Consider the following 57671-nt stretch of genomic DNA (forward strand, 5'->3'; position numbering starts at 1 on the left):
CTCAACAATCACGTTCATAGACCTCCTTAAATTTTCTAGGGTTGCATTCATTCTATTAAACATGCTGCTATTCTATTAAAGATGCATATTAGGAAGGAATGCTTTTAAAACATATAGCGATTCAAAAACCGAAGTCTATCGAACTTTTCAATCGATTCTTGATTGACTCGTTTGCCGATTTTTGCCATTAAACAATTGGCAGGATGGGAGCTTATTTCAGGGTCGTCTGTTGCAAACCACTGAAGTCCTCCGGCATTCATCATTTTTTCCATAATCTTTCTGTATTCCCATACATTCAGGCCTGTTCGCCGCAGATCCCAATGCCAATAATATTCAGTTGTGATGACAATATAGTCCTCCAGCGCATCATCCATCATCGAGACGATCAAAATTTGCTTTCCAACATGATAGCCTCGGAATTGAGGAATGATTTCGATAGCTCCGAGCTCGATTAAATTGTCCATTTTTCCTTCTGACCAGCGTTCTAATGGATCGGGATAAAGGAAGGTTGCATATCCCACAATCATGTTTTGGTGACGGGCAATAATTATTCTTCCTTCTGGCAATTGGGCGATTTCAATGATTGCTTGGTGCTGCTTGTTTGCGGGGCGAAACGCAGTTAAATCTTGATGGAATTCATATTGAGACAATTTTTCAGGTGAAACAGGCCCTTCAACAATGACTGTTCCATCGGGAGTTATCAATTCTGTTGAATAGTACGTTTTTTTATGCTCCATTTAGTCACCACCTAAATATATACAAAACCAATCTTAATTCTATTATACATAAAATATCAATAGATGAAGCGCTTTCATCTATATTTTCCTCATAAAATATTAAATAATTAAAAATTAAAAAATAATTAAAATATTTTAAATATTGTGAAAATGTTCTAGTTGTATTATAATAGGCTACATGAAGCGAATTAAGGGGGAATCTATTTGATGAAATTGGAAGCGCTATCAGCCGTTAAAGGAAATTTTAACCTGCAAAATTACGATGAAATGTACAAGCAATTTGATTGGATGGAAGCTGAAAAGTCATTTACTTGGTCTGAAACTGGCAAGGTAAATATGGCCTTTGAAGCGATTGACCGCCATGCAGTCTCATTCCGAAAGAACAAAGTTGCTTTATACTACCGTGATGGGGCTAGAAAAGAAAAGTACACTTTCAAGGAAATGAAGGATTTATCAAATAAAGCAGGGAATGTGCTTAAAGCATACGGTGATGTCGTGAAAGGAGACCGTGTCTTCATTTTTATGCCGCGTTCACCTGAACTTTATTTTGCAGTGCTAGGCGCAATTAAACTAGGTGCTGTTGTAGGTCCTCTATTTGAAGCATTCATGGAAGGTGCTGTTCGCGACCGTTTGGAGGATAGTGGAGCAAAAGTGTTAGTCACTACTCCTGAATTATTAAAGCGAGTTCCTGTTAGCGAGCTTCCTGAATTAAAGCATATTTTCCTTGTGGGTGAAAATATTCAAGAAACAGATTCTCTTATTGATTTTAATAAAAAGTTAAATGAAGCTAGTAGAAACCTAGATATTGAGTGGGTTGACCGTACAGATGGTCTTATCCTTCATTATACATCAGGATCGACTGGAAAGCCAAAGGGTGTGCTTCATGTTCACAATGCGATGATTCAACACTATCAAACAGCAAAATGGGTGCTAGATTTACAAGAAGAGGATGTGTATTGGTGTACAGCTGACCCAGGTTGGGTTACAGGTACTTCTTATGGAATCTTTGGACCATGGTTAACCGGTACTTCCAACGTTATTATAGGTGGGAGATTTAGCCCAGATGCCTGGTATAGCATGATTGAAGAATACGGTGTGACAGTTTGGTACAGCGCGCCTACGGCATTTAGAATGCTGATGGGGGCAGGAGATGAAGTGGTAAAACGCTTTGATTTAAGCAGTCTTCGCCACATCCTCAGCGTTGGTGAGCCATTAAACCCTGAAGTTGTAAGATGGGGAGCGAAGGTATTTGACTTACGTATTCATGACACTTGGTGGATGACTGAAACGGGTGCTCAACTGATTTGTAACTACCCTTGTATGGAAATTAAGCCTGGCTCAATGGGGAAACCAATTCCAGGTGTACAAGCTGCTATCGTTGATGACCAAGGTATTGAACTTCCTCCATTCCGCATGGGGAACTTGGCTATTAAAAAAGGCTGGCCTTCAATGATGAATACGATTTGGGGCAACCAAGAGAAATTTGAATCCTATTTTATGCCTGGTGATTGGTACGTTTCCGGGGACTCTGCTTATATGGATGACGAGGGATACTTCTGGTTCCAGGGACGTGTTGATGATGTGATTATGACAGCTGGTGAACGTGTTGGCCCGTTTGAGGTTGAAAGTAAGCTAGTAGAGCATCCAGCCGTTGCGGAAGCGGGTGTTATCGGCAAGCCTGATCCAATCAGAGGAGAAATCATTAAAGCATTTGTAGCGTTACGTGAAGGCTTCGAGGCTAGTGATGAATTGAAAGAGGATATTCGTCAATTTGTTAAAACAGGATTAGCTGCACATGCTGCACCACGTGAAATCGACTTCCGCGATAGCTTACCGAAAACAAGAAGTGGTAAAATCATGCGCCGCGTATTGAAGGCGTGGGAATTGAATCTACCAACTGGTGACCTATCTACAATGGAAGATTAATAGAGTGGACATAAACAAGGCAGGCTCCTTTGGGAGCCTGCCTTGTTTCAATGTTAAGTTCCTGGATTGTTCGCTTTATCTTCATTTCCTTCTTTTGGTTCAGAACCAATTTGAACGATATTGGATGGAGAAGATTCTTTTCAGGCAATATCGACTGCCGTCACATAATAGGAACCACTTCCAGCTGAATAGGTAAGAGAGGAGCCTGATTTTATGCTAGCAACTTTACCGCCAGATTCTTTATAGACTCGATATCCTACAATGTCATGATGTGGATGGCTTGACCATGTTATCGAGTTTCCAGATTGATGGACACTTAATGGTGTCGGTGTATTTCCATCATCAGACATTTTTGCACTTGGAACGAGTACTTTCGCCCAGCGGTCTTTTTTCGGTATTAATTGGCTGGCATTCGATGTGTTCCCCATAATCTTTGTCACATAATCAGGATTTAAAATCACACCGGATTGGGCAAATTCACTTGGAGTGGAATCAAGTGCTAAATATTTGTTGCCGTTAATTTCTACGAATTTCCCTTCAATTAAACTGTCATCCACCTTGGTTGGAGCATATTTAACATTGAACAGGTCTGTTTCAACTAATCCTGCTCTTGAACAGGCACCTGACGGTAATAAGCCTGATGCTGCACAAAATGATTTTCTTACAATCCCCTCTGGCATTTGGAACGATTCAGCCGGGTCGACTAAGTCAGGATTGATATCATACGCGGCATTCATTAAGTCAGCCCACAAGTAATTGGTTCTGATACTATAGCTTAAACCACCAGATTGTAATGATTTTGGTGTATCGTATCCAGTCCAGATCCCAAACGAAACATTTGGATTGGATGCAACAAACCATGAATCATAAAACTGGTTTCCTGTACCAGTTTTTCCAGCCCAGTCGGATTTGAATTTTAACCGGCCATTAATGGATGTGGCCGTCCCTCGCGTGATAACATCCCGCATCATATCTAATGTTAAATAGGCGGTCTGAGGGCTAAATACATCGACTGGTTTTACTTTGTGCTGGTAGATGATTTCTCCATCACGATCTGTTATTTTTTCAATCATATAGGCATCAATAAATTGTCCATTATTCGCAAATGTCCCAAAGGCATTTGTATTTTCTTCTACCGTTACCCCGTTTTCTAAGGAACCGATTGCGGTTGCGAGGTTTGTGTAATCTGGTTCAACTAAAGAAGTGAACCCCATCTTTTCTAAATACTTTGCGGGTCTCTGGTTAATGATATCTTTGTACAGCTTAACAGCTGGAACGTTATAGGATTTGGTCAAGGCGTATCGTGCTGATGTTAGACCACTATAGCGACGGTCATAGTTTTGTGGCCATGGACGATTAAGTCCCGGTGCAAGCTTTAATGCTACATCGGGTAAAATCGTACCGGGCTGGGCCGCTCCAAGCTCAAACGCCGGGCCATATACGAGCAATGGCTTCATTGTCGATCCGTTTTGGCGAACTGCGCTCGTAGCATGATTCAATTGTTCGCGTTCATAATTTCGACCACCGACAAAGCTGATAATTTTTCCTGTTTTGTTTTCAATCAGGATGGCACCTACTTCCACTGGTTCCATTACCGTGACCTTTTCACCTGTCTCTGGGTCTGTCGTTACTTGAGCTTTATCAGGACCAAAATGCGGGTAATTATCTTTTACCTGCTGCATAGCTTCATAAATTTCTTTGTTAATGGTTGTATGGATTTTGTATCCGTTCTGCCTAATATTTAGGTCGGCGATTTCTCGGTATTCAGCCATTAGTTCTTTATCGTTTTTGATATCTTGCTCTTCATATCCATCTTTTTTGGCTAAAATCCCCGCCAATATATCAATTGCACGTGTTTCGATTTCTGCTGTAAGCCAAGGATGGGCCTCCTGTGGTGATTGTGTAGGTGGGATAAAATCCTTTGTCACGTCATACGCTAACGCTTCGTTATATTGCTGGTCATTAATATAGCCACCATCATACATTCTTTTTAACACCGTCTTCATTCTTTCTAAGCCGGGTGTTAAATTATTCTTGACTGTCTTATTTTGGGTATAGGGAGTGTAGCCGAACGGACTTTGCGGAAGACCGGCAATGAATGCTGACTGTGGCAGATTTAATTGGCTTGCTTCGACTCCAAAAATCCCTTTCGCAGCAGCTTGTACTCCTGCAATATTGCGGCCAGAAGAGTTTCGGCCAAAGGTTGCAACATTTAAATAAGCTTCTAATATTTCTTTTTTATTGAAGAATTTTTCCAAGCGAAGGGCTAACAAGATTTCTTTCGCTTTTCGTTCGAAGGATACTTCATTAGTTAGAAGCTGGTTTTTTATTAACTGCTGTGTCAGCGTACTTCCACCTGTTTGAACAGAGGCGTTTGATACCTCTTGGAATAATGCACGGAAGATGGCCTTAGGAACAACACCGTTATGCTGATAAAAGTATTCATCTTCTGTAGCGACTACGGCATCTTGTAGATACTTTGAGACATGATCGAGCTTGACTTCCTCGCGATCAATGTCAGAGCGTAATTTGCCGAGATACACATCATTCGCATAATATAGTTCTGATGTTTCTTCGTAGTTATATATTTGTTTTTTCATGCTTGCATAGGAGCGGATTGGCTCGTCCTTTACAAGAGATGCAAAGTAGCCTCCGCCAACACCTAGCGCGAAAGTACCGCCAATAATGAGAACAATAATAAATAATAATGCAAGATTCCATATTACCTGATAGGTAATTCGAGCACCTTTTACTGTTTTTTGATTTGTAAAAAGCTGGACGAAAGACCTAAGCTTTTCTTTCCAATTTTGGTTATTGCTCATTGACATATCAAACCCCCTAAAATCACATACATTATAGCATATTGCAACAATGAAAATGACAAGCATCGCCAAATTTCCTGTAATTATCATGTTGAGTTGACAAGTTCATTCAAAATATGGTAAAAAAGCAATAATGAATTGAATATTTGCGTTGATGAGAATAAGTAGTCCTTCTATCCCTGTTTATCAGAAAGTCGGCGGAAGATGCGAGCCGATACAAATAGAAGAATGAATTACCTCTCTGAGCATTTGCTGTGAACTTGTCTTATGTAGCAGCAAACGGATGAACCGTTATTTTTTTAAGTGGAAAACCGAATGTGGTTTTTAATCTGGGTGGTACCGCGCTAAAAATAGCGTCCCTGCATATGCAGGGGCGTTTTTTGTTTTTTTTGGACTGTAAAACTAGTCTGTTGATTTCCGCTCCAGGTGCTCCCTTTCCGCGGGGAGTCCGGGAGCCTCCTCGGCGCTTAAGCGCCTGTGGGGTCTCCCGTGACACCTTCTCCCGCAGGAGTCTCGCACCTTCCGCTCCAATCAACAAAATAGCAGAATCAACAGTTAGCATTATCACAGTTCAATTTTAATTAAGTAATTTTAAAGGAGGCTAAAACATGAATGAATTATTAAAAGACCTGACTTGGAGAGGGATTGTATATCAGCAAACCGATGAAGAGGGCATTGAGAAGACATTAAGCAATGAAAAAATATCCTTATATTGCGGGGTTGACCCAACTGCTGACAGCATGCATATTGGCCATTTACTGCCATTTTTAACATTGCGTCGCTTCCAGCTATCTGGACATCGTCCGATTGTTCTTGTCGGAGGTGCGACTGGGTTAATCGGAGACCCGAGCGGAAAGAAAGAAGAGCGGAAATTACAAACGCTTGAAACGGTTCAATCTAATGTAAGCTGTCTGCAAAAGCAATTACAGCAAATATTTGATTTCGAAGGTGAAAATGGGGCAATCATGGTTAATAACTATGATTGGGCTGGCTCAATGGATATCGTTACGTTTTTACGTGACTTTGGAAAGCATGTTGGAATCAATTACATGCTAGCGAAGGATACGATTTCATCACGCTTAGATACAGGAATTTCTTTTACAGAATTTACGTATACGATTTTACAAGCAATGGACTTCTTCCATCTTTATGAGAACCATCAATGCCGTATGCAAATTGGTGGAAGTGACCAATGGGGCAACATCACTACAGGCTTGGAATTAATTCGAAAAATGAAACCAGAGGGTGCTAAGCCAGCATTTGGATTAACGATTCCGCTTGTAACAAAGGCAGATGGTACGAAGTTTGGTAAAACGGAAAGCGGTGCAATTTGGCTTGATCCTGAAAAGACATCCCCTTATGAATTTTACCAATTTTGGATTAACACAGCCGATGCCGATGTTGTGAAATATTTAAAATTCTTTACGTTCCTAACAAAGGAAGAAATCGAAGCGTTAGAGGTTTCTGTTCAAGCGGAACCACATCTTCGCAAGGCACAAAAAGCATTAGCAGAAGCGATGACACGAATGATTCATGGTCAGGATTCATTAGACCAGGCGATTCGCATTTCCGAAGCACTCTTCAGTGGGAATGTTAAAACGTTAACTGCAGCAGAAATTAAGCAAGGGTTTAAGGATGTACCGTCCTTTGATGCTTCGGCTGAAGAACTGGGACTTGTTGATCTGCTTGTTAACGCCAAAATTTCTCCGTCAAAACGTCAAGCGCGTGAGGATATTACAAATGGAGCAGTTTCCATCAATGGAGAGCGAGTGACAGATCCTGCCTATGTTCTTTCTGTTAAGGATCGAATTGAAAATCAATTTACCATTGTACGGCGCGGGAAGAAGAAGTATACGTTAATTAAATACTAAAGGTATCTTGAACAGTCGTGTGACCCTACAATTTCTGCGCTCCCAATACAATAACTAATAGGATTAAGCCGATTCGGGCGATCCGATCTTCAGTAGTTATTTTAAGAAGTAGAACAAGGACGATAGCGATGATTGGTTCATCTTCAAGCATCAAAATTACGATAATGTCTAAGATGGGTAACACATAATTAATAATTTCTATATCCATCTTTTGTTCGTTCGAATCCATCGAAACACTTACTTTCCTTAGATAACATATTTAGGAAAAAGGGAAATGTGAGTGATTTAGAAATGTAAATTAGGTGTGCGACTTTTATGCGGTACTTTAACCTCAATTTATTTGAGGTTAAAGTACCGCATTTTTTCTATTCTGGCTCTTTTATTATTCATTGTTGATTTTCGAGTAGGTATGAGAAATATAAGCGGAGAAATTCCGTCTAATGTATATAGAGGATGCTTAAGGAACAAAATAAGGGGAGATATTTCCGTTAACTGCTCTAAATAAGACAAAATCCAAAGATTTGGATCATATAAACGGAAAAATTCCCCTTATTTTAAAGGAAATACAGGTGTTTCCTAAAATAAACGGAATTTCTCCTTTTATTTTTTAAATACAATGAAATCACCGTTCAGTTATAATTGCGCCAAAAATAAAAAAGCCCTAGAACGAATTCTAGGGCTTTTGCAGTTGCTATTTACGAAGTAATTATTAACGAGAGTAGAACTCAACGATAAGAGCTTCGTTAATTTCAGCTGGTAATTCAGAACGCTCTGGTAAACGAGTGAAAGTACCTTCTAATTTGTCTGCATCGAAAGTTAAGAAATCAGGAACGAAGTTGTTTACTTCGATTGCTTCTTTCACAACATCAAGATTACGAGACTTTTCACGAAGAGTGATAGTTTGACCAGGTGCTACGCGGTATGATGGAATATCAACACGAGCTCCATTAACCATAACGTGACCGTGGTTAACTAATTGGCGAGCTGCACGACGAGTACGAGCTAAGCCTAAACGATAAACAACGTTATCTAAACGTGATTCTAAAAGAACCATGAAGTTTTCACCGTGTTTACCTTGCATTTTGCCAGCTTTGTCGAAAAGGTTACGGAATTGACGCTCATTTACTCCATACATATGACGAAGCTTTTGTTTTTCTTGTAATTGCAATCCGTACTCGGAAAGCTTTTTACGTTGGTTAGGACCATGTGGACCTGGAGCGTAAGGACGCTTTTCTAATTCTTTTCCTGTGCCGCTTAAAGAAATTCCAAGACGACGGGATAATTTCCAGCTTGGGCCGGTATAACGAGCCATAATTGACTCCTCCTTGTGTGTTTTTATTTTGTAAAATAAAAACAGTTATGACGCAACGATTATGCTCATTTTGTTTTCATGTACCTTCGCCCTCGCAGCAGAGGGTTACGCAATACCCCATCATAATGGTTGTTTGTACAACCGATGGAACAAAATGATAACAAAAAAGTGCACATATAGGCTGCGATATTTTACACAAGGAGTATTATATAATTATTTTTAGGTTAAAGTCAATTATTATTATGATGATTTATGAATATTTAATAATTGGTTCAAATCTCTTATCAGGAGATTATGATATAATAATATAATAACTTTGATACGGAATTATACTAAAGTTACTTAATTGATAATTATGAATTTATTTATAAAATGGATTTCCCTTAACACCAAACTTGGGTACAAGGTGATGCTGAATGGAAAAAAAACATGATGAATTATTATCCATGTTAAAAAGTTGTTTTTTAGATATTTTAAACGAAGAATATAATTTGTTACATTTTGATCATGTTCTTGAAAAAATGTGCAAGCTAATTTCAAGTAAAATAATGGCAAAGAGAGTTGTCTTTTACTATTGCTCGGAATGGAAGGATCAATTAATTCTAGACGGTATTAATTTTGAGGATTCAGCTTTTATACAACAATATTCATTCAAGACTGAACCTAATGCTTTTGCTGATAAGCTTAACATGGAAGTAGAAGAATTCGTTGTTCAGGATGGACTTAGAGACTTAGGTTTATTAAAAATAATTGACCCTAATAAACAATTATGTAGCATCTACTTCATAGAAAAAATAGGACAGGTATGTGGCGATTTTTTAAGGATGGTTCAAAATCTGTCGAAAATGGCAGTAAGGGAGAAAAAATACCGACTTTTATTTGGTGTCACAGAGGAATTTCACTCCTCAATCGATATGGATGAAGTTTTAGAAGATATTATTGAAGTCATTCAAGAAGTTTATCCTGGATTTCACTATTCTCTATATCTTTCCCAAGATAATCATACAAATAGTAATCTTCCAATCAGGGGGTTGCAGTATAATAGTGAAAACGTTGTAGCAATGGAGGCCTATGTAACAGGAACTGTGAAAATAGAAGATTATTTGCATGAAACAGGATCCACCCTTTATGCACCGTTAAAAGGAAAGCAGGGAGTATATGGTGTTTTACAAATTACGGCACCAAATGTATTAGTTTTTCCAAAGAAAGAGGTAGAATTTATTTCTGTGCTAGCAAATACGGCTGGGAATGCTTTAGAGAATGCTCAGTTGTATCAGCAGTCGAAACGATTAATTGCTGACCTTAAGTTAATAAATGAAGTATCACATCGGTTGAATTCAATGCAGCGTTATTCTGATATTGTAACGTTTGTATGCGACCAAATCATTACCTCCTTTAATGCAGAAGAGGTTGGATTTATTCTGTTTAATGAAGGAAGTAACAAGACAACAATTTTAGATGGGAGTACTAAATTTTTCCAATCCCGAAATTCGGAAAGTTATATCCAATTTTTTGAGGAGCAGCTTCGTAAAGAGAAGAGTCCTTTGTTTATTGGAGATTTCAATATAGTCATTAAGGGAAATTATCGGTCTATTATGACGATTCCAATGATTCAAACAGGCAGGATGGTTGGGTTCATTATTGTGATGCACCAACAGCCTAATCATTTTTCATTTGATTCTTATAAATTATTGCAATCATTTATTCTTCATTCCACGCTAGCATTTGTCAATTCAACCTTAAGAGAAGAACTTGAACGAATGGTTGTGACTGATTATTTGACAAAACTTTATACTAGAAATTATTTAGATCAACAAATTCAAAAGTCAATGCGGGATGATGCCCAAGGGTCATTTATTCTCATTGATATTGACAATTTTAAAAGAGTGAATGATACATACGGTCATCAAGTAGGGGATGAGATTCTAATCCAGGTAGCGCATGTAATGAATGAAAGTATCCGAGATACGGATATTTCAGCACGCTGGGGTGGAGAGGAATTAGCGATTTACCTACCAAAGGTTTCGATGGAACGGGGAGAAGCAATTGCAAACCGAGTTGTAGAATATGTACGAAGTAAAACCGAACCAACTGTTACAGTATCCTGTGGGGTTTCGCATTGGACGAAAAAGGAAGTAGATTCAGTTGTCCAGTTATTTAATCGGGCGGACCAAGCATTGTACCACGCAAAGAGTTCGGGGAAAAATCGAGTTGTAACGCAAATAGAAATAGAAATAAATGAATAAAAAGCAGAAAAGTTAACTCTTTTCTGCTTTTTATTTGGCAACGTAAATATTTCCTTCTGCGAAAACGACAATGTATTCTAATTTTCGCCAATAAAGGCAGTGTTTTGTCGATAACTTTATAAAGGATATCGAGCTATCGTACAGAATTTGTGTAGAATGTAGTATTTTTGATAGCTAATCTTGCTATAAGGGAGCGAAGAAGCTTATGAGAAAAAATTCAAAGGAGGCAATTATTACAGCTGCGGTATCATTGTTCAATTCAAATGGGTATGATGGAACTTCCATTCGGGACATTGCCAGGGAAGCGAAGATTAATGCGGCAAACATTTCCTATTATTTTCGAAATAAGCAAGGCCTACTAGAATATTGTCTGACTGCATTTTTTGAAGGCTATATGGCAGAACTAGAAAAAGGCTTTTCAACCTTAGAAGCGGGTGCTACCGATTGTTTACGAGATATTTCAAAAAAACTGTGGTTTTACCAATGTAACCACATTCAATTAACGAGATTCGTACTACGGGAAATGTCTATTGATTCCCAAATCGTTCGCGAAATACTATCAACGTATTATTCTAAAGAAAAATATATTTTTCATACTGTCCTTGAAAAAGGGATTGAGGCAAAGGAATTTCATTCTCATGCCATCCATTATTTATTAATTCAATTTAAGGGACTACTGTCGATTCCGTTTTTAAATACGCAGTATTTAACGGAGGTATTGCATGTGTTTCCCCAAGAGCGCTATTTTGCCGATAAATATTTGCAGGAAATATATCGATGGATTGACGGGATTGTTTGTGCAAATTCAGGAAATCCATCAAACGGCCTATTAAAAACATCCTAACCAATTAATCGGTTAGGATGTTTTACTGTGCTAACTAGTACATTACATCCATTCCTTGGCCAAGATCCTTAATTTGATGGGCATCTGATCCATATACAAGTGAAATGCCAAGCTGCAGTGCTTTATCAACAATCCATTTAGGTGGATATGGTTCCCGACAAAGAGGCTTTGCTGTCCCAGCCCCATTGTAATCTAGTTCCATTCCATGTTCTTTTATTGCTGTTAAAATGTCCTCGATTTCATGTTGGAACTGTGCCTGTACTGGGAATTTTTTTTGGAATTTATGTACGAGGGTGATATGGCCTATTCTCTTTGGTTTGAAAGGACCTAAATCAGAAAGAATAGATTTCTTCACTGTGTCGAAATATTTTTGATAGAGTGCCTCAACTGACCCGTATATTTTGGACATTCTTCCAAAAACCTCAGGACTGTAGTCCATGCAATCATATCCATACTTGTGTTTTAAAAAGTGTACAGAAAGAATGGCATCATCAAGCTTTGGTCCAATAGAAGTTAGAAACTGCCCAATCTCCTGTTCGTAGCCTTCAATAAAATCTACTTCGAGTCCACAATGAATACGGATTTGGCTTGAATATTCCTTTTTCAATCTTTCAATATCATGGAAATAATGATGTAGTTCATCAGCTTCCATCGCGCTATCTTTTTCAGGTGTTGGGTCAACGAAACCCAATGGTAAAGGGGCATGTTCGGTAAATGATATCTCTGTAAACCCCAATACAATTGCTCGCTCAACATATTCGTTTAATGAATCTTTAGTCCCGTGTGGGCAATACGGTGAGTGAATATGGCCATCTCTTAGCATTGAGAGCGCCTCCTTTCAATGTTTGCACTGTTTCTATCATAAAATAATCTATTCTAACGTTTCATTCGAGAAATGCAGAAATTGTCTAAAAAAATATCATTTTCTTAGTCAAAAAATGTCGTTTACATGGTATCATATTAACATTGAAAAAGACATCGAAATGGAATGTTCGTTCTTTATATAAATAAAATTGAGTTTACTATTAAAAATATGAGCAGCGAAACTAACCAATAGCGGATAAAACTTCGGATTATGTGAGAGCAGGTGTGGGCAAGATGGGATATATAATTGGGGCAATATTTTTTGCTGTAATACTATGTTTAGTAATAATTGGATATTTTACTCGAAATAAATATTTTAAAGAAATAGATCGATTGGAAAATTGGAAGGTTGATATTGCAAATCGTCCCGTCCCAGACGAAATGTCGAAGGTAAAGCAGTTAAATATGACCGGTCAGACAGAGGAGCTCTTTGAACAATGGCGAAAGAGTTGGGATGAAATTGTTACGACCCAGTTACCTGAAGTAGATGTTTTGTTGTTTGATGCGGAAGAAGCGATTGATAAATTGTACTTTAAAAAAGCTACGACTATCCAATCGGAGATCCGCGCTATTTTAGAAGATAATGAGCAAACAATTAAAAGTATTCTAGCTGAGTTAACAGAGTTAGTTGGAAGTGAGCAAAAAAACCGTGAGGAAATGGAAGAGCTAAAGTCAGTGTATCGCGAATCCAAAAAGGCGTTATTAGCTCATCGACATACGTTCGGAAGTGCAGTTGAAGCATTTGAAAAACAATTGGATGAGATGACGGAGAAATTCCAATTATTCGAAGAGAAAACGGAAAATGGCGACTATTTGGATGCCAGAGAGCTAGTCATTTCAATAAAAGAGCGCTTGTTGATTATTTCTGAAAAAATGCAAGTCATTCCAAAACTGTTAAATGAGTGCGAAACAGGATTGCCTATTGCAATAAGCGAGCTGAAGGATGGCTATCAGGAAATGGTAGAACAAGGCTACCATCTTGAACATTTGCAATTTGAACAAGAGATAAATCGTCTTGAACAAGAGGTGAAAAGTTTCTTAATTCAGCTTAATCAAACTGATGTTGATCCGGTTGAAATTGGAATGGAAGCTGTTAAGGAAAGTATCGAACAATTTTATGAACTGTTAGAAAAAGAAGTATTAGCCAAGCATTATGTTCAAAAAAATAAAGATGATATAAAGAAAGCGCTAATTGAGCTGGCAGATCAATGTAGAATTCTAAATGAAGAAACTGCATATGTTCAGCAAATTTATCATCTAGCCCAAGCAGAGCTTGAAGCACAGCGAAAAGCAGAAAAGCAAATTGATATGTTAAATAAGCGCCATACTCTTCTTGAAGAGAGAATTCTGCAGCAAGATTTGGCACAATCTTATCTTGCTGAAGAACTAAATGAGCTTAAGGAAATGATTGAAGGTCTTGCCATTGAACAATCTCACTATCAAGAAATATTGCATGCATTAAGAAAAGACGAGATGGCAGCACGAGATAAAGTAAGAGAACTGAAAAAGAAAATGGCGGAAGCAATTCGAGCTATTTCAAAAAGTAAAATTCCTGGGTTACCAAAGGAATATGAATTTTTATTAGATGATGCTGAAGATAGTATCGAAGCGGTTGTTGAAAAGCTAGGGGAGAAACCACTAGATATTCCAACTGTTCAACATTTTCTAGATGGAGCGGTCCATGCTGTTGAAAGACTTGTGAACAATACGACCGAAATGATTGAAAATGTTCGATTAGCGGAAAAGGTTATTCAATATGGCAATCGCTATAAAAGTAAAAATCAACTAGTTGCAGAAGGATTACACGATGCAGAAATGGCTTTTAGGGAATTTGATTACAAAGCAGCATTAGAGCAAGCAGCAACGACGATTGAAAAAGTTGAACCTGGTGCATTGAAGAAAATTGAAACAATGATGTCAGAAAAAATACTTTGATTTTAATAAGCAGAGTGGGTTCGCCAATACATTATTGGGGAACCTCTTTTTTTAGGTAAATTTAATTGTTAAATTCCGCTCTAGCTACCAAATCGTTTTTGTGAAATATTACGATTCTATTTTGCTTTCATTTGTCTTTTTATCATTCTTTTGAAATAATAAGCTGAAAATGTCCGTTTGTTTAAATATTATTTGTTGCGAGTTAACTGGATTATGATAAGATTCAAAAGGTGAAATGGTTCGATGTTGAAAGGGGAAAAGCATGATTTATTTTGACAATAGTGCAACGACAAAGCCTTATCAAGACGTCATTGATTCGTTTGTTCGAGTTGCATCAGATTATTTTGGAAATCCATCCTCCTTGCATCAGTTAGGTGGAATGGCAGAGAAGCTGTTGTCACAAGCTCGAAATCAAATAGCAAAGCTTTTAAATGTTAAGGAGAACGAAATCCTTTTCACCTCGGGTGGGACAGAAAGCAATAATCTTGCTATCAAAGGAACGGCAATGATGTATCGGGGTCGAGGCAAGCACATTATCACTACAGAGGTGGAACATGCATCTGTTCGTGAAACAATGGAGCAGTTAAAACAATTAGGATTCCAGGTGACGTATATTAAACCAGATCATGACGGGAGAATTTCCGTCAAAGCTATAGAAGAAGCAATTCGGCAGGATACGATTCTTGTCTCGGTTATTCATGTCCAAAACGAGATTGGAACGATTCAACCAATTAACGAAATCGGATCATTATTAAAAGATTATCCAAAGATTCTTTTTCATGTTGACCATGTGCAGGGTGTGGCAAAAGTGCCATTGGATATCCAAGAATGTGGAATCGATCTTTGTTCCATTTCGGGTCATAAATTCCATGGTTTAAAAGGCACTGGGGCATTATATTTACGTGAAGGATTGCACATTTCACCACTTTTTTCAGGTGGGAATCAAGAATCAAAGCATCGGAGCGGAACCGAGAATGTGGCCGGTATGGTGGCAATGGCGAAAGCACTTCGCTTAACAATCGAAAACAATAAAAATAAACGATTGAGCCTTGAAAAAATGATGAAATACTTAAGAAGTGAGCTAAGTGATATTCCGGAAATTTCCGTCCATACACCTGAAGTGGGTGCTGCTCCACATATTATCAATTTTTCAATTATAGGTTATAAAGCGGAGGTCTTTGTTCATTCTCTAGCTGAAAAGGGTGTATTTGTATCAACAACAAGCGCCTGCTCATCAAGACAGGCTGAGGTTAGTAAAACCTTGTTAGCGATGGGCATCCCTGCTGACGAAGCTAAAAGTGCAATTAGAATTAGCCTTTCATACGAGAATACGATGCAAGAAGCAGTTGAGGCAGTAACAGCTATTAAAGCAACTATAAATTTGTTAGGTGAGGTAATGAAATAAAATGAATTACGATCGAATTATTATTCGTTATGGTGAAATTTCTACAAAAGGTAGAAATCGCAAATTATTTATCGACAAATTACGAAAAAGCATCAAGTCGTTATTAAGAAATACGCCTAAGGCGAAAATTGATGCAAGTCGCGACCGGATGTATATATTATTGAATGGTGAAAAGGGAGAAGAAATTATCGAGGGTTTAAAAGGAATCTTTGGCATTCAATCCTTTAGCCCCGCGATTAAAGTGGAAAAGGATATCGAGCAAATGAAAGCTGCCGCCTTGTCTCTTTTTCAACAGGTATATCAGCCGGGGAAAACGTTTAAAATTACCGGGAAGCGCTCCGATAAGACTTTTTCGTTAACGTCTGAAGATATTAACCAGGAATTTGGAGCACATCTACTCATTAACATTGACGGGTTAAAGGTTGATGTGAAAAAACCAGATATTAATTTATTAATCGAAATTCGTACAGATGCGGCCTATTTATCGTGTGAAACGATACGTGGTGCCAGGGGGTTGCCAGTTGGCTCTAGTGGAAAAGGAATGTTAATGCTTTCTGGTGGAATCGATAGTCCTGTTGCTGGATATTTAGCAATGAAACGAGGCTTAGAAATTGAAGGGGTTCACTTTTTTAGTCCTCCATTTACAAGCGAGCGGTCAAAGCAAAAGGTTATTGACTTAACAGAAAAGCTTGCCAAAGTGAGTGGTTATGTTGATCTTCACATCGTTCCTTTCACGGAAATCCAACAAATCATTCAAAAACAAATTCCTGAGAACTATTCAATGACAACGACAAGACGAATGATGCTGAGAATAACAGATGAGTTGCGAAAAAAACGCGAAGGGCTTGCAATTATTACGGGTGAAAGCTTAGGTCAGGTTGCCAGTCAAACGCTTGAAAGCATGTATGCGATTAATGAAGTAACGAATACACCTATTATTCGTCCGCTTATTACCATTGATAAACACGATACAATCGAGATTGCTCAAAGCATTGACACATATGAAATTTCAATTAGACCATTTGAGGATTGCTGTACAGTTTTTGTCCCTTCTTCACCAAAGACAAAGCCAAAACGGGACAAGGTTCTTCACTATGAAAGCTATTTTGATTTTGAGCCGTATATTCAAAAAGCTGTTGAAGGTACCGAAATGATTCGCATAAAAATCGGACACACAAACCATAATATGTCAGTGGACGACTTGTTCTAAGAAAAGCGGAAGCGGCTTGCTCAGCCCCGACAAGCTTAAGACGAGCCGGCTAGAAGGTTGTTATTTGACCTTCTGGACGGATTGGCTTAAGACCTCGAGGGGTTAGCCGTTGCAGCTAGACAATAAATATTCCTAAAAAATTGTGAAGATTTACCAACAAATGTTTTGCATGAAGCTATGTGATATTACACACTCTATACTCACAAGGAGGTGAAAATCACATGGCTAACAACAACAACTCAAATCAATTATTAGTTCCTGGAGTAGAGCAAGCTCTTAACCAAATGAAGTATGAAATTGCAACTGAGTTTGGTGTAAACCTTGGGGCTGACACAACTTCACGTGCTAACGGATCAGTTGGTGGTGAAATCACTAAGCGTCTAGTTTCAATGGCTCAACAACAATTGAGCGGTGGCTTCACTCGATAAAAAAACAAATAAAAATGGCTACAAGAAGCGAGTCTTCGGGCTCGCTTCTTTATGTTGTTTTTAGGGCTTATTCCAAACTTCGTGCTGAAGTGACAGCGTGTGATTGTTTTTGTCAAAATAAATAGAAAAATAATTTAAAATTTTGAAAAAATTTGGTATAGAATAAAAATCGTAGGGTTTATTGTAATATCAATTTTACTAAGGGGGAAATAGGATGGGTAGAGGAGAATTACTAGCACCGGAAAAATACAATTTAGTTAGCGAAGTAGAGCAATATGCAAAAGATGCTCTTAAGCTTGCATTGAAATGGGAAAATGAAGAAGGCGAAATAAACGAAGTTACATATAAGCAATTAATTGCGAATGCGAATAAAGTTGGCAATTTGCTATTGGAAAAGGGCTTGAAAAAGGGTGACGTTATCCTGGTAATGGTACCACGCCTAATCGAAGCCTACCAAGTATATCTTGGCGCATTAAAAGCAGGAATTGTTGTGATTCCTAGCTCTGAAATGCTGCGTAAAAAGGATTTGAAATATCGGATTAACCATGGTGATGTTAAAGCTGTTGTATGTTACTATCCGTATTTGGATCAGTTTGACGGTCTTGAGGAAGCGGACAAGCTAGAGAAGTTTGTTATAGGTGCCCAAGCGAATGGCTGGATTCAGCTTGATGGAGAGCTTGACCATGTTTCTGATCAATTTGATTATGCAGATACATTAGCAAGTGATATGGCCTTCTTATCCTATACATCTGGTACAACAGGGAATCCAAAAGGTGTTGTTCATACACATGGATGGGCATATGCACATTTACGTACTGCAGCAAAAAATTGGTTAGGAATCCAAGAAGGAGATAATGTTTGGGCAACAGCAAGCCCTGGCTGGCAAAAATGGATTTGGAGTCCGTTCTTATCCGTACTAGGGTCTGGTGCGACAGGTATTGTCTATAACGGTCGATTTGAACCACAAAAGTATCTTCAATTGCTTGAAAAGCATCAAGTCAATGTATTATGTTGTACTCCGACCGAATATCGGATTATGTCAAAGGTTGATAATCTAGATCAGTATCATCTGCCACAGCTACACAGTGCTGTTTCAGCAGGTGAGCCTCTAAATCGCGAAGTAATTGATACATTTAAACGCCACTTTAACCTTGAGGTCCGTGATGGGTACGGACAGACAGAAAACACTCTTTTAATTGGTGTAACAAAGGGTATGGAGTTAAAGCCAGGTTCGATGGGGAAACCGACACCAGGCAATCGTGTAGAGATTATTGATGAGAATGGACAGCCATGCCAAGTTGGAGAAGTTGGCGATATTGCTGTTCATGTTGAAACGCCTGCATTATTTAAAGAGTATTATAAAGATCCTGAAAGAACGGCAATGCAGTTCCGCGGTGAATATTATATTACCGGTGATAAGGCGAAGAAGGATGATGAAGGATACTTCTGGTTTGAAGGGCGTAATGATGATATCATCATTAGCTCCGGCTATACAATTGGACCATTCGAGGTTGAGGATGCACTTGTGAAACATCCATTTGTAAAAGAATGTGCAGTTGTGGCAAGTCCTGATGAAATTCGTGGAAATATTGTAAAAGCCTTTGTTGTATTAAAAGAAGAGGTTAATCCGAATGATCCAAATCTTATCAAAGCACTTCAAGAACATGTAAAAGAACTGACCGCACCTTATAAATATCCGCGTGCAATTGAATTTTTACAAGAGTTACCAAAAACTACCTCAGGGAAAATTCGTCGTATCGAATTACGTCAAAAAGAACTAGCAGCCTTTAGTGCAAAGTAATGGAGAAGAAATAAAAGGTCACCACTGGTTGACCTTTTATTTTTTTGCACTTTAAGCGTATAAATTTTCAGCAGTGCCGCATATCGACGTTGTGGAAAATTTCAGGAATAAAGTGTAAGCGCAACTACGCCTTTGCCTTCGCTTTACAAGCTCGCCAATTGGTGAGTTTTCTTTATGTATTTTTAAAGAATATCGTCATTATTTTACCTATTATTCCAAAATTTTTGTACAATGATTAATAATAATAGTTATCTAATCACTGGAACACTAATAGAAGTGAGATCCGTAGAGGAGGTATGAGCATGAATGGAAAACGGTGGGCGGCATTAGGAATTGCAGCAGGTTTATTTGTTTTTTCAATCGTCATAAATACGTTGAGTTCGTTTGCGTTTACAGATGTTGAATCAGGTTTTTCTGATTTTTTTGCAGCGGAAGATCAGCCATTTATGGAGGAAGTAATCGAAGAGGGCGATGAATTTAACAAAATTGCCATTTTATCGATTAATGGCACGATTCAGGACACAGGAGATGTTAGTTCTTTTTTTGAAAGTCCTACATATAATCATCGTTCGTTCATGGAAAAACTTAAATATGCTAAGGATGATGATACAGTACAAGGGATTATCCTTCAGGTGAATTCCCCTGGAGGCGGTGTAATGGAAAGTGCAGAAATCCATGATATGCTTGTGGAAATTCAAAAGGATACAAAAAAGCCGATTTATGTATCGATGGGATCGATGGCTGCCTCTGGAGGATATTATATTTCAACACCTGCTGATAAAATTTTTGCTAGTAAAGAAACATTGACTGGTTCCCTTGGTGTTATTATGCAGGGGATGAATTATGCCGGATTAGCAGAAAAATATGGTGTTGATTTCGTTACGATTAAAAGCGGTCCTTATAAGGATATTATGAGCCCTACAAGGGAAATGACTGAGGAAGAACGGAACATACTGCAAGAAATGGTTGATAATTCGTATGAGGGCTTTGTAAAAGTTATCTCAGAAGGAAGAGGAATTCCGATTGAAAAAGTAAAACAAATTTCAGATGGGCGCGTATATGATGGTCAACAAGCGAAGGAACTTAATTTAATTGATGATTTTGGTTATTTGGACGATTGTATTAAGAGCATGAAAAAGGCAGAAAACTTAAAGGATGCTCAAGTCGTAGAATATACAGAAAGCTTTGGGATTGAGTCTTTTTTAAACATGGGTGCCAATAAGCTAATGGGGAAAGATTTAGAAAATGCTGGATTAATTAAACTTTTATCTCAACCTAATTCGCCCCGACTGATGTATTTATATGCAGAATAACGGAGGCGAAACATTTATGAATCATGATGAATTTCAATCAGATCACCTGTATCAAGTTCGCCAGGCTATTCCGATTCGATTTGCTGGGTTTTGGATGAGGTTTTGGGCCTATTTACTTGATCTCGTCGTAATTGGTAGCATTGAAAGAATAGTAATCAAGCCACTCTTTCGGTTTTTAGATATTTCTTTGTATGAACAAAATATGTTTGCACCCATTGCGATTTGCTCAGCTATTATTTTTTATGGGTATTTTGTTTTCATGACAAAAGGATTTGGGCAAACATTAGGAAAAATGGTATTCGGTCTTAAAGTAGTTACATTAGATGGTACACCGTTGTCATGGGGAACAATTTTATTTCGGGAATGGATTGGGCGCTTTATTTCTGTTACTGTCCTGATTGGATATGTCATCGTCGCGTTTCTTCCGAAAAAACAAGGCATACATGATCTTTTTGTTGATACAACTGTCATTCACAAAACGTGAGTTTATAAACCTGCTGATTTTATCAGCAGGTTTATTTTTTACTCCTTAAGCTAATACTAAAGGGCTGAAAGGTCGTGAGTGAATTGAAATGGTTAGTCATTGGTCTTATCGTATTTTTATTCCTTTTGATCCTAATAATTATTACAAAATTAACCATTTTAGTTGATTATCATCATTACAAAGATGATGATCAGTTGGATGTGAAAATTAAGGCTTGGTATGGTCTTATTACTTATAAAATAGCTGTCCCTCTGATTAAAATTGACGACAATTCACCAGCTCTTGTTTTTAAAGAAAAAGTCCAAATGGGTGAACAAAAAGAGGTAGAGAAAACAAATAAATTTACAGCTAAGGATTTTATCCAAGGACTAAATGATACGAAGCAATTATTAACTCACATTATTTCATTGCATAAAATTATCAGGACATTTCTCCGTAAAGTTACGATTAAGGAAATACAATGGCATTCCATGATTGGTGTCGGTGATGTAGCCGCAACCGGGACTTTGACTGGTGCATTATGGTCCGTTAAAGGTGGATTAATAGGAATTTTAAGCAATTATATGCGTTTAAAGGAAATGCCAATTATGTCGATTACCCCAAGCTTTCAAAGACCTATAACACAGACAAAGTTTCAATGTATGATTCAATTTCGTCTCGGGTATGCTATGTTAGCAGGTATTAAACTAGTGAAATTCTGGAAGGGCGGACGTCCAAATTTCCAGTCAGATCACCTTAGGTTTTTGTCTAAGGACAAAACAAACAGTGTTTAAGATTAGGAGGAATAAGAAATGTCTGATCATCCAATTCAAGGACTAATGACTACAGCTATGGAAAATTTAAAAGAAATGATTGACGTCAATACGATTATTGGCGATCCGGTTGAAACCCAGGATGGAAGTGTCATATTAACGGTTTCAAAGGTTGGATTTGGCTTTGCAGCAGGTGGTAGTGAATTTATTCTTGATAACGGAGGTTCTGGATCTGGATCCGGTTCAGGTTCCAGGGGCGGCAAGGATTCACAACAAAGTAAAGGCGGATCTCAACATCCATTTGGAGGTGGTAGTGGGGGCGGTGTCTCAATTACTCCAATTGCCTTTTTGATTGTTAGCCCAAATGGTGTAAAAATGCTCCATTTAGATGAGAATACTCATCTTTACGAAAAAATACTAGATTTAGCACCTCAGGCTGTAGATAAAATTCAACAAATGATGAATAAAAAGGATCAAAATAAACAATCAGATCAACAAAATAATCAACATAACAGCAATGAGGGACACAAACAGGATTTAAACCTTTAGAAACTCGCCTCCAATGGCGAGTTTTCTTTTGTTATTGGAGATAAAATTAGGGCATTATCACTTTTTTCTTTTTTGAGAGTCTTCTTAATTGAAAAAATTATTCTGAAAAGTTATGATAAACACTATGAAAGATGTATTAATTGAGGAGGCAAAATAATGGCATCAATTACGTTTAAAGGGAACCCTGTAACATTATTAGGACAAGAAGTAAAAGTAGGAGAGAAAGCACCTAATTTTACCGTTCTTGCAAATGACCTATCTCCAGTAACTTTAGAGGATTCAAAAGGAAGTGTACGCCTAATTAGCGTAGTACCATCATTAGATACAGGAGTTTGTGATGCACAAACTCGTCGATTTAACGAAGCGGCAGCAAATCTTGAAAATGTAAATATTTTAACTGTAAGTGTAGATCTGCCTTTTGCTCAAAAACGTTGGTGTGGAGCTGCAGGAATTGATAAGGTTCAAACAGTCTCTGACCACCGTGATTTATCCTTTGGAGAAGCATTTGGAGTTGCGATTCAAGAGTTACGTTTATTAGCACGTGCTGTTTTTGTTATTGATTCAAATGATGTTGTTACATATGCAGAATATGTAAGTGAAGCAACAAATCATCCAAATTATGAAGCAGCAATTGAAGCAGCTAAGCAAGCAAAATAAATAATAGTTACAAGAATGAAAATAGGCCCCACTGTTGGGCTTATTTTTTTTGTTGTACTTTAAGAATGTAAAAATTTTTAGCAAAGCTGCTTATTCGACGTCGGTAAAAAATTTTAAGAATAAAGTATAAGCGCAACTACGCCACTGTCTTCGCCCTTACAGGCTCGCCAATCAGCGAGTTTTCTTTATCATATTTTGTAGAAATTTGCTTGAGAATCAGGACTTAGACCGTTAAAATAGGAAAATAGGATAAATTAGGAGGAAATTCATGGATAAAATCTCACCAGTTGAGGAGCTTTTTACAGTTTTTAATGAAACAGCTCTGATCATCCAAGAAGAGATATCATGTACATTTTTAGAAGCATTGGCAGAAACAGGAGAAAATCTATTTCAAGGCACCGTTCTTCAAGAAGAAATGAGTGAACTAAATAAAAAAAGGCTGGAAAAACTATACAGTCAAGTACAATTAAGTTTTTATCAAAAGGAAGAAATTAGAAAAGCATACCAATTGGTCATCTTAAAAGGCATGAAAGACAGTGTGCAGGCCAACCATCAAATGACGCCAGATACAGTAGGAATGCTGATGGGCTATTTGGTTAATAAATTCGTGAAAAAATCGTCGTTCAAGGTACTTGATCCAGCGGTAGGAACTGGAAATTTACTTGCAACCGTTATGAATCAAATTGAAACAAAGCATGTTGAAGCAATCGGAATTGATGTAGATGATTTATTAATTCGCTTAGCTTTTGTGAATGCAAATTTACAGCAGCATCCGATTGAGTTTTTTAATCAAGACAGCTTGGAACCTCTTTATGTAGATCCAGTTGATGCAGTAATTTGTGATTTGCCTGTAGGGTTTTATCCAAATGATGTACGTGCAGCTCAATACGAGATAAAAGCAGATGAAGGTCATACTTTTGCTCATCACCTGTTTATTGAACAGAGTGTTAAACATACAAAAGATGGCGGTTATTTATTTTTCATGATTCCGAATGGATTATTTGAAAGTGAACAAGCACCAAAGCTTCATGAATTTATGAAAGATAAAGTTATAATTCAAGGAATACTACAATTGCCTCTCACTATGTTTAAACAACAGCAATCAGCAAAAAGTATCCTTATCCTGCAAAAAAAAGGCGCTCAAATCAAGGCTCCAAAGCAGGTCCTTCTAGTGAATATGCCATCACTTTCAAATTCAAAAGAGCTGGAAAATATATTAGCTCAAATCGACAATTGGATGAACGAGAACAAAGAAAATGGATAAACTATATAAGGCCAGACAAAATCTTTCGTCTGGCTTTAAAAAGTTATATCGGAAAAATAAAAAAAGTCAGATATTTTGAATATATTTACTTTAGGGTGAAAACGCTGTCATAATCAAGAATTTCTTGAAAAGTGATATTCCCAGTGTTTTAATGAGGAATTGAGAGATATATTCTATATAATCTGTGCAAAATAAGCTTTGTACACGTCCTGAGGTTACACCTAGATGTGCACGAAAAAGGAGCGGAAGATTTATGGCAAAAATTATTGCAATAAATGCGGGAAGTTCATCATTGAAATTCCAATTATTTGAGATGCCTTCTGAAGATGTCATCACAAAAGGTTTAATTGAACGTATAGGTTTAACAGACAGTATTTTTAACATTACCGTTAATGGGGAAAAAATTAATGAAGTTACTGACATTCCAAACCATGAGGTAGCAGTTCAGCTTTTAGTAAACAAGCTAACTGAACTGGGAATCATTCAGTCATTAGATGAAATCGAAGGTGTTGGTCACCGTGTTGTACATGGTGGCGAGGAATTTAATGACTCCGTCCTTATTACGGAAGAAGTATTGAATAAAATTGAAGCTTTATCTGAATTAGCGCCGCTTCATAACCCTGCAAATATTACAGGAATTAAAGCATTTGCTCATGTACTTCCAAATGTTCCAGCTGTTGCGGTTTTTGATACTGCTTTCCATCAAACAATGCCTGAAAGCTCATTCCTATATAGCTTACCTTATGAGTACTATGAAAAATATGGTATCCGAAAATATGGTTTCCATGGTACTTCTCATAAGTATGTTTCAGAGCGGACAGCTGAATTACTTGGTCGTCCAATTGAAAATTTACGTTTAATTTCTTGCCACCTTGGTAATGGTGCTTCTATTGCTGCTATTGAAGCTGGTAAATCGATTGATACTTCAATGGGCTTTACACCGCTAGCAGGTGTGACAATGGGAACTCGTTCAGGGAATATTGACCCTGCGCTTATTCCATATATCATGGAAAAGACAGGCAAAACAGCTGATGAAGTGTTAGATGTTCTCAACAAGAAAAGTGGTATGCTTGGTGTTTCTGGTTTTTCAAGCGACCTTCGTGATATCGAAATTGAAGCAGAAAAAGGAAATGATCGCGCTGAATTATCATTAGAGGTATTTGCTAATCGAATTCACAAGTATATTGGTTCATATGCAGCTCGTATGAATGGCGTTGATGCGATTATCTTTACTGCAGGAATTGGAGAGAATAGTGAATCGATTCGTGCCCGTGTCCTTAAAGGCTTAGAATTCATGGGTGTATATTGGGATCCTTCCTTAAACAAGGTACGTGGAACAGAAGCATTTGTTAACTACCCACACTCACCAGTTAAAGTCTTAATTATTCCAACGAATGAAGAAGTCATGATTGCTCGTGATGTTGTGCGTCTTTCACATGTGGCACTTCAACCGGCAAGCATGTAATACATTTAAACTGCCTGAGGAATTCCTCCTCGGCAGTTTTTTTGTTTTTAGAATTCATACTGTTTCGTATAGAATGATTCCGTTTTTCTTCACGGTGTTGCTTTGTGCTATACTTAATAAAACGGTTTAGCATTGGGGGGTTGAGTGATGCCACTTACTGAACGGGAAACAAAAGTATTACAAAATATTGCTGAGTGGAGTAATCAGCTTTATCGATATCAACCTAATGATTTCGAATTAACTTTTGATAAATATCTTGATCAATCATTTTCGCTCCTGCCGGAGGGTGTTCAGACACAATTTTTTTCATTACTTGATAGTTGGTTATTTCATTTACACGCACTTATTCAAGGATCCCAGCTACAAATGGATGCCAAAGAGCGCATACTAACAGCAGGTCGAATTTTCGATCCAGGTATAGCCAAGATCGAGGATTTACGCGAACTTAGCATTGAACAATTGCAATACATAGCGGAGCAGCAAATAGCAAGGCATCGTTTTTATTCAATGGTACAAGGTGGACTGACTGGAACTGGGGGTTCCCTAGTGCTCGGTTCTGATATTCCAGCAATGGCCGTGATCAATCTTCGAGTTGTTCAGTTGATTGCGATGACATATGGATATGAAGTGAATACGCCCTTTGAAATGATGACATCGCTTAAGGTCTTTCACGGTGCAACACTCCCATCAAGATTACAGGGTAGAGCGTGGGAAGATTTACTTGATGATTTAAACGAGCATCAAACTTATTATTTTTATGAGGGAAATGAAGAGATAACGGATATTATTTGGATGGAGCAGCCGATTAAACAAGTGTTAAAGGCAATCGTCATATCATTGTTTAAAAAGAAAACGATGAAAGGTATTCCTCTTGTTGGTATTGGAATTGGAGCAAGTACAAACTATCTTTTCACTAGAAAGGTAACGGATTTTACCCATAAATACTACCAAATGAGATACTTAAGGGAAAAAGAGGGGACAATTTTAGGATGAGTATAAAAGAACATAAGCAGTCAGCACCTAAAAAAGTGAAGTGTAAAATTATCACAGTGAGTGATACACGAACAAAGGAGACTGACAAAAGCGGGAAGCTAATGATCGAGTTGTTAACCGAGGTCGGTCACGTGATTATCGATCATGTCATTGTTAAAGATGAAGCAGCGCCTATTCGTGATGCGGTGTTAAAAGGCTGTGAGGATCCTGAAATTGACGCAGTTCTAACAAATGGTGGAACGGGAATCGCAATTCGCGACGTGACAATTGAAACAGTCAGTGCCTTATTTGATAAAGAAATCACAGGCTTTGGAGAAATATTTAGGCTGTTGAGCTATCAAGAGGATATTGGTTCGGCTGCCATTCTATCAAGGGCTACTGCGGGCGTCATAAATAATAAAGCAGTTTTTTCCACACCAGGCTCAACCAGGTGCAGTTAAGCTGGCAATGAATAAATTAATTTTGCCTGAGCTCGGTCATGTGGTCAGTGAATTACAAAAGGATTTGGATTTATAGTCAACAGGAATATAAAATATTACGATAGATATAATAAGAAAAGAGCCTATTTCCAATAAAGAGGAAATAGGCTCTTGAATCATTTTTGGGATTCGAACTTATGAAGATCGAGATGGCCACTAAAAGTGGAGTACAATTGAAGAGGTGTCTTACTGATCTAATTTTTGTTCACGGGTGTCTTCGGATGTTCGATACCAAATCCACAAGTCATTGATCACAGAGGCAAGTTCAGCAATTTCATTGTTTAAACGGCAAGAATGCATAAAATCATTCTCATCTGAAAGCTGATTAAGCTTACGGTTAATTTCCTTTTCTAAGGATGAGATTCTGTCGGGAATTTGGCCTCGAATATTTTCCCAGTGAAAAAGAATCTCTTGCTGGGTCATCATGTTGTACTCATCCCATTCCTTTTCCAAGGAGGGTACTGGTATTCCTAAACGCTCATCGTGGAAAAAATAACCTTCCATATTTTAACTCCCCCTTCGTTTTATTGTCTTAATTTTACTATAATTCTGGTTTCTTATCCATTGACAGATTTGTGACATTCGTCACGAAAAACATTTTTTGCAAGAATTGTAGAATTACGCTTGAAATTTTCTAGAAAAATTGCTAAAGTGTATACATATTTGATTGAATAAAAATTAAAAAACATGAATGTTTATACAATAGAATGGAGGAACAATATAAATGAGCAAGCCTAAATTAGTACTAGCATATTCCGGGGGTTTAGATACTTCTGTAGCAATTAAATGGTTAATGGAAAAGGGTTATGATGTTGTTGCGTGCTGCCTAGATGTTGGTGAAGGAAAAGATTTAGCTTTTATTCAACAAAAAGCAAAAGATATGGGTGCAGTTGAATCCTATATTATAGATGCAAAAGAAGAATTTGCACAAGACTTTGCTTTGGTTGCACTACAAGCACAAGCGTATTATGAACAAAAATATCCACTTGTTTCTGCTCTTTCTCGTCCTTTGATCGCCAAAAAACTAGTTGAAATTGCAGAAAAAGAGGGTGCTGTTGCAGTAGCACATGGTTGTACAGGAAAAGGAAATGACCAAGTTCGTTTTGAAGTTTCCTTCTCAGCATTAAATCCTGAATTAGAAGTATTAGCACCAGTACGTGAATGGAAATGGTCTCGTGAGGAAGAAATTGAATATGCAAAGGAACATAATATTTCGGTTCCAATTAACCTTGATAGCCCATACTCAATCGATCAAAACCTTTGGGGAAGAGCAAATGAGTGTGGAATTCTCGAAAATCCATGGGTAGCTCCACCGGAAGATGCATATGAATTAACAGTTAGCTTAGAAGATGCTCCTGACACTCCAGACGTAGTAGAAATTGGGTTTGAAAAAGGAGTGCCGGTAACATTAAATGGTGAATCATTATTACTTTCTGAAATCATTCTAAAATTAAATGAACTAGCAGGTAAACATGGTATCGGTCGTCTTGACCATGTTGAAAATAGACTTGTTGGAATTAAATCTCGTGAAGTATATGAAATCCCTGGTGCATTAACATTACTAAAAGCTCACAAGGAGCTTGAAGACTTAACACTTGTTAAGGAAGTTGCACACTTTAAACCAATTATTTCACAAAAAATTGCAGAAGTTATTTATAACGGCTTATGGTTCTCTCCACTAACAGATGCATTAAAAGCATTCTTAACAGAAACTCAAAAGTATGTAACCGGAACAGTTCGTGTAAAACTTTTCAAAGGACATGCGATTGTTGAAGGAAGAAAATCACCATATTCTTTATATGATGAAGCATTAGCTACTTATACTTCTGAAGATCAATTCGATCACGATGCAGCGGTAGGATTTATTAAATTGTTTGGTCTTCCAACAAAGGTTCAAGCAATGGAACAAGTCAAGAAGGTGACAGTGTGAAAAAGCTTTGGGGCGGTAGATTTACCAAAACTGCAGAAGAATGGGTAGATGAATTTGGTGCTTCCATTTCCTTCGACCAACAGCTAGTAATGGAGGATCTAGAAGGTAGCATCGCCCATGTTAGCATGTTGGCTAAAAGCGGAATCCTTTCATCTGAAGAAGGAGAAACAATCAAAAACGGCCTGCTAGAATTGAAAGAAGAAGCAAAGCAAAATCAGCTACCGTTTTCCGTGAAATTAGAAGATATTCATTTGAATTTAGAAAGCTTTTTAACTGAAAAAATTGGTCCTGTCGGTGGCAAGCTTCATACTGGAAGAAGCCGAAACGACCAGGTTGCAACAGATATGCACCTTTATTTACGCAATCAAGTGGCAAACATCATTGAATTAATTGGCGAAATGCAATCCTCATTGCTTGAGCAAGCGGAGAAGCATGTGGAAACTATTATGCCAGGGTATACACATTTGCAGCGTGCCCAGCCGATTTCGTTTGCACACCATATACTTGCTTATTTTTGGATGCTTGAACGAGACAAAGCTCGCTTTACTGAAAGTTTGAAAAGAATTAATATTTCACCACTGGGTGCCGGTGCGTTAGCGGGAACTACTTTCCCAATTGACCGTTATTTTAGTGCTGAATTGCTTGAGTTTGAAGGCATTTACGATAATAGTCTTGATGCAGTCAGTGATCGTGATTTTATCCTGGAGTTTTTATCAGATAGCTCCATTTTAATGATGCATCTTTCAAGACTAAGTGAGGAAATCATTCTTTGGTCGAGTCAGGAATTTAAATTTGTAGATCTAGATGATAGTTTTTCAACAGGAAGCAGCATTATGCCACAAAAGAAAAATCCAGATATGGCCGAACTTATTCGCGGAAAAACAGGTCGTGTTTATGGAAACCTCGTTGGTTTGTTAACTGTTTTGAAAGGCTTGCCGCTTGCATATAACAAAGATATGCAGGAGGACAAGGAAGGGATGTTCGATACTGTGAAAACCGTAACAGGCTCCCTTAAAATTTTCGCAGGAATGATTCGTACAATGAAGGTTCGTACGGATGAAATGAAAAAAGCAACGAAAAATGATTTCTCAAATGCAACGGAGTTAGCTGATTACTTGGCTGATAAGGGCATGCCGTTTAGAGAAGCACATGAAGTGGTAGGGAAATTAGTGCTTACATGTGTAAATAAAGGGTGTTATCTAGCTGATTTGTCCCTTGCTGAATATAAAGAAGCAAGTTCATTGTTTGAGAAAGACATATACCACGCATTGGATCCATATACAGCAGTTGAGCGTCGTAACAGTGCTGGTGGAACTGGATTTAAACAAGTCAATATCGCGCTTGAAAAAGCAAAAAAATGTCTTGAAAATTAAAAGGTTGGCTCCTCGGAGCCAACCTTTCTTTTATTAAAGTAATTAGAGTATAAAATTTTGATGGGTGTCTAGCTCCAGGCGCCATCGGCTCGAGGTCACAAGCTAATCCGTCCAAAAGGTCAAAGAACAACCTTTCGGCCTGCTTGTCTTGTGCTTGTCGCCGATAAGCGGGCGCCTTACGCTTTTCTTTGTTAAGTATTTGTTTTATTCAGCATCTGGAGTGCGGACTACAAGTACGTCACAGCTCGCATAGCGAATGATATGTTCAGATACACTTCCGATAAAGAAGCGTTCAACTGCATTTAAACCAGTTGCTCCACACATAATTAAGTCAACATCATTATTTTTGGCAATATCTTTTGGAATCTTTACCTTTGGAGAGCCATAATCGACAATATAGTCGACATCTTGAATACCTGCATCTACTGCTTGTTTTTGATAGTTTTGCATTAATTCAGCTGCGAATTGGTCTGCTCTTTCTGCAATAGCACGATCATAAGCTTCTACTGTTGCAAAGGTGCGGGTATCAATGATGTGTGTTAATAAAAGCTTAGCATTATTTCTTTTAGCTACTTCAACAGCCTTTGTAAATGCCCATTCTGCTTCTTTTGAACCATCAACAGCAACTAATATTTTTTTGTATTTTAGTGTCATATTTCTCTCCTCCTTTACCTTTATTATACAATAACTGACGATGGTGTATATATGTTTATGAGTGTAGGACACTAAGAATGTTTAAAGGATTTGGAGTTTTAGAGAGGAGGATGGAAACATGAAAAAATACGAGCAAAACAAACAACCTGACTTTACTTACAATGAAGATGGTGCTAAGCAAGTAAGTGAGCAAATAATGGATGCGTATAACAGTGGCGTGATCGACCAACGTGAATACGAAAATAGTGTTGGGACCGATAAGGAGACATTATCCTAAGTATGTGACAATCAAAAGAACTGCCCCTTGGATTGGGGCAGTTCTTTTGTATCTAACTTAATTAGATGTTTGTTTTCTTTTTTTCTAAACTTGGCTTTCACTTGCATATACATATATAAGAGGAGGAAGGGAGGTTTTCGTTTTGCGTATTGGTATACCGAAGGAAATAAAAAATAATGAAAATCGAGTAGCCATTACCCCTGCTGGAGTTTGGAATCTGACGAAAAATGGGCATGAAATTTTGATTGAACAGAATGCTGGACTTGGCTCAGGTTTTACTAATGATGACTATCATGCCGTCGGCGCAAAAATTGTCCATCATGCAGCGGATGCTTGGAGTACGGATATGGTTATGAAGGTAAAAGAACCACTTCCAAGCGAATATGGCTATTTTCGTGATGGTTTAATTATTTTTACATATCTTCACTTGGCACCAGAACCCGTATTAACGAAAGCCTTACTTGATCAAAAAGTCATCGGAATTGCTTACGAAACAGTACAGTTAGCGAATAGTTCCCTTCCTCTTTTGACGCCGATGAGTGAGATTGCTGGTAGAATGGCACCGCAAATTGGAGCACAATTTTTAGAAAAAGTGTATGGTGGAAAAGGGATTTTATTATCTGGAGTTCCTGGTGTTTCGAGGGGGAGGGTAACGATTATCGGCGGCGGTGTTGCTGGAACAAATGCCGCGAAGATGGCCATTGGCTTAGGTGCTAACGTGACGGTCATTGATGTAAATCCTGAAAGATTACGTCAGCTTGATGATTTATTCGGTCATAGAATTGTGACCTTGATCTCAAATCCATATAATATAGCGGATTCGGTAAAAGAATCGGATTTAGTCATTGGCGCTGTGTTAATTCCAGGAGCGAAAGCACCAAAACTTGTAACAAACGAGATGATAAAGGCAATGACGACCGGCTCAGTCGTTGTCGATATAGCCATTGATCAAGGCGGTATATTTGAAACGACAGATCGAATGACTACACATGAGCACCCAACCTATGAAAGATATGGAATTGTCCATTATGCAGTCGCTAACATGCCTGGTGCTGTTCCAAGGACCTCTACCTTTGCCTTAACGAATGTGACCGTTCCTTATGCGGTTCAAATTGCCAATAAAGGCTACAAGCAGGCCTGCCTCGATAACGAAGCCCTTATGAAGGGTGTTAACACACTTAAGGGCTATGTCACCTATAAGGCTGTTGCAGAAAGCTTAAAATACCCGTATAAAGATGTGAAAGAGCTTTTATAGTAAGGCTGTGTTAAAACTCATTATTGTTTTTGGTTTAAGTTGATTGGAGCGAAGCGCCTGGAGCGGAAATCAACACTCTAAATTAAGAAAGCTTATAGTATAAAAAGAGGATCTCTTGAACTTATACGTTCCAGGATCCTCCTTTTGTTTTATTTAATTATTTGCAGTTCTTTTGGAAATTTCGTTAACAGCTCATAGCCTGTTGCGGTGACAAGTACATCGTCTTCAATCCTAACTCCAGCAATTTGAGGTACATATATCCCTGGTTCAACCGTAAATACCATTCCCTCTTGTAGCAACAATGGATTTTTTTCAGTTACGGATGGATATTCATGGATGCTAATCCCTAAGCCATGCCCTAAACGATGTGGAAAGTATTCACCAAAGCCAGCTTCAGAAATGATTCTTCTTGCTGTTAAATCAATCTCAGAGCAGGCAACACCAGGCTTAATGGCTTCGATGGCTGCAAGCTGCCCCTTTAACACTGTGTCATAAATCTCTTTTTGTTTATCAGAAATTTCCCCATAGGCAACGGTTCTCGTAATATCAGAGCAGTAGCCATCCACAACTACACCTAGATCGAATAACACTAAATCACCTTTTTTTACCTTTGTCTCGCCAGGTGTACCATGAGGTGCTGCAGCGTTAGTTCCAGTTAATACCATCGTTGAAAAAGACATTTGCGATACACCCTTTTTCTTCAATGCATACTCAACTGCCGCTAAGATTTCCAGTTCAGATTTCCCTTCTTTGATTTCTGAAATACCGGTTTGAATTGCATAATCAGCCAATTCACAGGCCTCGCGCAGCTTTGCTATTTCATTCTCGCTTTTAATCATTCTTAGCTTCCTAAGCTTTTCCTCCGCAGAGATGAAAGAGACACTAGGATAGATCCCGTTGATCATTTCATAACGTTCAACATTCATATGTTCTTTTTCGATTGCGATTGTAGATACGGAATTTACTCGTTTCGCAATTGCTTTATGTACTAATTCCCATGGCTGATCGATATCGCTGTAGCCAATTATTTCATACTGCCAACCTGCATTTCTAGCTTCGTTTACCTCCATTCCAGGACAAATTAAAAACGGTTCAGCATCCTGAAATATGGCTAATCCTAATAAACGTTCATGTGGATCACTGAAAAAGCCACTTAAATAAAAGACATTTTCAGAAGAGGTTAGAAAACAAACTTGAGTGTCGTTTTCCCTCATCCACTTAGATATCTCCTGCAATTTCAAAATAAAAACCTCCTAATGACTTAATAAACTAGTTTCGTATTTGGAATAAGCTTTAAAAAAGCTCATTCTTGGTTATTATTTACATTTAATGTTGATTGGAACGGAAGGCGCGAGACTCCTGCGGGAGTAGCGTGTCACGGGAGACCCCACAGGCGCAAAGCGCCGAGGAGGCTCCCGGATCACCCCGCGCGGCGCTGAGTGCCTGGAGTGGAAATCAACATCAGGACACAATTCAGATTATCAACAAACAAGTAAAAAGTAAAATTAATCTTTTTTTCAAAATTTGCGACGGATAAAAAGGAATTTGAGGGCCATTATGGAAATGTAGTTGTAGTCCAAAAAAGGAGATGAGGATAGTGAAAATATCTTATCATGGTCATTCTATTGTTAAAATCCAATTGGAGGAAAAGGTGATCTTGATTGATCCTTTTATTACAGGAAATCCGTTAACTGACTTAAAGGCTTCGGACGAAAAACCAGATGTGATTATTGTAACTCATGGGCATGGTGATCATTTAGGTGACACGATTGATTTGGCTAAGCGTAACAACTCCTTAGTGATTTCAAACTTTGAATTGGCCACGTATTTATCGTGGAAAGGCGTAAAAACACACGGAATGTCAATAGGTGGTGCATACCAGTTTGATTTTGGCAGAGTAAAGCTGACGCCGGCATTTCACGGGACCGGTCTCGTTACAGAAAAGCAAGAAATTATTTACCTGGGTATGCCAGCTGGAGTTTTAATTACCGTTGAAGGAAAAACCATTTATCATGCTGGAGATACGGGCTTGTTCTACGATATGAAGCTGATTGGTGAGCGGAATTCTATTGATTTAGCGTTCTTACCAATAGGAGATAATTTCACAATGGGTCCTGAGGATGCAGCCATTGCAGCACAATTTTTACAAGCGAAAAAAGTTATTCCGATTCATTTCAATACATTCCCCCCAATTGTTCAAGATCCGAAGCTATTTGTGGAATCGCTCAAGGCTGGGCAAGGCTTAGTGTTGGAGACAGGTGAGGGTATTGAACTATAATTAATTCATTATCGACTTTTTTCCAATCCTTATGCATAAAATGAAACATGTTTATGGTAAGGAGGACTGATGGATGGTCGGAAGTCGAAATCGTTATATTCTCTGTATGTTATTGTGTGGCTGGATGGTCTATTATGCAGGTCCAAGACTGAAAATTTTCCAAAGTGGAATAGAAGGAGTTTTTGCATATTTCTGGCTGTTGTTTGCTCTTATGGTGATAGCAGGTAATTTATCCGCGATTCTTTACTCATCAAAACAGTATAAACATAAGGACCGTAACCGCCCAAAATTGAAACAAAAAACGAAAATTCGATCATACCACGGGTAATTATAAGAGTTCATCAATATAAGAAATTGAATACCGTCAAACTTCACTTTATAATATAAGAATAAGTTTATTTGCTAGATTAGTTTTCATTTTGGAAATACTTTTAAAAAGGGTGAAGGCCTTGGCAACGAAGCACGAACAAATCTTACATTATATTGATGAACTGCCTGTTGGTGAAAAAATTTCGGTACGGCAAATCGCGAAGGCAATGAGTGTTAGTGAAGGGACGGCCTATCGAGCGATCAAAGATGCGGAGAATAAAGGATATGTTAGCACAATTGAACGTGTGGGTACAATTCGGATTGAGCGAAAAAAACGAGAAAATATTGAGAAGCTCACCTTCGCAGAAGTAATAAATATCGTCGATGGGCAAGTATTGGGCGGACGAGCTGGATTACATAAAACGTTGAATAAGTTTGTCATTGGTGCAATGAAGCTTGAAGCAATGATGAGATATACAGGGGCGGGAAATTTATTAATTGTCGGGAATCGGACAAATGCGCATGAGCTTGCATTAAAGGCTGGTGCAGCAGTATTAATTACCGGTGGTTTTGATACGGATGATTACGTTAAAAAAATAGCTGATGAACTTCAGTTACCGATTATTTCAACCAGCTACGACACCTTTACTGTTGCCACGATGATTAACCGTGCCATTTATGACCAATTGATAAAAAAAGAAATCGTCTTAGTAGAGGATATCTTAACTCCACTAGAAAATACGGTTTATTTGACAACCGAATCAACAGTGGCAGAATGGTACCATCATAATCGTGAAACACTGCATAGTCGCTTCCCTGTTGTTGATCAGAACATGAAGGTTCAAGGAATGGTTACTTCAAAGGACGTTATTGGACATGACTCCGAAATAAATGTTGATAAAATCATGACGAAGAATCCGATGACGGTAAGTGGAAAAACAAGCGTTGCCTCTTCTGCTCATATGATGGTATGGGAAGGGATTGAGGTGTTGCCTGTTGTGGATGATTCCAATAAGCTAGAGGGGATGATTTCAAGACAGGATGTTTTAAAAGCATTGCAAATGATTCAGCGTCAGCCGCAGGTTGGTGATACGCTGGATGATACCGTAACAAGCAGGCTCACACTTGTTCAAGGACGAGCAAAAGGGGAAGAAGTATATCGTTGCGAGGTTACCCCGCAAATGACGAACCATCTGGGAACGATTTCTTATGGTGTTTTAACGACGATTGTAACCGAGGCATCAAATCGAATTCTCAGAAGCTCGAAAAAAGGTGATTTAGTTGTTGAAAATATGACAATCTATTATCTTAAGCCTGTTCAAATTGACAGTACTCTCGAGATTATTCCTAAAGTTCTCGAAGTAGGCCGAAAGTTTGGGAAAGTCGATGTTGAGGTGTTTAATGAAGGTGTGTTAGTTGGAAAAGCGTTAATGATGTGTCAGCTGATTGACCGATCGTAATGGAGAAAAAGGCTGATTCACATGTCTGACTTTCGCAAAGAAGGAGACGAGTGACCAGCCTTTTCATACAAGTATTAATTTTGGCTCCATTCCTCTGCTTCCTTTTGAGCATATGGAAGATAATGGCGGTATGCTTTTATACCATTAAAAGCACTTAAGAAACCTAGAATAATAAAGATTGATGCAATGATATAAGTTACGACTGTATGGAAGAGAAACAGCTGATTAATACCAAATAAGCCAACAAATAAACCAAGTGATATGCTTGATTTTGCTGATATCCACTTTTTCTCTGCGGGTTTATTGGAACGGAAATATTTCGTCTTATAATATAGATATAGGGCAATCGAAATCATAATTAAAAAAACAAAAATTGGCATTTTACTTTCCTCCAAGCTATGAGAATCTTCTCCTATTTTAGCTGTATTTGAAGGGAATTTCCAATCACAAGTAATAAAAATTGAATTTTCTTAATAAGGAGTTAACTATGAAACAAAAAATAATAGAAATTATTCGTCAATATGAAACGATTATCGTCCACCGTCATGTCCGCCAGGACCCGGATGCCTACGGTTCTCAATGCGGACTTGTGGAAGTATTAAAGGCATCTTTTCCTGAAAAAAAAGTATATGCAGTTGGAAAGGAAGAAGAATCGCTCAATTTCATGCGCCGACTTGATCGGATCCCGGATGAAGCATATCAGGGAGCTTTAGTTATTGTCTGTGATACGGCAAATGTAGAAAGAATTGATGATCGACGTTATACAATGGGAGATACTTTGATTAAAATCGACCACCATCCAAATGAAGATCCTTACGGAGATATCGTTTGGGTTGATACAACATCAAGTTCATGCAGTGAATTAATTTATGAATTTGCTAAAGAAAATGGCTTAACGATTACAGATGAAGCAGCTAGACTACTTTATGGCGGGATTGTCGGGGATACTGGAAGATTTTTATATCCAAGTACTACCGATAAAACCTTTGTTTATGCTGGGGAACTTATTCATTATAATTTTTCAAGAACTGAGTTATATGACAAAATGTATGAGCAAAAGTCAAACATTGTGAAGCTAAATGGATACGTCCTACAAAACTTTGAAATGAGAAAAAATGGTGTAGGTTCGATGATCATCTCGAAGGAATTACTCCAAAAGTATGATGCAAGGCCATCAGAAGCATCCCAATTAGTTAGTGTTTTAGGGAATGTAGAAGGGTTGATTGCTTGGGTGTTTTTTATTGAAGAGGATGATCAAATTCGCGTTCGCCTTCGCTCCAAGGGTCCTGTGATCAATGGTGTTGCCAAAAAGCATAAGGGTGGCGGTCACCCGCTCGCTGCAGGTGCATCGATTTATTCATGGGATGAAGTAGAAGACGTTCTCCGAGATGTTGAAGAAATTTGTAAATAATCACTTTTCAAGAGTGGGTCTTTTCATGGCCCACTCTTGAAGCTACTATCAATCCAAATGCAGTTCAACCGTAATGGATAAGGTTGTATAAATAAAAATTTCCTTTATTTCAAGACGATAGCGTTTATCATAGACCTTCACTACTTTATTTTCAATTGACCTTCGCATTAGCTCTCGGCTTTTATAAACTGTTTCAATATCCTTGGCAAGTAAAACATTGATATCTTCCTTTACCCCATCTTCAATTTGATACACACTTAAAAGGTCTAATTTATATTTATCGTAATTAGCGACCCTTATTTTAATCTCTTGGACGGTCATTTTTTCTAGATTTTTTTTGTTTAGTTCTTTAAATTCATCTTGCCAAATTTTTATATCTTCATTTTGCTCTTTAATCGTATCCCTCTGTTTTTGAATTTGCTCGGATTGCTTTTCCTGCCAGACGCCAAATATATAAAGAAAGATTCCCCAACTGATCACACCACCGATTGCCATTCCTGCGAAAAACTGTTGCCATGATGGTTTATGGTAATAAGGAGGAATTCTCATGGTGCTAAATGCTCCTGAGTCAGCCATTTAATTAAAAGTGCTCCGGTTTGCGCTCCTCCAAGGGCAGAAAGGATGAGCATAAATTGTTTAAATAAATCCTTTGTCTCCCCTTGAAGCAGACCTCTTTCAAAGCTGTAGACTGTATCAAATGTTCCTCCAATAGCTGCGACAATTGCCCAAATTCTCAGGGCATTTGAAAAATTATAGATGGCCGTTAATGGTGGATTTCCTGTTAAAAAGGTTGCCAAGCCACCAATGATTGAGCCTCCTAGGATAACGCCAAGGGCAATAAAATAACTTTCAATAAAGGATTGAAAAAACGTTACTTCCTTCAAGTGATATCCACCTTTTAGCTCGACATAATTCATTTTATGGACAAACCTTCGATAATATGAATATATCTAATCTGGATAAGAACTATTCATGCACAAAAAACAGAACATATTTTCTTTTTTGTAATAGAAGTTTTATAATAACGATAGATAGAAGTGATAAGGGTGTGAAGAAATTTGTCTTTTATTCACCTGCATGTTTACAGTTCCTATAGCCTTTTATCAAGTACCGCTCAAGTAAGCGAGCTTGTGAAAAATGCAAAAGCAAAAGGATTTCCTGCCATTGCCTTAACGGATAAAAACGTGATGTATGGAGCAGTGGCTTTTTATAAAGAATGTCTCAAGCAATCAATTAAACCAATAATTGGGTTAACGGTTGATGTAGAAAGTGACATTACCATAACGAATTCGTATCCTCTTGTACTATTAGCCGAAAATCAAACAGGATTCCAAAATCTCCTCAAAATTTCAAGTGCAGTCCAAACGAGATCAGAAAAGGGCATTCCAATTAAGTGGTTAAAACATTATGCCAGCGGGCTGATTGCTCTAACTCCGGGAAGCAAGGGTGAAATTGAAACCTTACTCATAAATAGGGAGCATGATCAAGCCAAGCAACTAGGAGAAAAATTTAAAGGAATTTTTGGATCGGAAAATTTTTTCCTCTCCCTACAGAATCATCAAACGAAAGAAGATTTGGAGCTGATCGAATCACTTAAAAGATTAGGGGAAATCTCAGGTATTCCTTTAGTCTGCACCAATCAGGTTCATTATTTAGAGCAAGAGGATGCATTTGCACATGAATGCTTACTAGCGATAAAACAAGGCGTAAAATTGAGCGATGATGATCGGGAACGGTTGGAAAATAACGAGTATGACTTAAAGAGTGCAAAACAAATGACAGAGCTCTTCGCTGAAATTCCAGATGCTCTTGAAAATACATTGAAAATAGCAGATAGGTGTAATGTTCAGCTAAAACTTAATCAAAAGATGCTACCAAAATATCCGATTACGGATGGTCTTTCTTCAGAACATTTACTTGAAAGGCTATGTATACGCCGGGTTTGAACAAAGATATCCCAATCCTACAAATTTACATAAAAAAAGACTCCAATATGAGCTCAGCGTTATCCATAAAATGAAATTTAGTGATTATTTTTTAATTGTCTGGGATTTTATGAGATTTGCACGGGATAACGGAATCTTAACAGGACCCGGACGGGGATCGGCAGCGGGTTCAATGGTTGCCTATGTACTCCAAATAACTGATATTGATCCTATTGAGCACCAGCTTCTGTTTGAGCGCTTCTTAAATCCAGAACGTATCTCGATGCCCGATATCGATATCGATTTTCCTGATAATCGTCGAGATGAAGTCATTCAATATGTTTCGGAAAAATATGGCCCATTACACGTGGCTCAAATTATAACGTTTGGGACATTAGCTGCGAAGGCAGCAATAAAGGATGTTGGGAGGGCATTTGGCTTTAATCCAAAGGAGCTAGAACAATTGTCTTCTTACATCCCTCCAAAGCTGGGGATCACATTGTCAGAAGCGTTACAGCAATCGGAGCTGTTACGGAAATTTATTTCGGAATCAGAGCTCAATCAACGCTTGTATAACACGGCAGTAAAGCTTGAGGGACTGCCAAGACATACATCAACTCATGCAGCGGGTGTTGTCATCAGTGAGCAGCCGCTAATCGAGACAATCCCAATTCAATCAGGTCACAATAATGTGTATTTAACACAATATTCGATGGAATACTTAGAGGATGTTGGTTTGTTGAAGATGGATTTTCTTGGACTAAGGAATTTATCCTTTATTGAATCAATTTTATTAACTATTTATCGGCAAACAGGACAGAAAATCGATATCCGTTCTATTCCGTTAGATGATCTCCAAACCTTCGCGCTATTAGCAGCGGGGAATACAACTGGTGTTTTCCAATTAGAATCGGATGGTATGCGGAAGGTCTTAAAGCAGCTTAAGCCATCCAGCTTTGAGGATATCGTTGCCGTAAATGCTCTCTATCGTCCAGGTCCGATGGAGAATATTCCTCTGTTTATAAAGAGAAAACATGGTCAGGAAAACATTTCGTATCCACATCCAGACCTAGAATCCATTCTGAAAAAGACGTATGGCGTTATTGTCTATCAGGAACAAATAATGCAAATTGCGGCGGTGATGGCAGGCTTTTCACTAGGAGAAGCCGATTTACTTCGTCGCGCAGTAAGTAAAAAGCAAAAACAGACGCTAGATCGTGAACGCAATCATTTTGTTACAGGTGCCATCAACAATGGCTTTAGTGAGCAGATTGCCAATGACATATATGATTTAATTGTTCGCTTTGCAAATTATGGTTTTAACCGATCCCATGCTGTTGCCTATAGCTTCATCGCTTATCAGCTTGCTTTTTTGAAAGCACATTACTCGGTATATTTTATGACTTGCCTCCTGACTTCAGCTATTGGCAACGACACAAAGCTGGTTCAGTATATTCGAGAGCTTGTCGGCATGAATATTAATTTATTGCCACCGTCGATTAATAAAAGTGAAAATGCTTTTCAAGTTGAAGGAAACGCGATCCGTTATAGCTTACTAGCTCTTAAAGGGGTTGGAGGAATTGCTTTAAGGGAAATCTTCAGGGCACGAAAGCAGAAACCATTTCAAGATTTATTTGATTTTTGCCTAAGGGTTTCTCCGAAGATTGTAAATCGGAAAATTCTTGAAGTACTTGTTCACTCTGGCAGCTTTGATGAATTTGGTCAAGATCGAGCGGTACTACTAGCCAGCTTGGATGTGGCAATCGAGCACGCCCAACTGTTTAGGCCAGAAGACGCAGCCCAAATTGATTTCTTTCAAGATGATGAATTTATGATTAAGCCAAAATATGTTGAAGTAGATCCAATCAATATTGAAGACAAGCTTGCATTTGAAAAAGAGGTTTTGGGATTATTTCTATCTGATCACCCCATTTCCACTTTTAAGAAAAAATTAAATGCTTCGGGTATCACGACGCTAGCGGATTTGAATACCGGAATTCGTCATGCAATTAAGGGTGTTTATATTACAAATGTTAGAACAATTAGAACGAAAAAAGGGGAGCCAATGGCTTTTTTAACCGTAAGTGATCAAAGTGGTGAGCTTGATGCTGTTGCTTTTCCTCAAACCTTTAAAAAAATCGGACAATTATTAAAGCAAGGGATGATGCTAATAATTGAGGGAAGTGTAGAGGAAAGGGAGGAGAAATTACAATTTAACATCAAGAATGGACAGGAAATTACAGATTATTTGTCGAAAAAGGATAAGTCAAAACTTTATTTAAGGTTGGAAGCGGACAAACAAACTCCGGAGAAACTACAGGAATTAAAAGCGATGTTGCACCTCTATAAGGGAGATATTCAAGTTGTTCTTCATTACGAAGGAATTGAAAAAACACTCCTATTGTCAGAGGATGAAAGGGTAAACGGGTCTGAACGATGTATCAAGGAGTTAAAAGAGTTAATAGGTGCAAAAAATGTAATATTGAAATAATCAAAACTTTACATCTATTTATAGAATGTTATATATTGAAAATATGACAACTGGTCAGACCACTAAGAGGTTCAATAGTAAAAAATGAATAAAGTGATTTCTTGTTACAATTGAGGGAGTGGAAAAGTTGACTATACGTGAAGAAGCATTACACATGCACAAATTAAACAAGGGAAAATTAGAGACTGTACCAAAGGTCCAAGTACAAAATGCAAAGGATCTTAGTTTAGCGTATTCTCCAGGAGTTGCAGAGCCGTGCAAGGAAATTTATGATCGTCCTGAAACCGTGTATGACTATACAATGAAGAGTAATATGGTTGCAGTCGTTTCCGACGGAACCGCTGTACTAGGACTTGGAAATATCGGCCCTGAGGCAGCACTTCCTGTTATGGAAGGGAAAGCGGTATTATTTAAAAGCTTTGCTGGAGTGGATGCATTCCCGATTTGCTTAAACACAACAGATGTTGAAAAAATAATAGAAACGGTAAAATTACTTGAGCCAAACTTTGGCGGAGTGAACCTTGAAGATATTGCCTCCCCTAATTGCTTTGTTATCGAAGAACGGTTAAAAAAAGAAGCCAATATTCCTGTTTTTCATGATGATCAACATGGAACGGCAATTGTTACAGTAGCTGGACTTGTTAATGCTTGTAAGCTTGCTGGGAAAAAAATAACTGAAATTAAAGTGGTTGCGAACGGAGCTGGTGCTGCGGGTATCGCGATCATTAAGCTCTTATATAGCTATGGTGTTCGTGATATTATCATGTGCGATACGAAAGGTGCAATCTACGAAGGTCGTCCTGTCGGCATGAATAGTATAAAGGACGAAGTATCCAAATTTACGAATCAAGAAAACCTTCAGGGCAGCCTTGCTGACATTATTAAAGGGGCCGATGTATTTATTGGGGTCTCGGTTGAAGGGGCACTTACGGCTGAGATGGTCAGTACGATGAATGAAAAACCGATTATATTTGCGATGGCCAATCCGAATCCGGAAATTATGCCTGCTGTTGCAAAGGATGCAGGTGCTTGGGTTGTTGGTACAGGCCGCTCAGATTTTCCAAATCAAGTAAATAACGTCTTAGCATTTCCTGGAATATTCCGAGGTGCATTAGATGTACGTGCAACTCATATTAATGAGGAAATGAAGGTAGCAGCAGTAGAAGCGATTGCGGGTCTAGTCAATGATGATGAATTAAATGCCGATTATGTTATTCCTGGACCATTTGACCCTCGCGTTGCGCCAGCGGTCGCTGCAGCAGTTGCGAAAGCAGCGATGGAAACAGGAGTAGCTAGAATTAAGGTAGATCTTGAAGAAATAGTAGAAAAAACGAAAAGGCTTGCGAAAATCGGAAAAAGCGAGTGACATAAAAAGTGAATAATTCACATGAGAATTCCAAGGTTTATTTAGAGATTGTTAAACAACTCAGAACGATGATTCATACGGATAAACTTAAACCTGGTGATAAAATTCCATCTGAACGCGAATTGACAGAGCGCCTTAATGTAGGGCGCTCTTCCGTTCGTGAGGCCCTTCGTTCTTTGGAGCTTCTAGGCTTAATTGAGACACGTCGTGGCGATGGAACCTTTATTAAAGATTTTCGAGGGCACCAGCTTGTCGAATTAATCAGTACATTTATCCTCCAGGACAATGAAGCAAAAGAAGATGTACATGAAACGAAATATTTAATTGAATTGGATTGTTTACGACTGATTGTTCAAAGAAATAATGATGAAAAGTTGAACAATTTATATCATTGGCTCCAAAATCATGATTTTGATGATGATGAGTATTTTTTTAACATTGTCACTTTGTCTGAAAATCGGTTATTATTAAGAATCTGGTTAATTTTAAAAGATTATGATAAGGCACTGAAAACCGGAGAAAAAAAATTGCCAAAGAACTATTACTATGCCCTTATAGAAGCATTAATGAAAAAAGACCAAACCGCTATTCTCTCTGCTTTCAATATGTTGCGGAAACTGTCGAGTTATTAACGACGCATTCTTACAAATTTTTATAGTCATCTCTCGTATAATGGGAGACAAGCAATTTTATTGTATGAGTGGTCTGACCATTTCTGACACAATAGAAAGAAGGGTTAACTAAATTGTAATGTTTGTGATTTCATAAACATTAGTGAATTCACAAGGGAGGTACCACCTTGCTTAAAGAGCTTTTTACGAAAAATTCGAAACCGAAAAAGAAAAAGTATGCCACGATTCCATCTGAACATACGTATACAGATGTGCCAGAAGGGATCATGACAAAGTGTCCTAAATGCAAAAAGAATATGTACACTAAAGAACTTGTAAAAAACCTAAAGGTTTGTTTGCATTGTGATTATCATTTTCCGCTAAATTCAAAAGAAAGAATGGAAAGCTTTCTCGATGAAGGAAGTTTTGCTGAAATCAATGAAAATATGATTTCAACAAATCCTTTACACTTTCCGGATTATCTTGAGAAGGTAGAAAGTGATCGTAAGAAAACAGGCATAAATGAAGCGGTTGTAACGGGTACTGGTAAGGTCAACGATATGCAAATCGTTGTGGCAATCATGGATTCTACATTCAGAATGGGGAGTATGGGATCGGTTGTTGGCGAAAAAATCACAAGGGCAATTGAGAAGGCCGATGAGCTAAAGGTGCCATTTGTTATTTTTACTGCTTCTGGCGGTGCTAGAATGCAGGAAGGTGCCTTAAGTTTAATGCAAATGGCAAAAACAAGCGTAGCGCTAAAGCGATTTAGTGACAATGGCGGCTTAATTATTTCGATTATGACTCATCCTACAACTGGCGGTGTTTCCGCAAGCTTTGCTTCGCTTGGAGATTATAATTTAGCAGAACCTGGGCGCATTAATTGGTTTTGCGGGTCGAAGGATTATTGAACAAACCATTCGTGAGGAACTTCCGGAAGACTTCCAAACCGCTGAATTTTTGTTAAAGTTTGGTCAGCTTGATGCTGTCTTCTCAAGACTAGACTTAAAGGAAAAAATATCGACTATCCTCGACATTCATCAACCAGGAGGTGATATTCAATGGTAGGAGAACTTGAATTTGAGCGTCCGATTATCGAGTTAAGAAAAAAATCTCAGACTTAAAGGAATTCACGAAAACAGCTGAGGTTGATTTATCCTCAGAAATTTTGAATCTTGAAATAAGACTTGAGAAGCTTGAAAAAGAAATCTATGAAAACATGAATCCATGGGATCGGGTCCAAATCGCCCGCCATCAAAATCGCCCAACAACGCTTGACTACATCGATAAATTATTTACAGATTTTATTGAATGTCACGGGGACAGAACGTTCCGGGATGATGAAGCAATCGTGGGTGGAATTGCGAAATTTAAGGAACTCCCAATCACAATCATTGGGCATCAGCGTGGGAAGGATACGAAGGAGAATATCCGCCGTAATTTTGGTATGCCGCATCCTGAAGGCTATCGAAAGGCTTTACGTTTGATGAAGCAGGCTGAGAAGTTTCGTCGACCGATTATTTGCTTTATTGATACAAAAGGCGCTTATCCAGGGAAAGCTGCAGAAGAACGTGGACAAAGTGAAGCGATTGCCAGAAATTTATTTGAAATGGCTAGCTTAAAGGTCCCTGTTGTTTGTATTGTAATCGGTGAAGGCGGAAGTGGGGGTGCGTTAGCCCTTGGAGTAGGAAATCGCATTTACATGCTAGAAAATTCAACTTACTCTGTTATATCGCCAGAGGGAGCAGCCTCTATTTTATGGCGTGATGCGGCTCTTGCTAAACAAGCCGCCCAATCCATGCAAATTACGGCTCCTGACTTGAAGAAATTAGGAATTATTGATGAGATTATTCCTGAAGTTCGAGGCGGTGCCCATAAGGATGTTCAAGCACAGGCAGTAGAAATCGAAAAAATGTTGCTGAAATCTTTAAAAGAATTACGAGCACTCTCAGAGGAAGAGCTAGTTAACGATCGCTATGATAAATTCAAAGCAATCGGTGAGTTTGCCTTCACGACAGAATACAGTACAGTAAAATAATAAAACCTAGCCTGTGGTTGTTCATAACAGCTGCAGGCTTTCCTCTGTTTCCTCTATAATTTTTTACCAAAAAAAGGGTAACTACCACAAAAATTTTCTTACCTCCAATATAAAGCGGTTGCAGTTTCCGAACTATTCCGTCTATAAAAATATAGGTAAAGAATAAGTTGTTATACCTCTTTCTTCGTGTTATTTTAGAAATATTCCATGGCATATTGATTATAATAAGAATGTCAACTTATTTTTCTCGGCTTTAAGAAATTATTTACATAGTTTATTTATTAATTTAATGAGGTGATTCATCATGAAAAGAATTGGCGTATTAACCAGTGGTGGAGATGCTCCGGGAATGAATGCAGCTGTTCGTGCCGTTGTCAGAAAAGCAATCTACCATAATTTAGAGGTCTATGGGATTTATGGTGGCTATGCAGGCTTAATCAGTGGAAATATTAAAAAGTTAGAATTAGGATCAGTTGGTGACATCATTCATCGTGGCGGAACCATGCTGTATTCTGCGCGTTGTGAAGAGTTTAAAACGAAAGAAGGGCAACAAAAAGGGATTGAGCAATTAAAAGCTCACGGTATTGATGGTCTTGTTGTCATCGGTGGTGATGGCTCTTATCGAGGAGCCAAAGCTTTAACTGAGCAAGGTTACCCTTGTGTTGGTGTTCCTGGGACAATTGATAATGATATTCCTGGAACTGAATTAACAATTGGTTTTGATACTGCGCTAAATACAGTAATCGATGCAATCGATAAAATTCGAGATACTGCAACAAGCCATGAAAGAACTTTCGTGATTGAAGTAATGGGTCGTGACGCAGGTGATATCGCACTTTGGTCTGGTTTAGCAGGTGGAGCAGAAACAATCTTAATTCCCGAAGAGAATTATGACATGGAAGAAATCTTGAACCGTTTGAAAAAGGGCTCAGAGCGTGGTAAGAAGCATAGTATTATTGTGATTGCTGAAGGCGTTCGAAGTGGTGTTGATTTTGGAAATGAGCTTAAAGCTATGACAAATGCCGATGTTCGTGTTTCTGTATTAGGACATATTCAACGCGGTGGTACTCCTACTGCAGCGGACCGAGTTTTAGCAAGCCGATTAGGAGCGCATGCAGTCGAGCTTCTGATCAATAATAAAGGCGGACGAGCTGTAGGGATTGAACGAAATCGTTTAGTTGATTACGACATCATTGAAGCACTAGCTCAAAAGCATCAGGTTGATTATGATTTGTTAAAATTATCGAAAGAGTTATCAATATAAGAGAAATTAATTTGCAGGAGGATTTTGTAAATGCGTAAAACAAAGATTGTTTGTACGATTGGCCCGGCAAGTGAAAGTGTTGAAAAGCTTACTCAGTTAATAGAAGCTGGCATGAATGTGGCACGATTAAATTTCTCACATGGAGATCATCATGAACACGGAGAAAGAATTCGAAACATCCGTGAAGCAGCAAAGAATACAGGAAAAAATGTTGCCATTCTTTTGGATACAAAAGGACCAGAAATCCGTACCAATAATATGGAAAACGGAGCGATTGAACTTGCTGTTGGACAAGAAGTAAGAATCTCAATGACTGAAGTACTTGGGACAACTGAGAAGTTTTCTGTTACGTATGAGGGGTTAATTGATGATGTTCACCCTGGTTCGACTATTCTTCTTGACGACGGCTTAATTGGACTTGAAGTATTAAAAGTTGAAAAAGAAATTGGTGAGATTGTAACAAAGGTTCTAAACGGTGGAACATTAAAAAATAAAAAGGGCGTCAATGTTCCTGGTGTTCGAGTTAATTTACCAGGGATTACTGAAAAGGATGCACAGGATATCCTTTTTGGAATAGAGCAAAATGTTGACTTTATCGCTGCATCCTTTGTTCGACGTGCAACAGATGTTTTAGAGATTCGTCAATTGCTTGAAGACAATAAGGCCACACATATTAACATCATTCCAAAGATTGAAAATCAAGAAGGTGTAGACCACATCGATGAAATTTTAATTGTTTCTGATGGCTTAATGGTGGCTCGTGGAGATCTAGGTGTGGAAATTCCTGCAGAGGAAGTACCACTTGTTCAAAAAGCACTAATCAATAAATGTAATGCACTTGGAAAGCCAGTCATTACAGCGACACAAATGCTTGATTCAATGCAAAGAAATCCACGTCCTACCCGTGCGGAAGCTAGTGACGTTGCCAATGCAATCTTTGATGGTACTGATGCAATCATGCTATCGGGTGAAACAGCTGCAGGACAATACCCTGTGGAAGCTGTACAAACGATGCACAATATTGCTTCTCGTGCTGAAACAGCTTTAGATCATAGAGAAATTCTTTCAAACCGCAGTAAAAGCACTGAACACAATTTAACCGATGCAATTGGTCAATCAGTAGCTCATACAGCTTTAAATTTAGATGTTACTGCCATTATTACTCCTACTGAGAGTGGACATACGGCTAGAATGATTTCAAAGTATCGTCCTAAGGCACCAATTGTTGCTGTAACTTCGAATGATTATGTGTTACGTAGATTAGCGCTTGTCTGGGGCGTATATCCTCAATTTAGCCAAAAAGCAACGACTACTGATGAAATGTTAGATTTTGCTGTAGATGCATCTGTAAACAGTGCAATCGTTAAGCACGGTGACCTCGTTGTGATTACAGCTGGTGTCCCTGTTGGAGAAGCTGGTACAACAAACTTAATGAAGATTCACATTGTTGGTGATGTGTTGGCTAAAGCTCAAGGGATTGGCCGCAAATCGGCTTATGGTAGGGTTGTTATTGCGCAAAATGCAAGTGATGCATTAAGCAAAGTAAAAGAAGGAAATATTTTGGTAACAATAGGTACTGATCGTGACATGGTGCCTGCAATTGAAAAATGCAGTGCTTTAATTACCGAAGAAGGCGGATTAACAAGCCATGGTGCTGTAGTTGGTCTGAATTTAGGGATTCCTGTTATTATTGGTGCAGAAGGTGCAACCAAGTTATTAAAGGATGGACAAGAAATTACCGTTGATGCAGCGCGAGGCGTGATTTATAACGGCCATGCTAGTGTTCTTTAATAAATAAGGATTACACTAATATTGTCAAAAGGATGGGGCTAAGCTTCCCATCCTTTTTTGAAACGTTAAAGGGAGTGGAGAAAAGTTGCGTTATTTGATCGCGCTTTTAATTGTTGTTCCGGCTGCGGAGATTGGCTTTTTGTTGTTATCGGGTAAAACAATTGGAATTTTTCCTACTATATTACTGATTATTTTATCAGGGGGAATTGGAGCCTACTTGGCTAAGCAACAGGGCTTAGAAACGTTAAGAAGGGCGCAAGAGCAGCTCCAGTATGGACAGATTCCTGGTGAGGCAATCTTAGACGGAATTTGCGTATTAATCGGTGGGACAATGTTATTATCACCAGGATTTATAACCGACATTTTGGGGTTATTCCTTTTAATTCCGACTTCTCGGGTTGTATGCAAAAAGCTAATCACCAAGTTTCTAAATAAACGTCTACAAAATGGCAGAATCAAGATTATTCGATGAAAAGGAGGGTGACTGCTTCTAGTCATCCTCCTCAATTGTTAAGCTTTGGTGTTTATGTCATTCCCTTTTATATATCCCCAAATATCATGAAATACCTTTGCTCGATGCAGCGTATTGATAATGACTAAGGTAACTGGACCGACAATTAATCCAAGAAATCCAATTAATTTGAAGCCGATAAATAAGGCAATTAAGGTAGCAAGTGGATCAAGGCCAATGTTCGAGGATAACACCTTCGGCTCCATCACCTGACGCTGAACAAGGACAATGATATAGACTATACATAAGCCAATTGCAAGACCCGTTTCACCGGTAATAATTTCATAAATAATCCACGGTACGAAGATTGCGCCAGTTCCGAGATATGGAATGATATCTACAATACCAGCTATGAGCGCAATCGTAATCGCATAATCTACCCGCAAAATAAGCAAACCGATTAGTATAATAATCGTCGTCATCGATACGAGGGTTGCTTGTGCCTTTAAAAAACCGAACAACGCCTTTTTTAAATCAAAAAAAACAGTTTTCCCACTAGCTTTGGCGCGACTTGGAAGAAAACGTCCTGCTAAAGTTGAAAGCTTATACCAGTCTTTGCTGATAAAAAACGTCGCGAGAAGTGAAAAGATAAGAACAGTAGCTGCATTTGGAAACCATGATAAGATGTTGGGGATATTTCCAAAAAAGTTCTTGATAAAGTTTCCAACGGTAGATCCAAATGTTTTCCCGACATTTTCAATATTATTGATAATGGTCTCCTGCTGACCTGTATCAAGATTTTGAAAAAGATTTGTGATTTGATGGTAAAATGGCAGGATTTGCCCAGCTACCATTTGTTGTATGTAGGTAATAATCGTATCAAGATGATCAGGGACTACATCAGCAATATAATTGGCACCTGTTACAATTTCTGCGATTAACAAGGTGATTAATCCTGCAAATACTGCAAAAATAAAGATAAGCGTGATGAAAACAGAAAGTGCCCTTGGCATTCTACCTTTTGTTTCTAAAAAATTAACAAGCGGATTCATGATAAAGGCAATAATAAAAGCGATGATAAAGGGGTAAGTAATTTTAGATAAATAAAAAATGCTAAGTACTATGAGTATGACAAAACCGATTACGAAAAGAAAACGAAGGAATCGAAACAGGTTAATTTTAGTCAATAAAGTTCCTCCTTTATCCGTTTTAATAGCTGTATTTTAACATTTTTTAGCAATATTAGCATGGGAAATGGTCCTGTAACGATGAAGGTTTTATGAAGGAATATGCTACTAAAGAGGTGCAAGAATTTGAGTTTCGAACCATATGCTTTTTTAACTATATTATTTGTGGTAGCGTTTATTGCCAAAAATCAATCGATGATTATTGCTGTGTTGTTTCTTTTAGTGATGAAAGTAGTTGGGATGGACGCAAAGGTATTTTCCTATCTCCAATCAAAGGGCATCAATTGGGGAGTGACGGTCATCACCATTGCTGTTCTAGCCCCTATTGCTTCCGGCGACATCGGATTTAGAGATTTATCAGGAGCGTTTAAAACACCATATGCGTGGATTGCGCTTTTATCAGGGATGGCTGTTGCTCTTTTAGCAAAAGGTGGAGTCGTGTTGCTTGCGGAAGATCCGCATATTACAACGGCACTCGTATTAGGCACGATTCTCTCTATTTCGTTGTTCAAAGGCGTTGCGGTTGGACCTTTAATTGGGGCTGGAATAGCCTATATGGCAATGAAAATCGTTCAGGTTTTCGTGGCAAAATAATTTATTTTTTTACAAATTAAGCCGTTTTCGTTCACAAAAGTCTGATAATTGTTTATAATAAGATTTGTAAGTCAATCTTCATACGAAAAAAACATTATAACCATCTTTATAATGAATTTGTAAAAAATGAAAACCTTTTCTTTTTTGACAATTCGTTTAAAAATTGACTTTGAATGGTAATTCATTCATTTTAACCTTGTGATTTAACTAAACAACAACAATGTGAATTCAAAAATTAAGTTTACAAAACTATATTTCTATTTGGTAGTATTCTGAGTAAGCGCTCAATCAAAGAATTCTTTTTGGTCTGTGGCTTGGCTGTTATCAGCTAACTTTTTAGGGTAGTTATCTACTCATATATGAACAGAGGGGTATCTTTCTGACTCGCTTTAAAATAAACGGGTTTTTAGTTTTGAAGCAGATTTTTACAGACAAAGGGTTAATGGGGAATTTTTATTTAGAAAAGGAGAGATTTTTATGACAGTTACACGTGGTCTTGAAGGGGTAGTAGCAACGACTTCATCAATTAGCTCGATCATTGATGATACCCTTACTTATGTAGGGTATGATATTGATGATTTAGCAGTAAATGCTAGTTTTGAAGAAGTTATCTACCTTTTATGGCATCGCAGACTTCCGAACGCACAAGAATTAGCGGAGCTAAAAAATCAACTTGCTGAAAATGCAGGTTTACCACAAGAAATTCTTGATCATTTCAAAATGTACCCAATCGATCAAGTACATCCAATGGCTGCCCTCCGTTCAGCGGTTTCTCTATTAGGTCTTTATGATGATGAAGCAGATTTAATGGATGAAGAAGCAAACTACCGTAAAGCTATCCGTCTTCAAGCAAAATTACCAACTATTGTTACTGCTTTTTCTAGAATCAGAAAAGGCTTAGAACCAGTAGCACCACGTAAGGATTACAGTATTGCTGAAAACTTCCTATACATGTTATCCAGGTAAAGAGCCTGAAGCAATCGCAGTAGAAGCTTTCAATAAAGCGTTAGTTTTACATGCGGACCATGAGTTAAACGCTTCTACGTTTACGGCGCGTGTTTGTGTGGCAACTTTATCTGATGTATATTCCAGGAATTACAGCTGCAATTGGTGCATTAAAAGGTCCATTACATGGTGGAGCTAACGAAGCAGTAATGAAAATGCTTTCTGAAATTGGTACATTAGATAATGTTGAACCATATATCCGTGGTAAACTTGCTAATAAAGAAAAAATTATGGGCTTCGGCCACCGCGTCTATCGTTTAGGTGATCCACGTGCGAAGCACTTACGAGTAATGTCTGAAAAATTAACAGAATTAACTGGTGAGCCACAATGGTATATCATGTCAACTAAAATCGAAGCGATTGTTACAGGGGAAAAGAAACTTCCACCAAACGTTGATTTCTATTCAGCGTCTGTATACCATAGCTTAGGTATTGACCATGATTTATTCACACCAATCTTTGCTGTAAGCCGTGTATCTGGCTGGTTGGCTCATATTTTAGAGCAATACGAAAATAACCGCCTCATCCGTCCACGTGCGGACTATACTGGTCCTTCTTTACAAAAATATGTGCCAGTTGAGCAAAGAGCGTAAGAAAAAAACTTGATATTTTACTTTTCAAAAAAAACTGATTAAAATATATAGGGGACAGTTTTTTTGTAAATTAATGATTAGTGCAGCGACTACTACGGTTCGGTTTTTGTTAAAATAAAACCGGAACTGTCTCAAGCAATTGAGTCGTCTGCACATTTTCATGACTTGGAGGGAGAAAGACATGCAAGGAGAAAAAATCACAGTAAAAAATGGAGTATTGAATGTACCAAATAACCCAATCGTTCCTTTTATCGAAGGAGATGGAACAGGCCCGGATATTTGGAGAGCAGCTTCACGCGTATTAGATGCAGCAGTAGAGAAAGCTTATAAAGGTGAGCGTAAGATCGTTTGGAAGGAAGTATTAGCAGGTGAGAAAGCTTTCAACCAAACAGGTGAATGGCTACCGCAAGAGACTCTTGATTTAATTAATGAATACCTAATCGCAATCAAAGGACCTCTTACAACTCCTGTAGGTGGCGGAATCCGTTCATTAAACGTTGCTTTAAGACAAGAATTAGATTTATTCGTGTGTCTACGTCCTGTACGTTGGTTCGAAGGTGTTCCTTCACCAGTTAAACGTCCACAAGACACTGACATGGTTATTTTCCGCGAAAATACTGAAGATATCTACTCAGGTATTGAATACCAAAAAGGTAGTGAAGAAGTTAAAAAATTAATCAACTTCCTACAAACAGAAATGGGAGTTTCAAAAATTAGATTCCCTGAAACATCTGGTATTGGGATTAAACCAGTTTCTGAAGAAGGTACAAAGCGCTTAGTTCGTGCTGCTATCAACTATGCAATTAAAGAAGGTCGTAAATCAGTAACTATTGTACATAAAGGTAACATTATGAAATTTACTGAAGGTGCATTCAAAAACTGGGGCTACGAGCTTGCTGAACAAGAATTCGGCGATAAAGTATTCACTTGGGCTCAATATGACAGATTAGTTGAACAACAAGGTCAAGAAGCTGCTAACAAAGCACAAGCTGAGGCAGAAGCTGCTGGAAAAATCATTGTAAAAGATGCCATCGCTGATATCTTCTTACAACAAATTCTTACACGTCCACGTGAGTTTGATGTAGTTGCTACGATGAACTTAAACGGTGACTTTATTTCTGATGCCCTTGCTGCACAAGTAGGTGGTATTGGTATTGCTCCAGGAGCTAACATCAACTATGAAACTGGACACGCAATTTTTGAAGCAACACATGGTACAGCACCTAAATATGCTAACCTTGATAAAGTAAATCCTTCATCTGAAATTCTTTCTGGTGTTCTTATGCTTGAGCACTTAGGTTGGACTGAAGCGGCTAATATGATTGTTAAATCAATTGAGAAGTCCATTGCTTCTAAAGTTGTAACCTATGACTTTGCTCGCCTAATGGATGGAGCTACAGAAGTGAAATGCTCAGAATTCGGTGACGAATTAATTAAAAACATGGAATAAAATAGTAATGCTACAACTCAAGGTGCATGGCTTTAACAGCCTCTGCGCCTTGAGTTTAACATTTTCAAGGCTTTGAATAACAGGAGTACATCTTTACGTGCTAAAAAAATTGGGTTTAATGAATTAAAGGGGGGTATACAAATGGCAATTAATCGTAAAAAAGTATCTGTTATTGGTGGAGGATTTACAGGGGCCACTACTGCTTTCTTAATCGCTCAAAAAGAATTGGCAGATGTAGTATTAGTTGATATTCCACAATTGGAAAATCCAACTAAAGGGAAAGCTCTAGATATGTTAGAAGCTAGTCCAGTTCAAGGCTTTGACGCTAAAATTATTGGTACATCTGACTATGCAGATACTGCTGATTCAGATATTGTGGTTATTACAGCTGGTATTGCTCGTAGGCCTGGTATGAGCCGTGATGATTTAGTTCAAACAAACCAGAAAATTATGAAGAGCGTTGCGAAAGAAATTGCAAAATACTCTCCAAACGCATTCATCATTGTATTAACAAATCCAGTTGATGCAATGACTTACACAATTTTTAAAGAAACAGGATTCCCTAAAAACCGCGTAATCGGTCAATCAGGTGTTCTTGATACAGCTCGTTTCCGTACTTTCGTTGCCCATGAGCTCAATTTATCAGTTAAAGATATTACTGGTTTCGTATTGGGCGGACATGGTGATGACATGGTTCCACTTATTCGCTACTCTTTTGCTGGTGGTATTCCATTAACTACACTAATTCCACAAGCTCGCTTAGAGCAAATTGTTGAACGCACACGCAAAGGTGGCGGCGAAATAGTTAACCTACTAGGTAATGGTAGCGCATACTATGCCCCAGCTGCTTCTCTTGTTGAAATGTGCGAAGCCATTCTCAAAGATCATAGACGGATTCTTCCTTCTATTGCATACCTTGAAGGGGAATATGGGTATACTGGTATTTACCTTGGCGTTCCTACAATCCTTGGTGGAAACGGAATTGAAAAAGTTATTGAGCTTGATTTAACTCCAGATGAAAAAGTTGCTCTAGATCGTTCTGCGGAGGCAGTACGTAACGTAATGGGCGCATTAGTTTAATAGAATGCTAAAAGGTTCGGGTGACAATTACCGAACCTTTTTTGTATTTTTCGTATTTAAATTGTTCGTTCATACCGCATATGACCTTCAATATTGTGTAAGTTTTATTAAATTTGTTAAGTATTTGTAAATAATTTTCGAGTTCTTGGCGAAATCTTTGAATATCTACTATGATGGAATTAGATGAAAAACAAATGACAGAATATTATGGAATATGATAGCGGAGGCCATTATGGAAAAAAGAGTTCTTGTAGTGGATGATGAACAATCGATTGTAACTCTACTTCAATATAATCTAGAGCAATCAGGATATAAGGTAACTACTGCTTTAGACGGTACTACAGGTAGGGATTTAGCGTTAACAGAGGAATTTGATATGATCATTCTTGATTTAATGCTACCAGGAATGGATGGAATAGAGGTTTGCAAACAGTTGCGTCAGCAAAGAGTGTTAACACCAATTTTAATGTTAACAGCTAAGGATGATGAGTTTGATAAAATTCTTGGATTAGAGCTCGGTGCAGACGATTATATGACAAAACCATTCAGTCCGCGCGAAGTGGTTGCGCGAATAAAAGCGATATTACGTAGGACTGAAATTCAGCAACCAGTCCAACCACCTCAAGAGGTTCAAGAGGACCATATTGCAATTAAAGATTTAGCTATCTACCCCGATCATTTTGAAGCGTTTATTAACGGAGAGCTATTGGAGCTTACACCAAAGGAATTTGAACTGCTTGTTCATTTAGGGAAGCACAAAGGGAAGGTTCTAACGCGAGATCAATTATTAAGTGCGGTTTGGAATTATGATTTCGCAGGTGATACAAGAATTGTCGATGTACACATCAGTCACCTCCGAGACAAAATCGAGCCTAATACAAAAAAACCGGTTTATATTAAAACAATTCGCGGTCTAGGATATAAATTAGAGGAGCCAAAAGGAAATGATAAAATTCCGAACTAGGCTACTGTTTGCTTTAATTACCCTAATTTTTGCCGTGTTGATTGGTTTAGGGTTGTTATTGGGTCAGCTATTTAAACATTATTATACAAATACAATTAATGAACGACTGCAAAAGGAAAGCAGTTTAGTTACTTCCTACATAGAAGAAAATGGTGGAATCAACACAGTTAACCGTAAAAAAATAAATGAGCTAAGTAAACTTCTCGATGCAAGAATTTCAATCACAGACTTAAATGGAAAAATTCAATTTGATAGTAGTGAACTATCAAAAACGATTGATAAGGATCGACATCAAGAAATTTTGCAAGGCATTATTGCAAAGAAACAAACGGAACAGGATGTTGTTGAAAATTATAATGGAACTCAGCTTCATTATTACTGGTATCCACTTAAAATTGATAATGAAAAACAAGGTTACGTGTTTCTTAGCACTGAAATGGATGTCTTAAAACAGGCGTATAGTAAGATTTGGTGGTTACTTGTCATTAGCTTTATTTTAGCTTTAATCGTGATTGGCATTTTGGGTGGAAGTATTACATCACGATACATAAAGCCGA

48 protein-coding genes, 5 pseudogenes and 1 other annotated feature (2 of these 54 cut by a window edge) are annotated in these 57671 nt (G+C 38.1%); of the genes and pseudogenes, 40 read left to right on the forward strand and 13 right to left on the reverse strand.

The window, feature by feature from the left end; genetic code table 11:
* Positions 1-12 carry the 5' end (the start) of an acetoin utilization AcuB family protein gene (locus tag RGF10_RS05655; RefSeq protein ID WP_318507978.1) on the reverse strand. It extends 636 nt beyond the left edge of the window, so only the first 12 of its 648 coding nucleotides appear in the window; its start codon is at positions 10-12; its stop codon lies off the left edge, out of view.
* Positions 13-104: 92 nt separating this feature from the next.
* The gene (locus RGF10_RS05660) at positions 105-737 is read right to left on the reverse strand and encodes an N-acetyltransferase (protein ID WP_318507980.1); all 633 of its coding nucleotides are present in this window, start codon (positions 735-737) and stop codon (positions 105-107) included.
* Positions 738-944: 207 nt separating this feature from the next.
* On the opposite strand from RGF10_RS05660, the gene acsA reads away from it, so the two are divergent.
* Positions 945-2663 carry an acetate--CoA ligase gene (gene acsA, locus RGF10_RS05665; protein ID WP_318509338.1) on the forward strand — a complete coding sequence of 573 codons (1719 nt, stop codon included), beginning with the start codon at positions 945-947 and terminating at the stop codon, positions 2661-2663.
* A 140-nt stretch (positions 2664-2803) separates the two neighbouring features.
* On the opposite strand, the gene RGF10_RS05670 is transcribed toward acsA, so the two are convergent.
* Positions 2804-5485 carry a transglycosylase domain-containing protein gene (locus tag RGF10_RS05670; RefSeq protein WP_318507982.1) on the reverse strand — a complete coding sequence of 894 codons (2682 nt, stop codon included), beginning with the start codon at positions 5483-5485 and terminating at the stop codon, positions 2804-2806.
* Positions 5486-5627: 142 nt separating this feature from the next.
* Positions 5628-5849, forward strand: a binding site (T-box leader).
* 244 nt (positions 5850-6093) lie between these two features.
* On the opposite strand from RGF10_RS05670, the gene tyrS reads away from it, so the two are divergent.
* A complete protein-coding gene (gene tyrS / locus RGF10_RS05675) occupies positions 6094-7356 on the forward strand; it encodes a tyrosine--tRNA ligase (protein WP_318507983.1) in 1263 nt (420 codons plus the stop codon).
* Between the two features lie 25 nt (positions 7357-7381).
* On the opposite strand, the gene RGF10_RS05680 is transcribed toward tyrS, so the two are convergent.
* Positions 7382-7585, reverse strand: coding sequence for a hypothetical protein (locus tag RGF10_RS05680; protein WP_318507986.1), 204 nt, complete (start codon positions 7583-7585; stop codon positions 7382-7384).
* 480 nt (positions 7586-8065) lie between these two features.
* Positions 8066-8668, reverse strand: a complete 603-nt coding sequence (rpsD, locus tag RGF10_RS05685; protein ID WP_318507988.1) for a 30S ribosomal protein S4 — start codon at positions 8666-8668, stop codon at positions 8066-8068.
* Between the two features lie 416 nt (positions 8669-9084).
* Between rpsD and RGF10_RS05690 the strand changes: the two genes are divergently transcribed.
* The gene (locus tag RGF10_RS05690) at positions 9085-10914 is read left to right on the forward strand and encodes a sensor domain-containing diguanylate cyclase (RefSeq protein ID WP_318507990.1); all 1830 of its coding nucleotides are present in this window, start codon (positions 9085-9087) and stop codon (positions 10912-10914) included.
* 205 nt (positions 10915-11119) lie between these two features.
* Positions 11120-11758 carry a forespore capture DNA-binding protein RefZ gene (refZ, locus tag RGF10_RS05695; RefSeq protein ID WP_318507992.1) on the forward strand — a complete coding sequence of 213 codons (639 nt, stop codon included), beginning with the start codon at positions 11120-11122 and terminating at the stop codon, positions 11756-11758.
* A gap of 34 nt (positions 11759-11792) precedes the next feature.
* On the opposite strand, the gene hisJ is transcribed toward refZ, so the two are convergent.
* Positions 11793-12581 (reverse strand): histidinol-phosphatase HisJ, encoded by a 789-nt coding sequence (gene hisJ, locus RGF10_RS05700; RefSeq protein WP_318507994.1) that lies wholly within the window; start codon positions 12579-12581, stop codon positions 11793-11795.
* A 275-nt stretch (positions 12582-12856) separates the two neighbouring features.
* Here hisJ and ezrA point away from each other — a divergent pair, with 275 nt between their 5' ends.
* The 14 genes and pseudogenes from ezrA (at position 12857) to RGF10_RS05770 (ending at position 27394) form a co-directional block, all read left to right on the forward strand.
* Positions 12857-14557 (forward strand): septation ring formation regulator EzrA, encoded by a 1701-nt coding sequence (gene ezrA / locus RGF10_RS05705; RefSeq protein ID WP_318507996.1) that lies wholly within the window; start codon positions 12857-12859, stop codon positions 14555-14557.
* Positions 14558-14819: 262 nt separating this feature from the next.
* A complete protein-coding gene (locus RGF10_RS05710; protein ID WP_318507998.1) occupies positions 14820-15962 on the forward strand; it encodes a cysteine desulfurase family protein in 1143 nt (380 codons plus the stop codon).
* Position 15963: 1 nt separating this feature from the next.
* Positions 15964-17172: a tRNA uracil 4-sulfurtransferase ThiI gene (gene thiI, locus RGF10_RS05715; protein ID WP_318507999.1), complete on the forward strand. Its 1209-nt coding sequence runs from the start codon at positions 15964-15966 to the stop codon at positions 17170-17172.
* Positions 17173-17393: 221 nt separating this feature from the next.
* A complete protein-coding gene (locus RGF10_RS05720) occupies positions 17394-17600 on the forward strand; it encodes an alpha/beta-type small acid-soluble spore protein (RefSeq protein WP_318508001.1) in 207 nt (68 codons plus the stop codon).
* Between the two features lie 214 nt (positions 17601-17814).
* Complete coding sequence (gene mbcS / locus RGF10_RS05725; RefSeq protein ID WP_318508003.1) at positions 17815-19401, forward strand: acyl-CoA synthetase MbcS; 1587 nt, start codon at positions 17815-17817, stop codon at positions 19399-19401.
* A gap of 302 nt (positions 19402-19703) precedes the next feature.
* A complete protein-coding gene (gene sppA / locus RGF10_RS05730; protein ID WP_318508005.1) occupies positions 19704-20714 on the forward strand; it encodes a signal peptide peptidase SppA in 1011 nt (336 codons plus the stop codon).
* Positions 20715-20730: 16 nt separating this feature from the next.
* Entirely contained in the window at positions 20731-21198 is a 468-nt protein-coding gene (locus RGF10_RS05735) for an RDD family protein (RefSeq protein ID WP_318508007.1), read from the forward strand.
* Between the two features lie 74 nt (positions 21199-21272).
* A complete protein-coding gene (locus tag RGF10_RS05740) occupies positions 21273-21971 on the forward strand; it encodes a DUF2953 domain-containing protein (protein WP_318508009.1) in 699 nt (232 codons plus the stop codon).
* An 18-nt stretch (positions 21972-21989) separates the two neighbouring features.
* The gene (gene ytfJ, locus RGF10_RS05745; RefSeq protein WP_318508010.1) at positions 21990-22499 is read left to right on the forward strand and encodes a GerW family sporulation protein; all 510 of its coding nucleotides are present in this window, start codon (positions 21990-21992) and stop codon (positions 22497-22499) included.
* A gap of 156 nt (positions 22500-22655) precedes the next feature.
* Positions 22656-23156 carry a thiol peroxidase gene (gene tpx, locus RGF10_RS05750; RefSeq protein ID WP_318508012.1) on the forward strand — a complete coding sequence of 167 codons (501 nt, stop codon included), beginning with the start codon at positions 22656-22658 and terminating at the stop codon, positions 23154-23156.
* 268 nt (positions 23157-23424) lie between these two features.
* The gene (locus RGF10_RS05755) at positions 23425-24420 is read left to right on the forward strand and encodes a class I SAM-dependent methyltransferase (protein WP_318508014.1); all 996 of its coding nucleotides are present in this window, start codon (positions 23425-23427) and stop codon (positions 24418-24420) included.
* A 253-nt stretch (positions 24421-24673) separates the two neighbouring features.
* Positions 24674-25885 (forward strand): acetate kinase, encoded by a 1212-nt coding sequence (locus RGF10_RS05760; RefSeq protein ID WP_318508015.1) that lies wholly within the window; start codon positions 24674-24676, stop codon positions 25883-25885.
* Between the two features lie 147 nt (positions 25886-26032).
* Entirely contained in the window at positions 26033-26878 is an 846-nt protein-coding gene (locus RGF10_RS05765; RefSeq protein ID WP_318508017.1) for an EcsC family protein, read from the forward strand.
* Positions 26875-27394 (forward strand): annotated as a pseudogene (locus tag RGF10_RS05770) (molybdenum cofactor biosynthesis protein B). Before RGF10_RS05765 ends, RGF10_RS05770 begins: the two are co-directional and overlap by 4 nt.
* 149 nt (positions 27395-27543) lie before the next feature.
* Here RGF10_RS05770 and RGF10_RS05775 read toward each other — a convergent pair.
* Complete coding sequence (locus RGF10_RS05775; RefSeq protein WP_318508019.1) at positions 27544-27861, reverse strand: hypothetical protein; 318 nt, start codon at positions 27859-27861, stop codon at positions 27544-27546.
* A gap of 220 nt (positions 27862-28081) precedes the next feature.
* Here RGF10_RS05775 and RGF10_RS05780 point away from each other — a divergent pair, with 220 nt between their 5' ends.
* Together RGF10_RS05780 and argH are read left to right on the forward strand one after the other, a co-directional pair.
* A complete protein-coding gene (locus RGF10_RS05780; RefSeq protein ID WP_318508021.1) occupies positions 28082-29287 on the forward strand; it encodes an argininosuccinate synthase in 1206 nt (401 codons plus the stop codon).
* Entirely contained in the window at positions 29284-30660 is a 1377-nt protein-coding gene (gene argH / locus RGF10_RS05785; protein WP_318508023.1) for an argininosuccinate lyase, read from the forward strand. Before RGF10_RS05780 ends, argH begins: the two co-directional genes overlap by 4 nt.
* A 204-nt stretch (positions 30661-30864) precedes the next feature.
* Here the strand turns inward: argH and RGF10_RS05790 are convergent, their stop codons facing one another.
* Positions 30865-31314 carry a universal stress protein gene (locus RGF10_RS05790; RefSeq protein WP_318508025.1) on the reverse strand — a complete coding sequence of 150 codons (450 nt, stop codon included), beginning with the start codon at positions 31312-31314 and terminating at the stop codon, positions 30865-30867.
* 118 nt (positions 31315-31432) lie between these two features.
* Here RGF10_RS05790 and RGF10_RS05795 point away from each other — a divergent pair, with 118 nt between their 5' ends.
* Both RGF10_RS05795 and ald read left to right on the forward strand, forming a co-directional pair.
* On the forward strand, positions 31433-31591 hold the full coding sequence (locus RGF10_RS05795) for a hypothetical protein (protein WP_318508027.1): 159 nt from the start codon (positions 31433-31435) through the stop codon (positions 31589-31591).
* A 142-nt stretch (positions 31592-31733) separates the two neighbouring features.
* Entirely contained in the window at positions 31734-32846 is a 1113-nt protein-coding gene (gene ald / locus RGF10_RS05800) for an alanine dehydrogenase (protein ID WP_318508028.1), read from the forward strand.
* 149 nt (positions 32847-32995) lie between these two features.
* On the opposite strand, the gene RGF10_RS05805 is transcribed toward ald, so the two are convergent.
* The gene (locus RGF10_RS05805; protein ID WP_318509339.1) at positions 32996-34090 is read right to left on the reverse strand and encodes a M24 family metallopeptidase; all 1095 of its coding nucleotides are present in this window, start codon (positions 34088-34090) and stop codon (positions 32996-32998) included.
* A 353-nt stretch (positions 34091-34443) separates the two neighbouring features.
* Here RGF10_RS05805 and RGF10_RS05810 point away from each other — a divergent pair, with 353 nt between their 5' ends.
* The 3 genes from RGF10_RS05810 to RGF10_RS05820 all read left to right on the forward strand — a co-directional run bounded on the left by RGF10_RS05810 (position 34444) and on the right by RGF10_RS05820 (position 36893).
* Complete coding sequence (locus RGF10_RS05810) at positions 34444-35124, forward strand: metal-dependent hydrolase (RefSeq protein ID WP_318508030.1); 681 nt, start codon at positions 34444-34446, stop codon at positions 35122-35124.
* Between the two features lie 73 nt (positions 35125-35197).
* Positions 35198-35452 carry a hypothetical protein gene (locus RGF10_RS05815; protein ID WP_318508032.1) on the forward strand — a complete coding sequence of 85 codons (255 nt, stop codon included), beginning with the start codon at positions 35198-35200 and terminating at the stop codon, positions 35450-35452.
* A gap of 121 nt (positions 35453-35573) precedes the next feature.
* On the forward strand, positions 35574-36893 hold the full coding sequence (locus RGF10_RS05820; protein WP_318508034.1) for a CBS domain-containing protein: 1320 nt from the start codon (positions 35574-35576) through the stop codon (positions 36891-36893).
* A gap of 74 nt (positions 36894-36967) precedes the next feature.
* Here the strand turns inward: RGF10_RS05820 and RGF10_RS05825 are convergent, their stop codons facing one another.
* Positions 36968-37273 carry a YtpI family protein gene (locus RGF10_RS05825; RefSeq protein WP_318508036.1) on the reverse strand — a complete coding sequence of 102 codons (306 nt, stop codon included), beginning with the start codon at positions 37271-37273 and terminating at the stop codon, positions 36968-36970.
* A gap of 107 nt (positions 37274-37380) precedes the next feature.
* On the opposite strand from RGF10_RS05825, the gene RGF10_RS05830 reads away from it, so the two are divergent.
* Positions 37381-38304, forward strand: coding sequence for a DHH family phosphoesterase (locus RGF10_RS05830; protein ID WP_318508038.1), 924 nt, complete (start codon positions 37381-37383; stop codon positions 38302-38304).
* 48 nt (positions 38305-38352) lie between these two features.
* Here RGF10_RS05830 and ytrI read toward each other — a convergent pair whose 3' ends face one another.
* Together ytrI and RGF10_RS05840 are read right to left on the reverse strand one after the other, a co-directional pair.
* The gene (gene ytrI, locus RGF10_RS05835; RefSeq protein ID WP_318508040.1) at positions 38353-38853 is read right to left on the reverse strand and encodes a sporulation membrane protein YtrI; all 501 of its coding nucleotides are present in this window, start codon (positions 38851-38853) and stop codon (positions 38353-38355) included.
* Entirely contained in the window at positions 38850-39221 is a 372-nt protein-coding gene (locus tag RGF10_RS05840; protein ID WP_412176682.1) for a sporulation membrane protein YtrH, read from the reverse strand. The genes ytrI and RGF10_RS05840 overlap by 4 nt, the downstream gene beginning before the upstream one ends.
* A gap of 141 nt (positions 39222-39362) precedes the next feature.
* Here RGF10_RS05840 and dnaE point away from each other — a divergent pair.
* The 8 genes and pseudogenes from dnaE to RGF10_RS05880 all read left to right on the forward strand — a co-directional run bounded on the left by dnaE (position 39363) and on the right by RGF10_RS05880 (position 50262).
* Positions 39363-42720 (forward strand): annotated as a pseudogene (dnaE, locus tag RGF10_RS05845) (DNA polymerase III subunit alpha).
* Positions 42721-42847: 127 nt separating this feature from the next.
* The gene (locus tag RGF10_RS05850; protein WP_318508044.1) at positions 42848-44086 is read left to right on the forward strand and encodes an NADP-dependent malic enzyme; all 1239 of its coding nucleotides are present in this window, start codon (positions 42848-42850) and stop codon (positions 44084-44086) included.
* An 8-nt stretch (positions 44087-44094) separates the two neighbouring features.
* Positions 44095-44718 (forward strand): FadR/GntR family transcriptional regulator, encoded by a 624-nt coding sequence (locus RGF10_RS05855; protein ID WP_318508046.1) that lies wholly within the window; start codon positions 44095-44097, stop codon positions 44716-44718.
* Positions 44719-44885: 167 nt separating this feature from the next.
* A pseudogene (gene accD / locus RGF10_RS05860) lies at positions 44886-45765 on the forward strand (acetyl-CoA carboxylase, carboxyltransferase subunit beta).
* Positions 45759-46735: pseudogene (gene accA / locus RGF10_RS05865) on the forward strand (acetyl-CoA carboxylase carboxyl transferase subunit alpha). The pseudogenes accD and accA overlap by 7 nt, the downstream one beginning before the upstream one ends.
* 304 nt (positions 46736-47039) lie before the next feature.
* Positions 47040-47999, forward strand: coding sequence for a 6-phosphofructokinase (gene pfkA / locus RGF10_RS05870; protein ID WP_318508048.1), 960 nt, complete (start codon positions 47040-47042; stop codon positions 47997-47999).
* A 30-nt stretch (positions 48000-48029) separates the two neighbouring features.
* A complete protein-coding gene (gene pyk, locus RGF10_RS05875; RefSeq protein ID WP_318508050.1) occupies positions 48030-49790 on the forward strand; it encodes a pyruvate kinase in 1761 nt (586 codons plus the stop codon).
* Between the two features lie 85 nt (positions 49791-49875).
* Entirely contained in the window at positions 49876-50262 is a 387-nt protein-coding gene (locus RGF10_RS05880) for an FxsA family protein (RefSeq protein WP_318508052.1), read from the forward strand.
* A gap of 38 nt (positions 50263-50300) precedes the next feature.
* Here the strand turns inward: RGF10_RS05880 and ytvI are convergent, their stop codons facing one another.
* Positions 50301-51428 (reverse strand): sporulation integral membrane protein YtvI, encoded by a 1128-nt coding sequence (ytvI, locus tag RGF10_RS05885; protein ID WP_318508054.1) that lies wholly within the window; start codon positions 51426-51428, stop codon positions 50301-50303.
* Between the two features lie 102 nt (positions 51429-51530).
* Between ytvI and RGF10_RS05890 the strand changes: the two genes are divergently transcribed.
* The 6 genes and pseudogenes from RGF10_RS05890 to pnpS all read left to right on the forward strand — a co-directional run.
* Positions 51531-52022 (forward strand): DUF441 domain-containing protein, encoded by a 492-nt coding sequence (locus RGF10_RS05890; RefSeq protein WP_412176683.1) that lies wholly within the window; start codon positions 51531-51533, stop codon positions 52020-52022.
* A 477-nt stretch (positions 52023-52499) separates the two neighbouring features.
* Positions 52500-53620: pseudogene (gene citZ, locus RGF10_RS05895) on the forward strand (citrate synthase).
* 181 nt (positions 53621-53801) lie between these two features.
* Positions 53802-55070, forward strand: coding sequence for an NADP-dependent isocitrate dehydrogenase (gene icd / locus RGF10_RS05900; protein WP_318508058.1), 1269 nt, complete (start codon positions 53802-53804; stop codon positions 55068-55070).
* A gap of 141 nt (positions 55071-55211) precedes the next feature.
* Positions 55212-56150, forward strand: a complete 939-nt coding sequence (mdh, locus tag RGF10_RS05905; protein WP_318508060.1) for a malate dehydrogenase — start codon at positions 55212-55214, stop codon at positions 56148-56150.
* A 232-nt stretch (positions 56151-56382) separates the two neighbouring features.
* Positions 56383-57114, forward strand: coding sequence for a response regulator transcription factor (locus RGF10_RS05910; RefSeq protein ID WP_318508062.1), 732 nt, complete (start codon positions 56383-56385; stop codon positions 57112-57114).
* A protein-coding gene (gene pnpS, locus RGF10_RS05915; protein ID WP_318508063.1) for a two-component system histidine kinase PnpS crosses the window boundary here: on the forward strand, positions 57095-57671 show its 5' portion. Its footprint extends 1190 nt past the window's final position; only the first 577 of its 1767 coding nucleotides appear in the window; its start codon is at positions 57095-57097; its stop codon lies off the right edge, out of view. Before RGF10_RS05910 ends, pnpS begins: the two co-directional genes overlap by 20 nt.

The sequence above is a fragment of the Bacillus sp. T3 genome, from assembly GCF_033449965.1.
In the GTDB taxonomy this organism is placed as follows: Bacteria; Bacillota; Bacilli; order Bacillales; family Cytobacillaceae; genus Bacillus_BU.

Excerpts from the sequence above, each read along its gene's own strand:
- RGF10_RS05660 (WP_318507980.1), bottom strand. The coding sequence starts at position 737 with ATGGAGCATAAAAAAACGTACTATTCAACAGAATTGATAACTCCCGAT.
- acsA (WP_318509338.1), top strand. The coding sequence starts at position 945 with ATGAAATTGGAAGCGCTATCAGCCGTTAAAGGAAATTTTAACCTGCAA.
- RGF10_RS05670 (WP_318507982.1), bottom strand. The coding sequence starts at position 5,485 with ATGAGCAATAACCAAAATTGGAAAGAAAAGCTTAGGTCTTTCGTCCAG.
- tyrS (WP_318507983.1), top strand. The coding sequence starts at position 6,094 with ATGAATGAATTATTAAAAGACCTGACTTGGAGAGGGATTGTATATCAG.
- RGF10_RS05680 (WP_318507986.1), bottom strand. The coding sequence starts at position 7,585 with ATGGATTCGAACGAACAAAAGATGGATATAGAAATTATTAATTATGTG.
- rpsD (WP_318507988.1), bottom strand. The coding sequence starts at position 8,668 with ATGGCTCGTTATACCGGCCCAAGCTGGAAATTATCCCGTCGTCTTGGA.
- RGF10_RS05690 (WP_318507990.1), top strand. The coding sequence starts at position 9,085 with ATGGAAAAAAAACATGATGAATTATTATCCATGTTAAAAAGTTGTTTT.
- refZ (WP_318507992.1), top strand. The coding sequence starts at position 11,120 with ATGAGAAAAAATTCAAAGGAGGCAATTATTACAGCTGCGGTATCATTG.
- hisJ (WP_318507994.1), bottom strand. The coding sequence starts at position 12,581 with ATGCTAAGAGATGGCCATATTCACTCACCGTATTGCCCACACGGGACT.
- ezrA (WP_318507996.1), top strand. The coding sequence starts at position 12,857 with ATGGGATATATAATTGGGGCAATATTTTTTGCTGTAATACTATGTTTA.
- RGF10_RS05710 (WP_318507998.1), top strand. The coding sequence starts at position 14,820 with ATGATTTATTTTGACAATAGTGCAACGACAAAGCCTTATCAAGACGTC.
- thiI (WP_318507999.1), top strand. The coding sequence starts at position 15,964 with ATGAATTACGATCGAATTATTATTCGTTATGGTGAAATTTCTACAAAA.
- RGF10_RS05720 (WP_318508001.1), top strand. The coding sequence starts at position 17,394 with ATGGCTAACAACAACAACTCAAATCAATTATTAGTTCCTGGAGTAGAG.
- mbcS (WP_318508003.1), top strand. The coding sequence starts at position 17,815 with ATGGGTAGAGGAGAATTACTAGCACCGGAAAAATACAATTTAGTTAGC.
- sppA (WP_318508005.1), top strand. The coding sequence starts at position 19,704 with ATGAATGGAAAACGGTGGGCGGCATTAGGAATTGCAGCAGGTTTATTT.
- RGF10_RS05735 (WP_318508007.1), top strand. The coding sequence starts at position 20,731 with ATGAATCATGATGAATTTCAATCAGATCACCTGTATCAAGTTCGCCAG.
- ytfJ (WP_318508010.1), top strand. The coding sequence starts at position 21,990 with ATGTCTGATCATCCAATTCAAGGACTAATGACTACAGCTATGGAAAAT.
- tpx (WP_318508012.1), top strand. The coding sequence starts at position 22,656 with ATGGCATCAATTACGTTTAAAGGGAACCCTGTAACATTATTAGGACAA.
- RGF10_RS05755 (WP_318508014.1), top strand. The coding sequence starts at position 23,425 with ATGGATAAAATCTCACCAGTTGAGGAGCTTTTTACAGTTTTTAATGAA.
- RGF10_RS05760 (WP_318508015.1), top strand. The coding sequence starts at position 24,674 with ATGGCAAAAATTATTGCAATAAATGCGGGAAGTTCATCATTGAAATTC.
- RGF10_RS05765 (WP_318508017.1), top strand. The coding sequence starts at position 26,033 with ATGCCACTTACTGAACGGGAAACAAAAGTATTACAAAATATTGCTGAG.
- RGF10_RS05775 (WP_318508019.1), bottom strand. The coding sequence starts at position 27,861 with ATGGAAGGTTATTTTTTCCACGATGAGCGTTTAGGAATACCAGTACCC.
- RGF10_RS05780 (WP_318508021.1), top strand. The coding sequence starts at position 28,082 with ATGAGCAAGCCTAAATTAGTACTAGCATATTCCGGGGGTTTAGATACT.
- RGF10_RS05790 (WP_318508025.1), bottom strand. The coding sequence starts at position 31,314 with ATGACACTAAAATACAAAAAAATATTAGTTGCTGTTGATGGTTCAAAA.
- RGF10_RS05795 (WP_318508027.1), top strand. The coding sequence starts at position 31,433 with ATGAAAAAATACGAGCAAAACAAACAACCTGACTTTACTTACAATGAA.
- RGF10_RS05815 (WP_318508032.1), top strand. The coding sequence starts at position 35,198 with ATGGTCGGAAGTCGAAATCGTTATATTCTCTGTATGTTATTGTGTGGC.
- RGF10_RS05825 (WP_318508036.1), bottom strand. The coding sequence starts at position 37,273 with ATGCCAATTTTTGTTTTTTTAATTATGATTTCGATTGCCCTATATCTA.
- RGF10_RS05830 (WP_318508038.1), top strand. The coding sequence starts at position 37,381 with ATGAAACAAAAAATAATAGAAATTATTCGTCAATATGAAACGATTATC.
- ytrI (WP_318508040.1), bottom strand. The coding sequence starts at position 38,853 with ATGAGAATTCCTCCTTATTACCATAAACCATCATGGCAACAGTTTTTC.
- RGF10_RS05840 (WP_412176682.1), bottom strand. The coding sequence starts at position 39,221 with ATGAATTATGTCGAGCTAAAAGGTGGATATCACTTGAAGGAAGTAACG.
- pfkA (WP_318508048.1), top strand. The coding sequence starts at position 47,040 with ATGAAAAGAATTGGCGTATTAACCAGTGGTGGAGATGCTCCGGGAATG.
- pyk (WP_318508050.1), top strand. The coding sequence starts at position 48,030 with ATGCGTAAAACAAAGATTGTTTGTACGATTGGCCCGGCAAGTGAAAGT.
- RGF10_RS05890 (WP_412176683.1), top strand. The coding sequence starts at position 51,531 with ATGCTACTAAAGAGGTGCAAGAATTTGAGTTTCGAACCATATGCTTTT.
- icd (WP_318508058.1), top strand. The coding sequence starts at position 53,802 with ATGCAAGGAGAAAAAATCACAGTAAAAAATGGAGTATTGAATGTACCA.
- mdh (WP_318508060.1), top strand. The coding sequence starts at position 55,212 with ATGGCAATTAATCGTAAAAAAGTATCTGTTATTGGTGGAGGATTTACA.
- RGF10_RS05910 (WP_318508062.1), top strand. The coding sequence starts at position 56,383 with ATGGAAAAAAGAGTTCTTGTAGTGGATGATGAACAATCGATTGTAACT.